At 47.1% G+C, this 57,671-nt stretch carries 47 protein-coding genes and 1 riboswitch (2 of these 48 only partly in view); of the genes, 21 read left to right on the top strand and 26 right to left on the bottom strand.

What is annotated here, in order from left to right:
- The 3 genes in view from FC652_RS01025 to FC652_RS01015 are tightly spaced (at most 10 nt apart) and all read right to left on the bottom strand, a layout consistent with a single transcriptional unit that may run on beyond the window.
- Positions 1-1,509, bottom strand: the 5' portion of a protein-coding gene (locus tag FC652_RS01025; RefSeq protein WP_176297136.1) for a response regulator. Its footprint begins 153 nt before the window's first position; only the first 1,509 of its 1,662 coding nucleotides appear in the window; it begins with the start codon at positions 1,507-1,509; the stop codon falls past the left edge of the window.
- A 10-nt stretch (positions 1,510-1,519) separates the two neighbouring features.
- The gene (locus FC652_RS01020; RefSeq protein ID WP_176297135.1) at positions 1,520-3,286 is read right to left on the bottom strand and encodes an EAL domain-containing protein; all 1,767 of its coding nucleotides are present in this window, start codon (positions 3,284-3,286) and stop codon (positions 1,520-1,522) included.
- A complete protein-coding gene (locus FC652_RS01015) occupies positions 3,283-6,831 on the bottom strand; it encodes a transporter substrate-binding domain-containing protein (protein WP_176297134.1) in 3,549 nt (1,182 codons plus the stop codon). The genes FC652_RS01020 and FC652_RS01015 overlap by 4 nt, the downstream gene beginning before the upstream one ends.
- Positions 6,832-7,160: 329 nt before the next feature.
- Between FC652_RS01015 and dbpA the strand changes: the two genes are divergently transcribed.
- Positions 7,161-8,540, top strand: a complete 1,380-nt coding sequence (gene dbpA / locus FC652_RS01010; protein ID WP_176297133.1) for an ATP-dependent RNA helicase DbpA — start codon at positions 7,161-7,163, stop codon at positions 8,538-8,540.
- A gap of 348 nt (positions 8,541-8,888) precedes the next feature.
- Here the strand turns inward: dbpA and FC652_RS01005 are convergent, their stop codons facing one another.
- Positions 8,889-10,328: a ubiquitin-like protein gene (locus tag FC652_RS01005; protein WP_176297132.1), complete on the bottom strand. Its 1,440-nt coding sequence runs from the start codon at positions 10,326-10,328 to the stop codon at positions 8,889-8,891.
- Between the two features lie 444 nt (positions 10,329-10,772).
- Here FC652_RS01005 and FC652_RS01000 point away from each other — a divergent pair, with 444 nt between their 5' ends.
- A complete protein-coding gene (locus FC652_RS01000; RefSeq protein WP_176297131.1) occupies positions 10,773-11,972 on the top strand; it encodes a DUF4268 domain-containing protein in 1,200 nt (399 codons plus the stop codon).
- Positions 11,973-12,320: 348 nt separating this feature from the next.
- Here the strand turns inward: FC652_RS01000 and FC652_RS00995 are convergent, their stop codons facing one another.
- Together FC652_RS00995 and FC652_RS00990 are read right to left on the bottom strand one after the other, a co-directional pair.
- Positions 12,321-12,902 carry a tyrosine-type recombinase/integrase gene (locus FC652_RS00995; protein WP_176297130.1) on the bottom strand — a complete coding sequence of 194 codons (582 nt, stop codon included), beginning with the start codon at positions 12,900-12,902 and terminating at the stop codon, positions 12,321-12,323.
- A 240-nt stretch (positions 12,903-13,142) separates the two neighbouring features.
- Entirely contained in the window at positions 13,143-13,733 is a 591-nt protein-coding gene (locus FC652_RS00990) for an NAD(P)H-dependent oxidoreductase (RefSeq protein WP_176297129.1), read from the bottom strand.
- 147 nt (positions 13,734-13,880) lie between these two features.
- Between FC652_RS00990 and FC652_RS00985 the strand changes: the two genes are divergently transcribed.
- Entirely contained in the window at positions 13,881-14,444 is a 564-nt protein-coding gene (locus FC652_RS00985; RefSeq protein ID WP_176297128.1) for a TetR/AcrR family transcriptional regulator, read from the top strand.
- Between the two features lie 650 nt (positions 14,445-15,094).
- On the opposite strand, the gene FC652_RS00980 is transcribed toward FC652_RS00985, so the two are convergent.
- The 5 genes from FC652_RS00980 to FC652_RS00960 all read right to left on the bottom strand — a co-directional run bounded on the left by FC652_RS00980 (position 15,095) and on the right by FC652_RS00960 (position 20,468).
- Positions 15,095-15,460 (bottom strand): helix-turn-helix domain-containing protein, encoded by a 366-nt coding sequence (locus FC652_RS00980; protein ID WP_130247212.1) that lies wholly within the window; start codon positions 15,458-15,460, stop codon positions 15,095-15,097.
- Between the two features lie 697 nt (positions 15,461-16,157).
- Positions 16,158-17,099 carry a zinc-binding dehydrogenase gene (locus FC652_RS00975; protein ID WP_130247213.1) on the bottom strand — a complete coding sequence of 314 codons (942 nt, stop codon included), beginning with the start codon at positions 17,097-17,099 and terminating at the stop codon, positions 16,158-16,160.
- A 66-nt stretch (positions 17,100-17,165) separates the two neighbouring features.
- Entirely contained in the window at positions 17,166-18,254 is a 1,089-nt protein-coding gene (locus tag FC652_RS00970; RefSeq protein WP_025789557.1) for an alkene reductase, read from the bottom strand.
- A 9-nt stretch (positions 18,255-18,263) separates the two neighbouring features.
- Positions 18,264-19,361 carry an alkene reductase gene (locus FC652_RS00965; RefSeq protein WP_114718052.1) on the bottom strand — a complete coding sequence of 366 codons (1,098 nt, stop codon included), beginning with the start codon at positions 19,359-19,361 and terminating at the stop codon, positions 18,264-18,266.
- 225 nt (positions 19,362-19,586) lie between these two features.
- The gene (locus tag FC652_RS00960; RefSeq protein ID WP_001259369.1) at positions 19,587-20,468 is read right to left on the bottom strand and encodes a LysR family transcriptional regulator; all 882 of its coding nucleotides are present in this window, start codon (positions 20,466-20,468) and stop codon (positions 19,587-19,589) included.
- Positions 20,469-20,656: 188 nt separating this feature from the next.
- Between FC652_RS00960 and FC652_RS00955 the strand changes: the two genes are divergently transcribed.
- The 3 genes from FC652_RS00955 (at position 20,657) to FC652_RS20510 (ending at position 22,792) form a co-directional block, all read left to right on the top strand.
- Positions 20,657-21,853 carry an MFS transporter gene (locus FC652_RS00955; RefSeq protein ID WP_130247216.1) on the top strand — a complete coding sequence of 399 codons (1,197 nt, stop codon included), beginning with the start codon at positions 20,657-20,659 and terminating at the stop codon, positions 21,851-21,853.
- 83 nt (positions 21,854-21,936) lie between these two features.
- Positions 21,937-22,629 (top strand): SDR family oxidoreductase, encoded by a 693-nt coding sequence (locus FC652_RS00950; RefSeq protein WP_114717632.1) that lies wholly within the window; start codon positions 21,937-21,939, stop codon positions 22,627-22,629.
- Between the two features lie 40 nt (positions 22,630-22,669).
- Positions 22,670-22,792, top strand: coding sequence for a hypothetical protein (locus FC652_RS20510; protein ID WP_255199111.1), 123 nt, complete (start codon positions 22,670-22,672; stop codon positions 22,790-22,792).
- Between the two features lie 272 nt (positions 22,793-23,064).
- Here FC652_RS20510 and FC652_RS00945 read toward each other — a convergent pair whose 3' ends face one another.
- Positions 23,065-24,258: an acetate/propionate family kinase gene (locus FC652_RS00945; RefSeq protein WP_176297127.1), complete on the bottom strand. Its 1,194-nt coding sequence runs from the start codon at positions 24,256-24,258 to the stop codon at positions 23,065-23,067.
- Between the two features lie 354 nt (positions 24,259-24,612).
- Positions 24,613-25,206 (bottom strand): class I SAM-dependent methyltransferase, encoded by a 594-nt coding sequence (locus tag FC652_RS00940; protein WP_176297126.1) that lies wholly within the window; start codon positions 25,204-25,206, stop codon positions 24,613-24,615.
- 145 nt (positions 25,207-25,351) lie between these two features.
- On the opposite strand from FC652_RS00940, the gene FC652_RS00935 reads away from it, so the two are divergent.
- Together FC652_RS00935 and FC652_RS00930 are read left to right on the top strand one after the other, a co-directional pair.
- Positions 25,352-26,230 carry a LysR family transcriptional regulator gene (locus tag FC652_RS00935; protein ID WP_176297125.1) on the top strand — a complete coding sequence of 293 codons (879 nt, stop codon included), beginning with the start codon at positions 25,352-25,354 and terminating at the stop codon, positions 26,228-26,230.
- Between the two features lie 174 nt (positions 26,231-26,404).
- A complete protein-coding gene (locus tag FC652_RS00930; protein WP_176297124.1) occupies positions 26,405-27,298 on the top strand; it encodes a cation diffusion facilitator family transporter in 894 nt (297 codons plus the stop codon).
- A gap of 31 nt (positions 27,299-27,329) precedes the next feature.
- Here the strand turns inward: FC652_RS00930 and yddG are convergent, their stop codons facing one another.
- On the bottom strand, positions 27,330-28,220 hold the full coding sequence (yddG, locus tag FC652_RS00925; protein WP_176297123.1) for an aromatic amino acid DMT transporter YddG: 891 nt from the start codon (positions 28,218-28,220) through the stop codon (positions 27,330-27,332).
- Between the two features lie 126 nt (positions 28,221-28,346).
- Between yddG and FC652_RS00920 the strand changes: the two genes are divergently transcribed.
- Positions 28,347-28,514 (top strand): hypothetical protein, encoded by a 168-nt coding sequence (locus FC652_RS00920; protein ID WP_176296986.1) that lies wholly within the window; start codon positions 28,347-28,349, stop codon positions 28,512-28,514.
- Between the two features lie 95 nt (positions 28,515-28,609).
- Positions 28,610-29,260 (top strand): isoprenoid biosynthesis glyoxalase ElbB, encoded by a 651-nt coding sequence (gene elbB, locus FC652_RS00915; protein ID WP_176297122.1) that lies wholly within the window; start codon positions 28,610-28,612, stop codon positions 29,258-29,260.
- 7 nt (positions 29,261-29,267) lie between these two features.
- On the opposite strand, the gene FC652_RS00910 is transcribed toward elbB, so the two are convergent.
- Positions 29,268-30,260, bottom strand: coding sequence for an ABC transporter substrate-binding protein (locus tag FC652_RS00910; RefSeq protein WP_176297121.1), 993 nt, complete (start codon positions 30,258-30,260; stop codon positions 29,268-29,270).
- A 139-nt stretch (positions 30,261-30,399) separates the two neighbouring features.
- Between FC652_RS00910 and FC652_RS00905 the strand changes: the two genes are divergently transcribed.
- Positions 30,400-32,349, top strand: a complete 1,950-nt coding sequence (locus FC652_RS00905; RefSeq protein WP_176297120.1) for an ATP-binding protein — start codon at positions 30,400-30,402, stop codon at positions 32,347-32,349.
- Between the two features lie 90 nt (positions 32,350-32,439).
- Here the strand turns inward: FC652_RS00905 and FC652_RS00900 are convergent, their stop codons facing one another.
- Positions 32,440-33,981, bottom strand: coding sequence for a DUF3369 domain-containing protein (locus tag FC652_RS00900; RefSeq protein WP_176297119.1), 1,542 nt, complete (start codon positions 33,979-33,981; stop codon positions 32,440-32,442).
- A 96-nt stretch (positions 33,982-34,077) separates the two neighbouring features.
- The gene (locus FC652_RS00895) at positions 34,078-34,398 is read right to left on the bottom strand and encodes a DOPA 4,5-dioxygenase family protein (RefSeq protein WP_176297118.1); all 321 of its coding nucleotides are present in this window, start codon (positions 34,396-34,398) and stop codon (positions 34,078-34,080) included.
- A 150-nt stretch (positions 34,399-34,548) separates the two neighbouring features.
- Positions 34,549-34,648: riboswitch (purine riboswitch) on the top strand.
- 23 nt (positions 34,649-34,671) lie between these two features.
- Between FC652_RS00895 and add the strand changes: the two genes are divergently transcribed.
- From add to FC652_RS00875, 4 genes are all read left to right on the top strand, one after another.
- A complete protein-coding gene (add, locus tag FC652_RS00890; RefSeq protein WP_176297117.1) occupies positions 34,672-35,667 on the top strand; it encodes an adenosine deaminase in 996 nt (331 codons plus the stop codon).
- Between the two features lie 736 nt (positions 35,668-36,403).
- On the top strand, positions 36,404-37,498 hold the full coding sequence (gene pdhA / locus FC652_RS00885) for a pyruvate dehydrogenase (acetyl-transferring) E1 component subunit alpha (RefSeq protein WP_101957651.1): 1,095 nt from the start codon (positions 36,404-36,406) through the stop codon (positions 37,496-37,498).
- Positions 37,491-38,474 (top strand): alpha-ketoacid dehydrogenase subunit beta, encoded by a 984-nt coding sequence (locus FC652_RS00880; protein ID WP_011152306.1) that lies wholly within the window; start codon positions 37,491-37,493, stop codon positions 38,472-38,474. The genes pdhA and FC652_RS00880 overlap by 8 nt, the downstream gene beginning before the upstream one ends.
- The gene (locus tag FC652_RS00875; RefSeq protein WP_045598081.1) at positions 38,471-39,616 is read left to right on the top strand and encodes a dihydrolipoamide acetyltransferase family protein; all 1,146 of its coding nucleotides are present in this window, start codon (positions 38,471-38,473) and stop codon (positions 39,614-39,616) included. Before FC652_RS00880 ends, FC652_RS00875 begins: the two co-directional genes overlap by 4 nt.
- A gap of 223 nt (positions 39,617-39,839) precedes the next feature.
- Here the strand turns inward: FC652_RS00875 and FC652_RS00870 are convergent, their stop codons facing one another.
- Positions 39,840-40,805 (bottom strand): electron transfer flavoprotein subunit alpha/FixB family protein, encoded by a 966-nt coding sequence (locus tag FC652_RS00870; protein WP_176297116.1) that lies wholly within the window; start codon positions 40,803-40,805, stop codon positions 39,840-39,842.
- Positions 40,806-40,836: 31 nt separating this feature from the next.
- Entirely contained in the window at positions 40,837-41,613 is a 777-nt protein-coding gene (locus FC652_RS00865; RefSeq protein WP_176297115.1) for an electron transfer flavoprotein subunit beta/FixA family protein, read from the bottom strand.
- Between the two features lie 206 nt (positions 41,614-41,819).
- On the opposite strand from FC652_RS00865, the gene FC652_RS00860 reads away from it, so the two are divergent.
- The 3 genes from FC652_RS00860 to alr all read left to right on the top strand — a co-directional run bounded on the left by FC652_RS00860 (position 41,820) and on the right by alr (position 46,778).
- Positions 41,820-43,487, top strand: a complete 1,668-nt coding sequence (locus FC652_RS00860) for an electron transfer flavoprotein-ubiquinone oxidoreductase (RefSeq protein ID WP_176297114.1) — start codon at positions 41,820-41,822, stop codon at positions 43,485-43,487.
- Between the two features lie 385 nt (positions 43,488-43,872).
- Entirely contained in the window at positions 43,873-45,504 is a 1,632-nt protein-coding gene (locus tag FC652_RS00855) for a methyl-accepting chemotaxis protein (protein ID WP_176297113.1), read from the top strand.
- 47 nt (positions 45,505-45,551) lie between these two features.
- Positions 45,552-46,778, top strand: coding sequence for an alanine racemase (gene alr / locus FC652_RS00850; RefSeq protein ID WP_176297112.1), 1,227 nt, complete (start codon positions 45,552-45,554; stop codon positions 46,776-46,778).
- Between the two features lie 217 nt (positions 46,779-46,995).
- On the opposite strand, the gene FC652_RS00845 is transcribed toward alr, so the two are convergent.
- The 7 genes from FC652_RS00845 to FC652_RS00815 form a co-directional block, all read right to left on the bottom strand.
- Positions 46,996-47,754, bottom strand: a complete 759-nt coding sequence (locus FC652_RS00845; protein ID WP_176297111.1) for an SDR family oxidoreductase — start codon at positions 47,752-47,754, stop codon at positions 46,996-46,998.
- 47 nt (positions 47,755-47,801) lie between these two features.
- Positions 47,802-48,710 carry a 3-hydroxyisobutyrate dehydrogenase gene (gene mmsB, locus FC652_RS00840; RefSeq protein ID WP_176297110.1) on the bottom strand — a complete coding sequence of 303 codons (909 nt, stop codon included), beginning with the start codon at positions 48,708-48,710 and terminating at the stop codon, positions 47,802-47,804.
- A gap of 116 nt (positions 48,711-48,826) precedes the next feature.
- Positions 48,827-49,954, bottom strand: a complete 1,128-nt coding sequence (locus FC652_RS00835; protein ID WP_045622632.1) for an enoyl-CoA hydratase/isomerase family protein — start codon at positions 49,952-49,954, stop codon at positions 48,827-48,829.
- Between the two features lie 21 nt (positions 49,955-49,975).
- Complete coding sequence (locus FC652_RS00830; RefSeq protein WP_103194292.1) at positions 49,976-50,773, bottom strand: enoyl-CoA hydratase; 798 nt, start codon at positions 50,771-50,773, stop codon at positions 49,976-49,978.
- A gap of 26 nt (positions 50,774-50,799) precedes the next feature.
- Entirely contained in the window at positions 50,800-51,954 is a 1,155-nt protein-coding gene (locus FC652_RS00825; RefSeq protein WP_176297109.1) for an acyl-CoA dehydrogenase family protein, read from the bottom strand.
- Positions 51,955-51,991: 37 nt separating this feature from the next.
- The gene (locus tag FC652_RS00820) at positions 51,992-53,485 is read right to left on the bottom strand and encodes a CoA-acylating methylmalonate-semialdehyde dehydrogenase (protein ID WP_176297108.1); all 1,494 of its coding nucleotides are present in this window, start codon (positions 53,483-53,485) and stop codon (positions 51,992-51,994) included.
- Between the two features lie 106 nt (positions 53,486-53,591).
- Positions 53,592-54,809 carry a thiolase family protein gene (locus FC652_RS00815; protein WP_176297107.1) on the bottom strand — a complete coding sequence of 406 codons (1,218 nt, stop codon included), beginning with the start codon at positions 54,807-54,809 and terminating at the stop codon, positions 53,592-53,594.
- A gap of 195 nt (positions 54,810-55,004) precedes the next feature.
- Here FC652_RS00815 and FC652_RS00810 point away from each other — a divergent pair, with 195 nt between their 5' ends.
- The 3 genes from FC652_RS00810 to FC652_RS00800 all read left to right on the top strand — a co-directional run.
- On the top strand, positions 55,005-55,394 hold the full coding sequence (locus FC652_RS00810) for a MerR family DNA-binding transcriptional regulator (protein ID WP_011081446.1): 390 nt from the start codon (positions 55,005-55,007) through the stop codon (positions 55,392-55,394).
- A 65-nt stretch (positions 55,395-55,459) separates the two neighbouring features.
- Positions 55,460-56,629 carry an isovaleryl-CoA dehydrogenase gene (locus FC652_RS00805; RefSeq protein WP_176297106.1) on the top strand — a complete coding sequence of 390 codons (1,170 nt, stop codon included), beginning with the start codon at positions 55,460-55,462 and terminating at the stop codon, positions 56,627-56,629.
- Between the two features lie 33 nt (positions 56,630-56,662).
- Positions 56,663-57,671 carry the 5' portion of a carboxyl transferase domain-containing protein gene (locus FC652_RS00800; protein WP_040110884.1) on the top strand. Its footprint extends 596 nt past the window's final position, so 1,009 of the gene's 1,605 nt are visible here — the first part of the coding sequence; the start codon lies at positions 56,663-56,665; its stop codon lies beyond the right edge, outside the window.

The following is a 57,671-nucleotide window of genomic DNA, read 5'->3' as shown; positions in this document are numbered from 1 at the left end:
CGCAGTGGTCTCGGATCTTTTGGGCCAGTAACGCGATAAGATGGTTATGATCTTGGTACAAACTGTCCTTAATGTTGGGCTACGAGCTAAGATCTGTGCATAAATTTCGTAGAGTTTTTCAATATCTTGCTTGTGTTCAATCAGCGCCTTGTATTGATCTTCCAGCCATTCAACTTTCTCCTGACCTTGACGCTCAAGTGCTCTTGCCATCGCTGTTTTGCTGGCCAAAATGGTTTCCATCTCGCCACCGAGTAAACTCTCTTTACACCAAATAATGCAGTGAGAAAACTCGCTATCAAAGCCCATTGCATTGAGTAGCCAAGTGAAATGGTAGCGATCGTAAAAGTGCTCAAAAGGTTTAGTTCGGTAGAGCTGATTCAGGATCTCAACGGCAACACGGTACTGCTTTTCTTCAATCGCGATATGCGCAGCAATCAGCTGAAACTGGCTATCTAGCTCTTCATCCAAACTGCAATCATATGCTTGCTTAAACAGTGATTTTGCCTCTTTCAACCAACGTATTCTCTCGAGAGGCTCTGCGTCATTGAGTGCGTAAAGCAGTGATCGGATATGATTCATCCGCATAAAATGATTATTGCGAAATGTTTCTTTATTGACCTCGCTATAGAGGCGGAAGCGTTGTAACGCTGAGCGTGTATCCCCTTCACTGAGGCACAAGTTGGCAATCACCAGCTCACGTTCAGAGTTGCCCGGCACGATAGAACTGGCCACTTTGAGATGAGATATCGCATCAGGCACATCACTGTTCATCAAGCTGAGGTTCGCGGCCTCAACACGCACGGTGGTGTTGCTCGGCATTGAGGAGACGAGTTCATGTACCAACTTGGTGGCCTCGGTCATTTTACCGGTATGGCGCAGTGCATTAGCTAGGCCCACTTTCGCCCAATCGAGTTCCTTTTTCTCTAGCGTTTGTTCATACACTTTCTTCGCTTCTTCAAACAGTTTCAATCGTGTCAGGAAGCTACCTCGAAACTTTTGTATCAGGAAATAGTATTCTGGATGAAAGGGTTCCAACTCTTCACACAAAACCAATCCTGCTTGCGAATCTCCCGCTCTTTCTGCAGCGTAAAGATTTTTGAGGATTTGTTTACGCAGTACCGCGTTTTCTAAGCGGGTTTGCAAAATACCGATGTTGAACGGTTTTAATATGTACTCATCCGGTTTGAGCTCAAGAATGGAATGCACAATAAAGGCGGAACTTTCGCCTGTGACGAGAATAAAAACCGCATCGCTTTTTAGCGCTTTGTAATGCTTGAGCTCTTCAAAAATCTGTTTGCCGTTCATCCCTTTGCCAAAGTTATAATCACAAATGAAGATGTCGAATTTCTCTCGGTTTGCTTTAAATACGGCCGATTTTGGGCTTTTACTGAATTGAATGTTCGCTTCTGAAAATCCAAGCTTAAGAAGCATACCTCTTAAGCTTGTGATAACCACAGGGGCGTCGTCGATGATCAGAACTTTAAGCTGTGAAAAATTGTGTTTCGCCATGATACCTTTATTAATCAAGTGTAAAGAATCGTACCAATTCCATGGCGGATCTTATTCCTAGTTTTGTTTGTACGCGGGTTTTGTAGGTACTTACCGTTTTTTGGTTGATATCCAGTTGGTTTGCTATCTGTTTATTGCTCAATCCTTTGAATAACATCTGAGCAACGGCCAACTCACGTTCCGACAGTTGTTCCAATTGGCTTTGCTGGGCTGAATAGTCGGTTTTATCCAATTTGGTGTCAGCAACAATATGGCTCACCGTATCGACCAACGTGCTTCCTTTTGACAGTATCGTACTACCTGATTGCAGTTGGGGTAATTGCACTGACTCAGCATCAGAATGTTCTGACAATAGGATCATCCGCCCCTTATATTGTTCATCAATACCTAAAATCAGTTCGTTTTCACTCACGTCTGAGGCAAATCTGATGTCCATCAATACCAAGTTGATAGGATAATCGCGCAGCTTTTTGATCGCTTGATCGAGACTCGACGCCAATCGAACTTGACTCACGCTTTCTTCTCGCTGCAACTGCTTTTGCAGTGCAATGGCACTGACCTGACAGTCAGCGATGATGAGCGCGCAAATACCGCCTTCAATACTCTCTTGCGTCAGGATACGACTTTGATTTTTAGCATATTGTTCACTCAGTTCAGCAATGGGTAATGGCGGAGAAGAGTAGTAACCTTGGCAAGTATCCACACCCAAATTTCGTAAATATTGCCATGTCTCTTCATCTTCAACACCTTCCACCACACAGTGCAGACCCAACGATTGAGCCAGCATAAGGCACATTTTGGTCAGTTGTTGGTGTTTGTAGTTGGTCACCAAATCGAACACAAAACCTTTGTCGATTTTAAGTTCATTAAATGGCAGTTTTCCGAGCTGGCTCAATGATGCGTACCCGGTGCCAAAATCGTCGATAGAAAGCCCAACACCATGCATTCTCAAGCGCGCCAAGTTCGCCAGTGAGATGGTCGTCCCGTTGTAAACTTGATCTTCAGTGAGTTCTAGGCTCAAACGGTTCGGTTCAAAACCATAGTGGTGACAGAGTTCGATGACTCGGTCACACATCGGCTGTTGTAGGTTATTTTGACTTATGTTGACTGACAATTTGAGGTTATCGCTCATACTGGCAATAGCGCTGATCGCTTTCTCAAGTACTCGCCAGAACAGTCTGTCCATCCAGTTGCATTGTTCGATAACCGGTAAGAATGCCGCTGGTGCCAGCAATCCATATTGGGGGTGCTTCAGGCGAACTAGCGCTTCTACGCCCACCATCGCCCCTGTAGCAAAGTCATATTGTGGCTGATAGAAATTAAATATCTGGTCGTTTTCAAAGGCGAATTCCAGATCTTCGCAACTCACTTGAAAGTCGGTCTTTGGCACCACTAGACGCTGTTTTGACAAGGTATAGCTGTTGATGACGTTAAAAAGCGCTTCCATACTGAACGGCTTCTTGAGCACGTCAACAAACGGAAACCGAGCCAAACTACACATATTCCTCGTGAGTTCCAACACGGCGTCTTCCACCGCACTCAGTATGACAATCCCTGGTTGGTAGCCTCTTTCGCTCAAAATCGTGAGTAGGCTAATCCCATCCATCTCTGGCATGTGAATGTCACAAAAAATGAGTGCGAAGGTGTTCTCTTCACAAAGCGTTAGTGCATCTTCACCGTTTTCTGCTATTTGAATGTCGCTGTAATTGAGCGAACCGAGCTTCAGTTTGAGGCTGGTTGATTGAATCCTTTCATCTTCTACGATCAGTATCTTCATCTTTCCCCCCTCACCAGCCCATCAAGCCACGTGGTTGCTTGCGCTACGACACTACGCATCGCCATAATCAGTTTCTGTTTTTCTGCCTCTATCTGAGACAGGTCATTTTGCTGTTCTACACTTTTTGCTAATGCTGCAAGTTCATTTAACATCAGCGCACCGGCCGCGCCTTTGACACGATGAGCAATGGACGTAACATCTGCATCTGCATGGAGTAACTGTTCGATATCGAAGCTAAACGACTCTATCACCACATTGGCCATTTCTTCGCGTTCTTCCTCTCGATACTCATCAAGCCACGTTGCGGTAGGTTCTTCCTGCCCTTGTTGCTCTGGTAAATACTTCGACAACACTCGGAACAAAATAGCCAGTGAATAGGGCTTGTAAATGACCTTATCCATGCCCGCTGAGTGCGCTTTTTCGGCCCCTAAACGCGAATCTTCCGCCGTGCAGCCGATCACCGCTTTGCCACTAAAACTGCTGACCTGTGCTTTCACCTTTTTGGTGAGCTCGAAACCATCCATTTTTGGCATGTGACAATCCGTGATCAAAAGGTCAAACCTGTCTCCACTCTCGATCAAGCGCTCATACGCCTGCTCTCCGTCGGCAACTGCCACACTCGTCACACCGATTTCGTTTAGCTGTTTTTGCATCAACAAACGGTTAATCGGTTCATCATCGACCACCAGTACGTGGCCGACAAGCTGACCGACCGATTGAATCACCTGAGCTTGAGAGGCATTCTGCTCGTTTTTCAGTAACTCTTGGAGCAGGAGATCAGGGTACAAATTGCCTTGTTCCGACGCCAACATATCAAACAAAACACTGTTCAGCGCATCGTCTCGTACCTTTACGTTCCAGCAATACAACCAAGAGCATATACGCTCGTCACCATAGTAGCTTTGCTCAACTTCAAATCCAGCGTTAAAAATCTCACCTTTTATTGGCAACGTTACATCGATTTGGGTCCCTTTGCCGAGCTCACTTTGGCACTCAATATCACCGTTCATCAAATCAAGCAAACTCTTGACGATCGACATTCCCAAGCCAGTTCCACCAAATCGACGAGTGATGGTACTGTCAGCCTGCACGAATGGCTGGAATATGGATGTCAATTGCGACTGCGTCATGCCACACCCCGTATCGGTAATACGAAGACGCAAGCTCTCTGCATTGGTGATAATGTCGACCGAGATTTTCCCATGCTGAGTAAACTTAATCGCATTGGACAACAAATTGCTGATGATTTGATTCACTCGCAACGCATCAAAATGCGCATCCACTATTGCTGTAGGCTGCCAGTTTAATTCAAACGCTAAACCTTTCACCTGTGCGCTTGCCTCGAAACTTCGTAGCACCGGACCAAACTCATCCATCATTCGATACTTTTCGATTTCCAATTGCAGCTGTTTGGCTTCAATTTTTGAAAAATCCAGAATCTCATTCACTTGCAAACTCAGTCGACCCGCTGACTGAATTGCGTTGTTAATGAGCAGCTGGTTTTCCTGGCTTTGTGTCCGGCTAGAAAGGAGTTCCAATAAGCCAACTAACGCAGCGATAGGGGTGCGCAACTCGTGGCTCACCACTGCCAAAAATTGACTTCTCGCTTCAACCGCTTGTAATGCAATTCGATTTGACTCACGCAATGCTAGTTCCGAATGCTTCAGTTCAGAGATGTCATTAAACAGCGTTAAATAATGGGTCATTTCACCATTTTCATGCGTAATGGCTTTTCGGGTAACAAGATAAAAACGCTCTCCCATCCCACAATCACTGGCGGGGACTTGGATGATCTCTTCAAACTCACGTGCCCCATATTGCGCGACGTTTAAAAATGAACAGGTGTATTTGACCGTTGTGCAGCCTCTTTCTACGCATTGTTCTGAGCTTTGTTTATAAGCGTGGTTTGATAACACAATCCGACCTGACGAATCGGAGATGTAAATCATGCTTGGAATGGTATCAAGGAGTTGAGTCAGCCAAGTAATTTGGTTCTGCGACAACTCCACCACTTTTTCAGTTTTTCGGAGCGAACTGCGCATACGACTCCACCACAACAAGAACAGCAACGTCATTAGCAGCACAAAACATAACCCCATCAAGGCATAAATAATCACTTGCTGCTTGTCATAACCGAAACTGAGGGTGACTTTTCGGTAGGCCGCTTGGATGGTTTCAATTTCATGGGGAGAAAAAGTATTTAGCGCGGAATCAAGCATATCCTTAAGCACTGGATCGTCTTTCCTCACCACCATCGCAATGCTAACGTCAAACTTCTCATCGAGATGATTTTCGAGTGGTTTAAAATAGTCTCGATGGTCATCAATCAACAGTTGGTTGATCAAGTCACGGTTCATCAGAACATGGGTTACTTCACCACTTTCCAGCAAAGGCAATACCGTTTCCAATGAACGGAAAACTCGAATGTTTTTATACTGCGAGTTGATATCAAGATAGGAGTAATAGTTACCCGTACGATCGAGCACTGCCATGTGTGGCTTCTGATACTTTGCGGTGGTCTCCACCATTTCAAACCTAATTTTGGTGTAAGGCGCTGTGACCCAATAATCACGCTGGTCTACTTCTTCGATGTTGCGCGCAGGCAACAAGTCCACCAAACCATCCTCAAGCATTTGCTGGACATCTCGCCCATTTGCGGGCACATACTCGAAGTCAAGGACACTTCTCATACTGATGCGATTCAGTAGGTCGTGCACGTAGCCTTTCACTTCACCGTCGCCGTCACGATAAGAGAGCGGGAATGTCTCTTCTTCAATCGTATAACGGATAACTTGTTCGCGCCCTTCTTCAAATAACAATCTCAGACTGGCTTGATCGTTAAGAAAGTAGATATCTTTTGAATGAATGCGGCCTCGCGTTAAACCACGCTCTTCCGCCAAAATCAGTTTATCGATGATCGATTTTAGTTGCGTCTTGTCTTTGGTAAACAGGACACGGTTAATCTGAGTACCAAGAGACTTATCAAAGATCACTTTGCCTTGAGTCACCTTTTTTTCACTCAAATAGTGACTCAATGAAACGTAATTGCTGATCGTTGCGTCTGCCAAGCCTTGCAAGATCATTTGAGCCGCGGCTCGATAGTTTTGTGCGGTCATGATGTTTTGATAGCCTCGTTGGCTCAACACTTCACAATAAGACGTTTTTTCAACGCAAACCCACTTTAGTGAGTTCAGTGGCTCATTTTTCAGCTGTTGATCGCGAAGCCAAATCACACGAACGTTTTTATAAAGGGGTGACGAAAACAGGTAGTCATTCGCCCTTTCAGGCGTCTTGCCAAATCCAATGACCATCTCGACCTCACCCTCTTTTACTCCCTGCAGCAACTGGCGGATACTGTCGTAACCTTGATACTCAATTTGGACGCCTAACTCACGAGCAAAACTCATCGCATAGTCGTGATGAATTCCTTGTGGCGCAAGACCCATGCCTCCCCAATACGGCAGCCAACCACCACTTAGAACACCCACTTTGAGAACTGGATGGCTCGCCAAGTAATCTCTGTCTGCTTTGGAAAGATAATCCATAGCAGAAACAAATGAACTTAGCAGGCAACACAAAGCGAACGTGATGATTCTTAAAGACAAAGCCGACTCTCTCAATATTCAAATTTTGGGGGGATGAAGTGTAACGATAGCGCACGCCCTGCACAACAATTAAGCGGTTTTCACTTATTTAATTTTTATTTATAAATCATCATGTTATTTAAATGTAGGAATAATCTGACAACCAAAGCGTACACTTTTTGTTGCCTTGTGATATTCGTTGTTTTTTTCAGCGCCGAGTTTTCTATGTTCATTTTCGTCAAAGTCGGTATAGTACCGCCCCTAGCTTTTTCCCATTTAAGGATTGCACCGTGACTGCACCATTCAACACACTTCCCCTAAAACCAGAATTGCTTTCGACTCTAGAGACGTTGGGCTACACAGAGATGACTCCTATTCAAGAGCAAAGCTTGCCAAAGCTACTTGAAGGGAAGGATGTGATCGGTCAGGGTAAAACCGGCTCAGGCAAAACAGCGACGTTTGCACTTGGGCTGTTAAGTAATCTCAATGTGGATCGCTTTCGCGTTCAATCACTGGTGCTTTGCCCTACACGAGAACTGGCGGACCAAGTGGCCACTGAAATTCGCACCCTCGCCCGTGGTATACACAACATCAAAGTGCTCACCTTGTGCGGTGGTATGCCAATGGGGCCGCAAATCCTTTCGCTAGAACACGGTGCACACATTCTTGTTGGCACACCGGGTCGCATTTTGGATCACCTAAGCAAAGATCGCATCAATCTTGATGAGCTCAATACCTTGGTGCTGGATGAAGCAGACCGAATGTTGGACATGGGCTTTCAAGACGCCATTGATGCCATCATTGATGCCGCCCCGACCGAGCGCCAAACCTTGCTTTTTAGTGCAACGTTCCCAGAACAGATCGAAACCATCGCCAGCAAAGTGATGAAGAATCCTGAGATGGTGAAAGTGGAATCAACGCACCAAACCAGCACCATTGAACAACGTTTCTACCAAGTAGAGAGCACTGAAGAGAAAGACAACGCGCTCGAAGCATTACTGCTAACGCACCGCCCAGAATCAACCGTTGTTTTCTGTAATACCAAAAAAGAAGTACAGAACGTCACTGATGAGCTCAATCACCGTGGTTTCAGCGTGATAGAACTGCACGGCGATATGGAACAACGTGAGCGCGAGCGCGCCTTGACCATGTTTGCCAACAAAAGCATTTCAATTTTAGTTGCCACCGATGTCGCGGCCCGTGGATTAGACGTCGACAACCTCGACGCCGTTGTTAACTTCGAGTTGTCGCGCGACCCTGAAGTCCATGTGCACCGTATTGGCCGAACTGGTCGAGCCGGAGCAAAAGGCCTGGCCATCAGTTTTTACAGTGGCAAAGAGATCTATCGCATTGAGCGTATCGAAGAGTACATGGGCATTGACGTTCACCCGGCGAAGCTGCCTCAGCCAGAGAATCACAAACCTTACTACCCTTCTATGCGAACCATTCAGATCTTGGGTGGCAAAAAACAAAAAGTTCGTGCGGGTGATATTTTGGGCAGCTTAACCAAAGAAGCCGGTATCGACGGCAAGCTGATTGGCAAGATCAATATTTTGCCTATGGTTTCTTATGTTGCTATCGATAGTTCAGTGGCAAAGATTGCAGAACAACAGCTACAAAATGGCAAGATGAAAGGGCGTAACTTCAAAGCGCGTATCATGAAAGCATAACAAGGCCGCTTTAGTCCCATAGGCTTGCGTCTGAATGCCAGCCGACACTTTGTACACAAGTGGGGAATGTTTTAGTAATTGGACGGCAACAAAAATGGCGAGTGAATTCACTCGCCATTTTTATTTTTAAGCATTCTGAAATGAGTGCTGTTGATTACAACAACTCAACAGATGACCGGACTATCACGAAGTCCTCGCTGGCTAGGTATCAATGCGTTTCGCATTTATGGATAAAAGTGTCAGTGGCGTTGGCCAAATTACATCTCATGGATAGGCGCATTCATGGAAAAGTACTTACCTCCCTGCCGTTTATGTATGATGCGGAGCAGTTTGGTGACAGAACACAGATCACAGCGGGATATCAAGAAACAATCTGATTTCCCCAGAAGTGATCACTGGCACAGTCAAACCTGCACTTATCCCTGAGTCTATGTGAACAAAGCTCGTGCCAATCGTTGCAAGTTCGAGATCGAGTTCATCAGCTGCGGACATTTTACTCCAGGTATTAACATTAAAATCTTCACTCACAGCAGACTTATACTCTAGTGCGATTTGAAGCCGTTTTGTACGTGTCGTATCGCTTTCTGAATACTCATACTCTAAATGAGTGACAAGATGCTGCCAATTGAGATTGAGTTCAAGCAATGTAACCAGAGCATCAAGTTCTTCAGTACCATCACTGAGTAAACCTTTTCGGTACTTTAGCCCCCAAGTACTCTCGAGAAACATATCTTGAAAGTCGTAGCGATACACTGCCTCACTACCAAGACTAACAACACTGGTTCTGTACGTACTTTCATCATAAAAAACATCCGTTGAGTCCCTATAGGCATCTATTGTTTTGTGGGTATACAACCAATCTGAGTTTAAAAATAATGTTAGCGGAACTGAGTTGTTGCGGAGCACCTCTTGCTGCAATTCCCCAGATACTAACCAAGTGTTTGCGTCAGTCTTACCTTTTTTTCCTTCTGGAAGCGATTCAATATCAATAGTGCTCTGTTGATTGCCAGCAGCCAACTCGAAAAACAGCTTATTGTTAATCCAACTTTGGAAATATGGGAGTGCACTAAAACCCGTCTCACTTGATTTGGCTAAGTGTTCTGCGGATAGTTTCGTTTCAAATACACCGAATGCGACCCCTGTGACAGAGGTTGAACTAACAGAAGTGTCCATCCCAAATACGAAGTATTTAGTTGTCGCTTTGTAACCCGCTAGGGAATCAACTCGCTTTTTTGTCGAGTCCTGCCAAGTAAAGTTTGACCAGAAGCGAGTTCCTTGTGCAGCATCTTGGTTTAAGATATTGAAACTATTGAACGAAGCCTTAGATTGGTTCGAAATTGGCTCAGCGGTGGGAAGCGCAGACAAAAGTAGCCCGCCCTGTTGTCTGGCTGTACTCATATTATGAATTCGTACAACCTCTTGTGCATCTAGCGCATCAGAACGGCCGCTCGTTGTTGGAGCTGTTGGTTCTGAAGTAGGTGGTTCGACAGGACCAGTATTTTTAATCAGAAGATAGAGAAGTGACTCTTTCTGAATATTATAGTCGGACAGCGTCCTTCCGTCTTCGAGTGTAATACCTGAAAAAACTAGGTTTTGTTCATCTGGCGCGATACCCTCTTTATCTTGAACCTTCGCTTTCACATTCTCAATACTATCCGACTCCTCGACGTCCAGTGTGATGTTTGCTCCACTTGGAAGCCTTATATAGATTTGCATTGCTAACGCATGCGTTGGAATTAACAGAAAAAGGGCAAATAGGGTTATAAAAAACTTGCTTAGTTTTGGCATTTTCAGACTGCATCCATGAAAAAGAGCCAAGTCGTAGCTTGGCTTTGCTTGAGGGTGGCGAGTATACAAAAAACAAATATTTATTAACAGTTTGTTCAATAACAACCAACATAGTTAAATGGTGTGCCCTACCAATCCGCTTTTTTTTGGCTAGCCTTTAGGTTTTGCCACCCTTAATCCAATAAGAATTACTTTAGTTCAATAAGAACCACAGACTCTGCCATAAGCTACACTCTTCGATTAGGCGATATCTTTCAAAGTGATGATTTGAGCTACCCACTCAATAGCGTTGACCACCATGGAACCATGAAAATATGCATCGAGTTAAATTAATGGCTCGGAGAGGTATTTGAACCGGTTCGATATCTTTACAATCCGTGTTCAAATGATGAGTAAGAGAGTGTCGAGTCTCACTAGTGAAGCGTGAACTTAAGGAGTGAAAATATGTTTTCAGCCCAAAGCCCTGTTGTTGTGTCCTCCGATAATTCTACTTCAGCTCTCCAACGCGTCAATTTTATGGATGGTAGCTTTTACAACGAGAGTTGGTTACAGAAAATAATCTTTGATAATGAAAATCTTATTCCTTTTTATGAAATCGAACCTGATTATGTTGGGGCAATTTCCGTCTGTATGGAGTTTCCAACACGCTCGGGCCGAGTTGACTGTCTTTATGTTACTGAGACGGGTCGCCTTGTAATAGCGGAGGTAAAGCTCTATAGAAATCCAGAGTCTAGAAGAGAAGTCGTTGGACAGATCTTAGACTATGCAAAAGACCTAGTGTCAATGGATTATACGACGCTTGATCAAGCTATAAAAAAACGAACAAAAGGAAAAAGCTTGTATCAAATCATCAAAGAAGCTGGCTCTACTGTGCCTGAGGCTAGCTTTATCGATGCGACCCAAAGGAATCTCAACAAAGGGCGTTTTTTGCTGCTCATTGTAGGGGATGGAATTAGAGAAGGTGCCGAAGACATTCAGTCATTCCTCAACCAAAAGGCATCCATGGAGTTTACATTTGCGATGCTAGAGATGCGCGTCTTTCATATGACTGATGACCAGTTGCTCGTTCTACCGCAAGTGCTCCACAAAACGGATATCCTCGAGCGACATGTCATTACTATCGAAAGTCACTTTAGAGACTATACCGTCACTTCAGAAGAGGATACTCGTCCACAAGAAGCACTCTTCAAAACTCAACTGGATAGCAAAGAGCTATTTAACAAGAAATTTTGGCAGGGCTTTCTTGATACCCTTCACTTAGAGGATAAAAGCCAACCCCTTCCGTTACCGTCTGCGCAGAGTCACCTCTATTTTCAACTCCCTCCCTCGGCTTCAGTTGCATGGATTACGGTCTATAAACTGGGTAACAAAGAGATAGGTTGCTTTGTACGTTGCGCGAAAAATTCTAAAGGACAGGAGGTTTACGAACAGTTAAAGGCTGCACGCGCCTCATACGAAGACCCGCTTGTTGTACAAGCAATCTGGAATGACGATGAAAGGCGGATTACCCTGCCCAAACTAAATCTCAATCTAGAAGAAACGCAAAATTGGACTCAGTCGTATCTATTTTACGAAAAGCAGCTCAATAGCCTAATCAATGAGTTCCGCCCCCTACTTAAACGCATATCAAAAACAAGTAACTAGTAAAAAAACGCTCAATGTTAACGAACAGGTACATTAATTGGGGTTATTTGCTTATAGAGTTTGATAACACATCTCAAGATGAACTCTAGTTAAAAAGGGGCGTAAACAAGCCAGCACTAACCTCGCTAACCTGGAACATAAAAAATGAACTTCGGAAGCCAATTTAGTGAGCAATGTATGTGTAGCCAACAGATCCTTAGCGATGGTCTATCCAACATAAAGAACTAAAAAAGCGAGCACAAGACTCGCTTTTAACTATCTGTTTTTGAAGCAAATTACAGCAACTCAACCGACTACTGGGCGATCACAAATTCTTCGTTGGTTGGGTATCTATTAGTATCGCATCTACTAGCTGGGATATGGACATAAACGTGACAGAGAAAAAGCTCTAACTTCGCAAAATTTGATGGTGTTTTCGATTTTTGTATGGCCAAGTAAAAGCTGAATCGCTCGAATATTTTTAGTTTTTTGATAGATCAACGTGGCTTTAGTTCGACGCAGTGAATGAGTACCATAAAGATCAGGGTTATGACCTAAGGCTAATGCCCAACTACGTATGATGCGACGATAATAAGAGTAGCTCAAAGGCTGATTAACTTTTCGAGGACTTGAGAATAGGTAGTCTGTAGGTTTAAGGTCTTGATCTTTAATCCAATGGCTCAAAGTTTGCTGAGTTCTCTGAGTAACCTCAAATTGAACATCGTTACCAGTTTTTTTCTGAACGTACTGGACACGGGAGAAGACAAGAAAGTTGGATGAAATGTCCGATACTCGTAACGATAGCAAGTCACTTGAGCGCAATTTACTATCAATCGCGAGGTTAAGCAGTGATAGCTCCATTAGATTGTTGTTAAGCTCTAGGCGTGTTCGTATACGCCAAATCTCTTCTAATCTAAATGGCTTTTTAACCCCTGTTTTCTGACTATCCATACTCTTGCCTCAATTCCAAAATATTGGGCTGTGTATTAAAGAACCATACTTAATAGCAAATGAAAAAAGGCGTTTTGTGTTAAGAACAGCCGAACAGTTCTAGGCAGGGATTAACTCTGTTCGGCTAATAGTTTGAAACTTAGAGGAAGTATGGGCTACTGATAAAAAACACCAGCATTCCAGTTAGTTAAAATCGATGAGTTCCAACCTTCGCCCCTCGTATTGCCTGCACACTTCCACTTATGCCAAACCTACTTCTTCAACTTCTGCGCTCATAATGTCATATAAATATTGACGAGGGTCTGAGCGCTTAGGGTCATCAATTTTAGCAACCAACTGCTTACCAAATGCTTCGATCATTTCTTCAGATTCAGCATCTGCATTGAACATGTATTCAGGCTGTAGGTAATTCATCTGGGTTAGATTTGCTGTTAATTGGAACGGACGCAGTAGATCTGGCACAGTGGCGAATATATCAAAGCCCGAATAGAACTTTTCACGGCCACCAACAGATACCACTAACTGCATATCCTTCCCTTTCAACTTATCGCCCTCTGGCCCATAAGCGAAGTTGTAAGCCAGCACGTCATCTAACCATTTTTTAAGCAGCGGCGGCATTGAATACCAGTAGAACGGGAATTGCAGAATGATGCGGTCATGCGCTTCAAGTAGTGCTTGCTCTCTCTCTACATCAATTTGGAAGTCTGTGTATTCACTATAGAGATCACGACTTGTCGTCACTTTACCAGACTCATCAAGCTGTGATTTCCAAGTTTTGTTGTTACGTGAACCTTCAAGGTTTGGGTGAAATACAAGGTTTAAAATTTTCATTGTCAGTACCTATTTACAAATTAACCTTCTCTTTTTAGGTCGCATGACCTAGTTATTGCAAATCTAGGTCATCATACCTAAAATGTCAACATTATTTTTAGGAGAGCTACAAAGCGTAGTTATTCCGTATAAAACAGGCAGTACTAGATGAGAAAAAAGAACGCCAAGATTGAGAAGATTTTAGATATTTCAATCGCGCTATTACGACAGGAGGGAGACTTTGGGGTGAGTATGCGTAAGGTTGCGACACTGGCAGAGATGTCATTAAGCAATGTGCAGTATTACTTCAAAACTAAAGATGAGTTGCTCAAAGCGATGGCAGACCGCTACTTTCAGCAATGCTTAGATGAATTGGCAGAGCAGCCGCAGTTGAGCGATGCAAGTGAGTTAAAACATTTCATCTCCGCTCAGCTATCGCACGTTTATCAGGTTTCAGATATGTGCCGTATCTTCCGTGAATATTGGGCTATTTCGACACGAAATGCAGCAATTGACGCGTACCTTATAGCTTATTATCGAACAATGGCATCGTCTTTAAACAAGATTTTTAAGCCACTTGCGAAAGACGATGCCAGTATCGAGAGAGCAGTCTCGGTGTTTATTCCCTTTGTTGAGGGTTACTCCATCACCGCAAGAGCATTGCCAGTCGAGTTAGACAGTGTCACAGAGTCTTTAAGTTCGATAGTGCTGAAACAACTGACAGGTGAATGATTGCGAAGTAGTAAAGCAAGGTAGATGGCATACCTTGCTTTGATTGGAGAAATCACGTTCAGCTTTCTCTATTTGATAGAATCATTATTTTATTTCGTATGTCTAGCATGCTTTGGGGCATAAATAAACCAACACGAACCTCGCTAGCTTGGAACACAAAAAATGAACTGCGGAAGTCAATGTAGTGAGCAATGGCTGTATCGCTATTCCCGTACTTAGCGATGGTCTATACCCTTCCCACTTGAAGTTGCAGCGGTGTTGTCTGCGCTCATTCGCCCCAGTCACATAGTTTATCTATGCTCCTGGGGTCTCATTCACTTGCCGCCTACCTGCAACTCCAAGTTGTTCGGGTCTATCCAACATATGAGTACAAAAAAGCGAGCACCAAGCTCGCTTTTAACTATCTGTTTTTGTTATTAATTACAGCAACTCAACCGACTGCTGGGCGATCACGAATTCTTCGTTGGTTGGATTACCATTAGTATTGCATCTGCTAGCAGAGGACTTGGGCATCAGTGAGTTAGCAAATTGAATAGTGTGTATTTAATCAATGATCACAAAGATGACTAGCATCCTCTATCTGAGTGGCCAAATTTCTCATCCACTACAGTTGCCCTGTCACACAGTTCGAGTAGAGATTGTTACTCCAACTATTTAAGCTGTACATTATTGCTTTCAGACCATTTTCTCAATTCTTCAAGAATCGTTAGAGCACTTTTGCCAAACTCAGTCAGTTCGTAACTTACGGCTAATGGCTTCTCATTGAGTACGCAGCGTATCACCATATTTTCACTCTCTAGCTCTTTTAAGCGCTGGTCTACCATTTTCTTACTTGCACCGCCCAACATTCTTGAAAGATCATTAAATCTCACAGGGCCATCTTTCAGATGGTAGATTATTGAGCCTTTCCATTTTGACCCCAAGATCCCCATACCTTTTTCTATCGCACAAGGCTCCTTACAGGCATCAACAACACTTTTACGCCCTTTGGCGTCAACTTCAACTTTTGCTTTCATACAGCCTCGCCAATCCAGAAACTAGATAGCTGCAGTTTCACTCGATGACATGAAACCACAGTGCTTTGACCTATGTATCACGTCATAGTAATACTAGAGATCAATCAAATTAAATTCACCTTAGTCATCCATCTTGCATGTTCACTACGAGAACTAAGTAACCTTTGGGTTATAAAAGTATCATCGCTTTATCTACCAAAGACGTACTTAGCTTTCCTTCTGAGAATAACGGTAACCCATAAGCATTGATGATAGGAGCGTTACTCATTATTAGTGACTCCGTAAATAGAGTGAATATATAAGTGAACACTACGTCACTGGTTCTTCGTAGTATATGTTAGTTACCTAAAGGTTGAATGCAATTAGTATACTTTTAGTAACCTAGTTCAGGCATGGGCTGACGTAATTGACAATAATGCCTCCATAAATAGGGTCTATTGTTAGTTTTTCTGAAGCCACTTCTGGGGCGATAATAAAATTGCATAAATCAATAGAGCTATCAGTGGGTGAGCTGCCATGTGCTGTTCAGCGATGGTCTATCCAACATATGAGTACAAAAAAAGCGAGCACGTAGCTCGCTAACTTGGAGTTAGAAAAATGAATTGCAGAAGTCGATATTGTGGGTAATGACTGTGTCGCTATTCGCGTGCTTAGCGATTGTGTATGCGCTTCCCAGCAAAAGTATAGATAGCGGAATCTAACTCAATGTAATAACTGTTTTTAGTTTTGTGAACTCACTGTGTTTCAATGCCTCTGACATCTGATCGAATTTAAAAGATACAGGTAAACTAACGTCAAAACTGCCTTTTGAAATACGCTCAAGCAGCGTTTCACCATTTTGCATTAATGTATGCCAATCATCTTTATCACCAAAATTATGTAACGCTCCAAGGGCTATTTCGTGGTAAGAAATAGTGCGCGTAAATGGAGGGTCAATGGGTTTAGCAATACGATCTTGAATGCAGACAATATGTCCATTCGCTCTTAACAGTGGCACTAAATGGGCGGCATTTTCCCCACTCACCGCATCAAAAATGGCGAAGTATTTCATGTCGATTTGAGATTGCTCTCGATAAACTTGGCGAATACCTAAGCTTTTGGCTCGCTCTTCGCTCAGACTCGCGGAGACAACATCAACGATATAACCCGCTCTGGCAAGGATCTGGGATAACAAATTATTCACCGCGCCAAAACCAACGACAAGCACTTCTCTTTGTCGGGTTAATGGAATTTTTTCAAATGCTTGCCACGCAGTCAGCATCGGACAAGGCAGTGCCGAGGCAAGTTCAAAAGATAGGCTCTCAGGCAGTGTCATCACTCGCTCAACGTTCAAAACGGTATATTCAGCGAAGCTACCATGGCGATTTAGTGAGCCATGATAGGCCACTCGACGGCCAATTAGACTGGGATCAACTTTAGACCCGACTTGTACGACGACGCCTGCACCATCAACACCTGGAACATGGCCATTCGGCCAATTTAAAGGATTGGCTTTAATAAATTTCCAATCGACAGGGTTAATACCAATCGCTTTGTTTTGTACTAAGATTTCGTTGTCATCTAAAGCTGGTCTTTCAGCCTTACCTAAAACAAGACTGTGCGTCTCAGTTTGATATTGCCAAATTCGATAGGGTTCCATATCACTTCCACTCGCTTAATGAAAAGGTCAGGCACCAAAGAGTTATCGTCCTTGGTACCTGGTGTATTAGGCTTGATAAGTTGGATAATCGGTGTAGCCTTCGGCTCCGCCCCCATACAAGGTCAACCTAGCATCGGCATCAAACTCGGCCAATGGTAAATCATGAGCAAATCGGGCGACTAAATCAGGGTTCGTTACAAAAGGCGTACCAAAGGCAACGAAATCAGCATACTGCTTATCTAGTAACTGTTGTGCAGATTGCTTGGTCAACTTTCCTGCAACCATGATTGGATTAGAGTATATTCGGCGTACTTGCTGGCGAAACTCTTCAGGCACCTCTACATAGCGTGATATGTTTTCTGAAAAATGCACATACGCAAGGTTCATCGGTTGTAGTTTTTCCAGCAATGCTAACGTTAGTGGAACAATTTCAACATCATCCCCAGCAAAACCCTCTCCGATATGAGGAGACAGACGAACCGCAACTCTTTCCCCACCAATTTCGTCGGTAAGTGCTTGCAACGTATCAACCAGAAAGCGCATACGATTCTCTTTGCTGCCACCATATTGATCACTTCTTTGGTTGCTTTCTAAGCGTAAAAAGGTATCAAACAAGTAACCATGCGCTGCATGAACTTCAACACCATCAAACCCTGCTTCAACAGCATTTCTTGCCGCTTGAACAAAGTCGGTAATGGTTGCTTGGATTTCATCTGCACTCATTGCTTTTGGCTGCTGGGTTTCTACCATGCCAAACCCGCCTTCAGGTAATGGGCCAAAGACCTGATCTGGAATTTTTATCGCTGATGGTGCCAGGGGTTGTGAACCTGAAATATCGGAATGACTACGACGGCCAACATGCCAGAGTTGGATAAATATCTTACCCCCTTCCTCATGAACAGCCTGAGTCACTTTCTTCCAGCCTTCAATGTGTTCTTCTGTGTAAATGCCTGGTGTCATAGAGTAGCCCCGACCAACGGCTGAGACAGGCGCGCCTTCTGTGACAATCAAACCTGCGCTAGCACGCTGACGGTAGTAGGTTGCCATCATCTCGTTTGGTACATCACCAGGTTGAGACGTTCGTGAACGAGTCATCGGCGCCATAGCGATACGGTTTCTAGTCTCAAGTCCGTGACCTTTAAATACCTTAAACATACTTCCCCCTTAAGCTTTATACGTTGGATAATCAATCAACCCTTTTTCACCGCCACCAAACAAGGTGTCAGGATCGTGCTTTTCGAACGGGTAGCCGTGAAGTAGTCTTTCAGGCAGATCGGGATTCGCTACAAAAGGCCGACCAAAGCCGATCATATCAGCCAGTCCGTCATCAATAGCTTGTTTCGCTTTTTCCGCATTATAACGACCTGCGTAAATCAAAATGCCTTGATAGGCCTCACGTAAGGCACGTTTGAAAGAGACTGGCGTATCAGGGGCGTCATCCCAATCTACTTCCGCGATATGCAGATAAACGATACCGTGCTTATTCAACAACGCAGCCGCAGCGGTATAGGTCTCGATAGGGTTCGCATCTACGGTGCCGTTTAAGGTAGTCAAAGGAGCAAGACGCACACCAACACGGTCAGCACCAATCGCTTTAACTAATGCTGCAACGACTTCATCAAGAAAACGAAGACGATTTTCTAGGCTACCACCGTATTCATCACTGCGGCTGTTAGCTTCGGAGTCTATGAACTGGTTGATCAAATAACCATTCGCTGCATGAAGTTCAATCCCATCAAAGCCCGCCTCAACAGCATTCAATGCCGCTTGACGATAATCTGCGATGACTTGTTGAATATCCGCTTTTGTCATTGCTCTAGGCTGGACGACATCAACAAAGCCAGGTTCATCACTGCCATTATCAATGAATACTTTTACGTTTTCCGCTTTTAACGCTGATGAAGAAATCGGTTGCTCACCACCAATGTTATCTGGGTGAGTGACTCTGCCCACATGCCACAGCTGCGCGAAAATGGCGCCATGTTCTGCATGCACTGCTTGAGTTACTTTACGCCAGCCTGCAATCTGCTCAGGTGTGTAAATACCTGGCGTCCACGCATAACCTTTTGCATTCGGTGAAATTTGTGTGCCTTCGGAGACTATTAAACCTGCACTGGCTCTTTGAGCGTAATACGTCGCCATCATTTCATTAGCGACATCCCCTGGTTGACTTGCCCTGGAGCGTGTCATCGGTGGCATGACAATGCGGTTTTTGAGAGTCAATCTCCCCAATTGGATAGGTTGAAAAAGTGATTTAGACATAATAAGCCCTCTTATTTCCTGAGAGGGATACTAACAAACTCATCGCAGCACATTGATAGCAACAAAGACAAATAATATTTGTTAAAAATGCAATAGTCTGAGCATGCTCCAGGAATAGTCTTGCTGGATGTCGATGTATCATCAACTTTAATACGTATCTGTCTTGTTCAAGGAGTCAGAAGAAATAGCCTAAGCGAGGTAAGAAGTTACCTCGCTTGGACCGATTTACAGATCCAACTTCGGTTGAATAAAATCGATAAAAGCAGAAATCCTCTTGGCAACAGAAGAGGACTTATAGTAAACCGCATTAATTTGCTCCCTACCTGAGTTACCAATTTTTTCACCTTCTAACAACGCAATTAATCTTCCTTCCGCAATATCTTTTTTCACCATAAAGCCTGATAGGCAGGCGATTCCATTTCCCATCAATGCTAGCTGTCTCACCGTTTCACCGTTACTTGAGGTCAGCGTGGGTGTCAGCCCTGAAAATCCTTTCAGAGGCCATTCGTTGAGTGTTTTTGGTGTTGAAAATCCAATGGTATCGTGATGTTCCAAATCACTACTCTTGCTCGGAAAGCCGCGCTTTGATAAATAATCAGGTGAAGCAACAATGTAAAGTAAACTTCGGCCAAGAGGCCTTGCGTGTAAAGTTGAATCATTTAATGCACCGATACGAATAGCGATATCGGTTTTCTTTTCTAGCAAATCAACAAAACCTTCATTAGAAGTTAACTCCAACTCAATATCAGGATAGGCTTGATTAAATGGCTGAACGAGTGGAACTAACTGGTGAAACACAAACGGACTGGCGGCATCAACACGCAGTCGTCCTTTGGGTAATTCCCCACGGGATATGATCTCGTCTTCCGCTTGCTGCAACTGCATCAGCCCTATTCGTACCGACTCAACGAATTGCCGCCCCTCATCCGTTAACTCAATCCGTCTTGTGGTTCGGTTTAATATCGTCACGCCAAGCTGGCTTTCTACCTTACTCACCGCTCGTGATACGCGTGCCACCTGTATATCGAGACTTTCTGCTGCCGCAGTAAATCCGCCAGTATCAACGACAGTAAGTAGAATTTCTAAATCGTCCGATTTTGTGCGCATGCTTGCCTACCATTTACTCAACAGTTTTGTTTAATTATTGCATTTATAGCAAATATCATTTGTTAAATAACCTATTTTTTGCAACTACATTTCCACGCAAAATCCCTCCATCAAATCACGGCAGCACGACACGTTGATAAGCACATTCGCTGCTGTTTACTAGAACCTAACAAAAGAGAGTAAATGATATGCCATTAGCACTTCTTGCATTGACGCTCAGCGCCTTTGCTATCGGAACGACGGAGTTTGTGATCGTGGGATTGATCCCGACCATGGCTTCTGACCTAAACGTCTCACTACCATCCGCAGGACTACTGGTGAGCCTTTATGCACTCGGTGTTGCGATTGGCGCACCTGTTTTAACAGCACTAACGGGAAAGTGGAACCGTAAGCACGTACTCATTACGGTTATGTCACTGTTTGTGATTGGCAACTTATTGGCATGGCAAGCACCTGGTTACAACACCCTTATCGTTGCTCGAATTTTGACTGGTCTAGCCCATGGTGTGTTTTTCTCCATCGGCTCCACAATTGCGACTGGCCTAGTATCTAAAGAAAAAGCGGCAAGTGCGATTGCGATTATGTTCACGGGATTAACCGTAGCATTAGTAACGGGCGTCCCGCTTGGTACTTACATCGGCCAGACCTTTGGTTGGCAATCGACGTTTTTGATTGTCGCGCTATTGGGACTTATTGCGTTGATTGGTAGTGCTTTCTTAGTGCCAAGCAACCTAAAGCAGCCTGCTGCCGCGAAACTGTCATCACAACTAAAAGTGTTAACGCAACCAAGACTACTATTGGTTTATGCCATCACAGCACTCGGTTACGGTGGTACCTTTACCGCTTTCACTTTCCTTGCGCCGATTTTGCAACAGGAAACAGGATTCAGCGCAAATGCAATCAGCCTAATTATGTTGGTATACGGCGTATCAGTAGCGATTGGTAATATTTGGGGCGGCAAAATGGCCGATAAGATGGGGCCAATAAAAGCACTGACTATTATTTTTGCGGGACTCGCCACCGTATTAGTTGTATTTAACTTTACGGCCATTAACCCTATAGCAGCGGTAGCGACCATTTTAGTTTGGGGGGCATTTGCATTCGGTAATGTTCCTGGTTTACAAGTATATGTGGTTAAGCTGGCTGAAAAATACACTCCTGATGCGGTAGACGTCGCTTCTGGTCTAAACATTGCGGCGTTTAACGTGGGTATTGCTCTTGGCTCTTGGGGAGGCGGTATGATTGTGTCAGAAATGGGCTTAATGCATACACCTTGGATTGGAGCCGTGATAGTGATCGTTGCGCTCGCTCTTACTCGAATGAGTGGGCGTCTTGATAAACGTACAGCAGTTCATTTGTCGGAAGCAAACGTAGTTCTGAAGTAAGTATCACGACAATGGTTACAAGCTGGTCAAGGTTCGGCATTGACCAGCTAATTCTTACTTATAATCAACTTAGGTAGCTCACAATGAAAACGGTTTTTATCACTGGCGCCAATCGAGGCTTAGGCCTAGAGCTTGTTAAACAATACGCTCAGCGTGGATGGCGTGTGATTGCATGCTGCCGTGACATCAATACAGCTCAGGCTTTGTGTCTCTTGGTTCAAACTTATCCCACCATTTGCATTCATCCGCTCGACGTGAGTAATGAGTCCCATATTCTCGCTTTGACAGAAAAATTTGCGGGCATCGCCATTGATGTACTTATTCATAACGCGGGGGTAAGCGGAGATGAATGTGAAAGCCTAGGCAATATGGGGCAAAAGGAATGGATAAATGTATTAAAGGTCAACACCATTGCACCCATGTTAATCACGCAGGCTTTGCTTCATAACATTCTTGCTGGCGAAGATAAAACCATCATTGGGATGACTTCAATACTCGCTAGCATCGATGACAACCGCTCTGGTGGTCGATACAGCTATCGCGCATCAAAAGCCGCCCTCAACCAAATAATTAAATCTTTAGCTTGCGAACTATCCGAAGTGGGTGTGAAGACTATGGCAATTCACCCAGGTTGGGTACAAACCGATATGGGCGGAAAGGATGGCAAGGTCACAGTAGAAGAGAGTGTTAAAGGCATGCTTAATGTTATCGATAATTTAAAACCTAAGCATTCAGGTTCATTTTTTGTCTACGATGGAACTCAATTGCCGTGGTAAGTCTTGTAGTTAAGTCACACGCAAGCTCTAAGGGTATGATATGCTTCTAACTTTTATCATTTTAATCCTTTCTATTGTCGCTTTGCTCGGGTGGTATTTACAAAAAGTCTCCCGTGATATTTCCCAAATTGACTGGGATTGGGATGACGATGAGATCCTATAAATTGATATCGCCTGCATCTACGGCTGGCAACATTACATTATCTAATAAACAACTGCGAGCTTGCTCTGGTACTGGGTAAATACTTTAGCGCGAAATGGGGCTGAAACAATTCAACACTAAGCTCGCTAACTTGGGGCAAAAATGAATTGCAGAAGGCAATTTAGTAAGCAATGGTTGTGTCACCAACACATGCTTAGCGATGGTCTATCCAACATATGAGTAAAAAAAAGCGAGCACATGGCTCGCTTTTAACTATCTGTTTTTGAAGTAAATTACAGCAATTCAACCGATTGCTGGGCTATCACGAATTCTTCGTTGGTTGGGATAACCATCGCCACTGCGTTTAGCAATGTCGATGTTGCGATCACACCTGCGTTACCGAAACGAGCATCTTCGTTGCCTTTTTCATCTTCAACAAAACCAAGAAGTTTCAGATTCTTAAGGATCTCACGACGAATTGGTAGTGAGTTTTCGCCAATGCCGCCAGTGAAGATGATGCCGTCAAAAGAATCTAGCGCAGCTAGGTATGACGCAATGTATTTCGCGACACGGTAGGTGAACACTTGGAATGCCAGCGTCGCGCCTTCGTGGCCCTGTTCCATCGCTTCTAGAATGCCACGAGCGTCGCTAGTTAGGCCGGATACACCTAAGAAGCCAGAGGCTTTATTTAGCGAGTTGAACACTTTCTCTTGAGACCAACCTTTCTTAAGTAGGTATTCAATGATGCCAGGGTCTAGGTCGCCACAACGGGTACCCATCATGAGGCCAGAAAGTGGCGTGAAGCCCATAGAGGTATCGACAGATTCACCATTGTTAATCGCACACACTGAAGCACCATTGCCAAGGTGTACAGAGATGAAGCTAGATTCTTCAATTGGCTTGTTCAGCATTTTCGCTGCTTCACGACTTACGAAGTAGTGGCTGGTGCCATGGAAACCGTAGCGACGAATGCCGAAATCCGTGTACAACTCGTTCGCGATAGCGCCGGTAAACGCGCGCTTTGGCATAGTTTGGTGGAAAGCGGTATCAAACACAGCAAACTGAGGAAGTGCAGGAAAGGCTTCCATCGCCGCACGAATACCGATAGCACCCGCAGGGTTATGCAATGGAGCAAGATCGGCAAGCTTCTCGATCTCTGCCGTCACTTCTTCATTAATACGTACTGTCGATGTGAACTTCTCACCACCGTGTACAATTCGGTGCCCTACAGCAACGATATCTTTCGTCAAACCTAATTCTTCAGTCAAACCAACCAGTTTGCCGATAGCGATTTTGTGGTGGTTATCTTCACCTTGAATGACAATCTCTGTTTTTTCGCCTGAGTATTTCCAGCTCATGCGAGCATCTGCAAGACCAAAGCACTCACCCAAGCCACTCAGCACCGCTTCACCAGTGACAGAGTTAATGACTGCGAACTTGAGAGAAGAGCTACCCGAGTTGATGACCAATACGAACGAATTAGACATTAAGTTTATTTCCTGTTGTGGAGCGGAATATAAGGGACCGACGCCAAGGCGCGATGTTCATTCATTGTTGAAACCATTATTCAATAATTTTTGAATCTTTCAACTATCTTTTAACTCAATTATTTTTGCCACCACTATTTATTGATCTGTCGCAATTTATCATTTATTTCTAAGCAAAAATAATTTACCCAACTCCCCAAAATCGTACCGTCAAACAAGGGACAAAGGAGATACGCTTGAACGCCAAAAACAACAAAGGCCACCGCATCAAATGCAGTAGCCTTTACCAATCGGTATCGTTTTACTCAATCGCGACCGTGAATATTGTTCTATCGTATCGTCGAAAACGAACAACTACTCAGTACGCTTGCCGATCCCAACAAAAACTTTTTGTTCAGAGCCCCCAAGAGCAAGACTGAAGGATGGTTTCACGCTCACCTCGTTAAATCCCGCTTGAAGCAACAAGTGCTCGGCTCGTTTCATTGTCAATCCTTCATCATCCGATTCTGCTATCCAATCCCAGTGGATAAAGCATCCTCCAATGTTCAGCAAGCTATGAGACACTTCTAACGTCGTAGGTAGGTCATCAATAAATGCACAAACCGACGAGGCAACCACCACGTCAAACTGCCCACGAAATGCAGGGTGCTGAGCCGCCAAGCCGCGAGTGAGACTATCCACTACAGGTTCGACATTGGGCAACTGCTTTTTGTCTAACTCTTCGATCATTTCTTCGGATGAATCAAGTGCAATGATCTCTTTCGCTAAGGGCGACATTTTTCGGCTTAACAAGCCTGTACCACATCCTAAATCTAGGATTCTAGCTCCGTTGAGGTTAGCTAAACTCGTCAACTGGTTAAACACAGATTGTGCAAACTGTTCCGTTGCTGGATTGCTCTCCCACTCCTTCGCGGCTTCGTCCCAATTGTGTGCCATCACGGCCTCCATAATTACTTCTTGCAACGCTGATAGATTAACTCAAAATATTCCTTACGTCATAGAGTTATTGTCAATTTCCCAGCACATAAAGCAACTTAACAACCTATGCTAAAGTTCGCTATGCTAGAACCAAGTTCCATTTTACGAGTGAATTATGAACCTTTCACAAATTGAAGCCTTTTGTAGTATTGCAGAGTTAGGCTCAGTCTCTGAAGCTGCAAGACATCTAGACTGCAATCGAACTAAACTCAGCATGTCGATCAAATCGCTGGAAAAGGAGTTGGATATCGAGCTATTTATCCGCTCTGGTAATCAACTGACGTTATCAGAAGCAGGTAAAGCGATTTTTAAAGACTGTGAAAATTTGCTTGTCACTTCTCAGCGCATCAAACAAACCTGTGCAGAAGTATCGGGCGTTTTTAACGCTGAGTTATGGATCGCTCGAGACGATTCATTACCCGATGAAACTTGGCAGGAATTTTCTCACGAACTCAGTCGCCAGTACCCTTCAACCGCATTCAACATCGTGCTGGCATCCAGTGGCGATCTTGCCAACTTGGTGGAGACCAGACAGGTGGATTTTGCCTTCGGTGTCGACTACGAACGTGTTGACAGCCCTAAGATTACCTACACGCCACTGGGTAAAATTCGCATGATGTCTGTATGTCAACATGATCATCCCCTCACCAAGATGCGCCGTGTTTCTGATGAAGACTTACGAGCACAAATGCAAGCGTTGATGGTCTATTTGAATGAAAAAGACAATCCTGAGCTAAGGCCCTTTTCCCTACGCCACATCGGTTTTTCCTGCTTTGACTACATGCTGAACATGATCCTCCAAGAAAACGCATGGGGAGTATTACCCGAACCCTTGATTCGACTCTACTTGCGCGAACAAAAACTCGCCGTAATCAAACACACCTACGGTTTGACCCAAGAGGATTATTGCATGCTGACCCATAGTGGCATGAGAGAACACCCAGCCATGACGTGGCTGGCGGACAGAATCAACGATTATTTGTTCGATTTCTAACTCGAGCACAGTGAGCGTCAATATTAATGACGCTCGATTTACCAATTAAAGTATTGATTTAAAAAGACAATATCAACAATCATTAAATTGACACATTTCATTCACTGACTTTTCATTTGTAAAATTTCGCCGTTACGCAAACAATAACAGAGTGTTTAGCAACCGGAAAATTTTATGTGTGACAGGACAACTAAGAACGAAAACCGTATTTTAATCTTCTCAGCCCTTGCAGCATCTGGGTTCGCAGTTAGTGGTTTGGTACTTGGTATGTTCGCAGGGTCACTGGTAATTATGTTCGACGGAGTATACTCCCTCGTCAGCCTGCTGTTAACATTATTGTCGCTCGCAGCTTCTTACTACATTAGTAAACCTTCTCAACGACTTTTTCCTTTTGGTAAAGCTGTCTTAGAGCCGATTGTTATCGCAATCAAGGCAATAGTGATTTTAATGGTGGTTGCTTACTCACTTTATTCTGCCGTGTTCGATTTGTTCAACGGTGGTCGTGAGGTCAATGCCTCTGTAGCGATTTTCTTTGAGACTTCGTGTGTGATTGGTTGTGCTTATGTCTGGTGGTATATCTCCAGAAAAAGTCGTCAATACTCGTCGGGACTTATTGCCGCTGAAGTCAAACAGTGGCAGATGGATGCGCTGCTCAGTGCCGTTGTTACCATTGGATTTATCATGTCCATCGCCGTGACGTATACCCCATACGCTGAGTTTGCAGCCTATGCGGATCCAGTCATGATGCTGGCAATGTCGTTTTACTTCATCAAAGTGCCACTGGGCATGTTGAAAGACGCTCTGCGTGAGTTGTTGGTTATGTCTCCAAATGAGGAGCTTTGTCGAAGTGTCGGCCATGATATTGAGTTCATTGAGAAACAAACTTCCCAGCATCTGAAACTCGCAGGTGTTGCTAAAGTGGGGCAAGAATTACGCGTTAACGTTGATTTGCATGTTAAAAACAAAACGTTGGCCCTAGCCGAACTGGAAAATACTCGAGATAAACTGAAGCAACAGCTTTCTAAGCATCCGTTTAAACTACAGCTTAACGTAAACGTCGCTTTCTAACTGGCTTGCAGATCTAACCCCAAACGCCGTCTCATCCGACGGCGTTTTTGTTTCTCGTTAACCACCAGCAAGCCAGAGAGCCAACGGTGACCATGGCAACGCCCTGCCAAAAGGTACTGGGCAGCGTAACGCCTAAAATAATGGATGAGAACAGAGCCGACAACACAGGCGTAAAGTAAGACAAAGTGGCCAGAAACATCATGTTACCGCCAACAATTGCTACATTCCACAATGCGTAACCGCCCGCCATCAGCGTGGATGCACCCAGCAAAACAAGGCCACTTCGCCATTCAAAGTGAAGAGGCATTGGCGGAGATAACGCAAACTTCAGCCAAAGAGTCACTGCGGTGGCGATAAAAAACAGCGTGATGGCGTTATGTTTTGACTGCTGTTTTTGCGTCACATTGCAATAAATCGCCCAGATAATTGCCCCAGCAAAAGCCATAATAAAGACTACCGGGTTGGCCATCACGTTTGCCTGGATCGTTGTCAGTGACACGCCATCATCACCACTGATCGTCCACGCTACACCAATAAAGGCCAGCAGCACCGCTGGGTAAAGCCACCAACTGGTTTTCTTCGCGCTTCCCCACACCGCAAACAATACTGTCAAAGCTGGCCAAAGATAATTGACGATTGAAACTTGAATCGACTGTATTCGGCTATCGGCATAACCTAACGACAGAGCAAGTAAGATTTCATAGCTGACGAACAAGGCCCCTCCTAGCAATAAGTAGCGAGGAGAAAAGTGACGTAACTTCGGAATACCAAGCACCATCATTAACATAATCGCGCTACAGGTGTACAAGAGCGCAGCACCACCAAGTGCACCAAAAGATTCAGCTACCATACGTGTCATTGCCAACAAGCAACTCCAAAATAAGATGGCAAGCAAGCCAAACAAGGTATAGCGATTTGTCATTCTCTGTGATCCCAAGCGCAGCACAAGCAAATAAGAGCAAGAGCTTACTGCAAAACTGACCTAGTTCAAAAACAAACGCTTCCATTCTCTATATAAACAAAACCATCGTCCGATGCAGGAGCCTTTATGAAACGATTTCTCCCTTCCAGTGTCATGCTCACCCCTTTTGTTGTTCGTTATTATGACGAAAATGAGTCCGACCAAAACGACTCCAACGATTCAACACTCGATGATGGGACTTCTATCGCCGAGAATGGAAGCGGCTGCAAAACAGCCAACACTGAACTTGAATAAAGCCACAGAAAATGAGGCAGCATGTTTCTCAAGCACCAAATTGCGCTAGAGTAGGATCACTCGTTGGCAAGTTCCCTAATCATAGGAAGGTAAACATGAAAAAAGTGGCGGTTATTCTGAGCGGCTGTGGTGTTTATGATGGTGCAGAAATTCACGAAGCCGTGCTCGCACTGCTCGCGATTGAAAAAGCGGGAGCCAATTGGCACTGTTTTGCCCCTAACGTAGATCAGCTGCACGTGATCAATCATAAAACCGGGGAAGAGATGAGCGAAACTCGTAATGTATTAGTGGAATCTGCACGCATTGCGAGAGGCAATATCGACGACGTGGTGAAACTCAATGTTGAAGAGTTCGACGCGCTACTCCTTCCAGGAGGATTTGGCGCAGCGAAAAACCTCAGTAATTTCGCCATTTCTGGCGCAGAATGCCGCCTGAATCAGGATGTCGAGAAAGCGTGCAAGGCATTTGCTCTAGCCGGTAAACCTGCTGGCTATCTTTGTATTGCCCCTGTCATGCTGCCACTGATTTACGGTGCTGGAATTGGAGGTACCGTAGGCAATGATGCCGCAACAGCCGCCGCCTTCAATCAGATGGGCGGCGACCACAAAGCGTGTGATGTTGACGAGATTTGCCATGATGCCAAACACAACGTGTTTTCAACACCCGCATACATGCTTGCTGGTTCCATTCGTGAAGCGGCGAGCGGCATTGACAAGCTGATTAGCGCGTTGGTCGAAGCCGCTTAACAGTTTTCTAGTCTACCCGCTCCCATTCTTGTGGAGCGGGTAGTTTCCAACGGCGAAATTCAGATTCACTGTAGAGTGGTCGACCTTGATTGCCAATTTGGATAGGAATTGTATCTGCAGGTTTACCATCCAAAATTTGGTTGATGATTTGTCCTACCTGACGTCCTTGAGCCTCCCCAAACAGCACCACACCCCCAGCTGTTTTTCCCTTTCCGACCGAGAAATCCCAAAAACCAAACAGTGGAACTTCCGAGTGAGTGTTGCTCCAAGATAAGATCTTTTCCGCTGGTACATTGTCACCCTGCTTATCGACCAAGGTCTGATATAAACCCACCAGAACAGCATCAACATTTTGCTCTTTAGCTTGCATGATCACGGTTTGCCATTTCTCCTCTGTATCAATCAAATGCACCGCCATTTCAATGCCGAGACTTTGCTTGATCATTTGATACTGTCTCTCAATATAAGCCCCCGCAATGCTGGAAGTGACACCAGAGTCAAACATCACCCAAATCTTCAAAGGGTCTTTGGCCAGCAATCTCTTAATTTCAGCGACATTTTTTACAAACAACGGCAATTCTAAAATTCCGGTGACCCTAGCCTGACCATGGTACTGTGATAAAAGCTTACGTGGATTTGAGTTCACACCGAGGAAGACCATTGATATCGGCTCATCATACAACTTCGGATAGATATAGTGGAAAGCGTTATCATCTCCGAGCACCACTATATCTGGCTTCATCGTCTGGTACTTCGCAAACGCGTTATCGGCCATTGCAGCGTATTGCTCTTTGGGGACTCGTTTGGTGTTCATTTCAAAGGTTTCTAACTGCGCGCGATCCCCTAATTCTTGTGAAATACCGTGAAGATAACTTTTGTCCCACTCAAATTCAGCGTGGTAACTCTGAATGACTAAGATTTCTATACTATTGGCAAAAGGCGCGACTAAAACAGCGAGCAACACTATCGCCTTAAGCACACTCAATGTAATAACTTTCATTACCTTATCTCATTGCAAACAGCTCTCTACCGAGTGTAGACCTCTAGTATCAAAAAGAAAAACGCTGGCCTAGTTTCTCCATCCTGTTTTCTATCCTGACTATACTTTCAAGGTACTCGATGGCCAAACAGGGAATATCATGAGTCGTAAAACTCGGTACCAAGAAAGCCTTAACAACCCTCTTTTTAGCCGCATTGGTCGACGCATTATCTTGATCATGATACTACTCAGTGGCGCTTTCACTTTGCTCACGACCTTGCTGCAACTTTATTGGGACTATGACAAGGAATTTAATGACGTAGAACAACGGCATCATGAGATTCATACTGTTCATGCCGGCTTACTTTCTGCTTCGTTATGGTCATTTGATTTGGTGTTATTGCAAGAACGGTTGGATGGTTTGGTCAATCTGCCAAAAATCGATTATCTGGAAGTTCAGTCGGGAAACTACACCTTCAACTCGGGTGAAAAAGTCGCTGAAGGTGCCATCATCGATACTTATCCGCTGAGCTATTACAACGACATTTCTGGGACAAGAGAAGAGCTAGGCACCATTTACGTCGAGTCTGATGCGCACGAAATCTACCATTATCTGCTTAAACAGTTTCTGGTGACCCTCACTTTAAATGCCATGAAAACCGCATTGGTTTGCTACATCATTTTGATGATTTTCCATGCCAGTGTGAATCGACGTATCTTTGAAATCGCACAGTATTTAAGAAACTACAATCCAAGACATCCTTCCGATCCGTTACAACTTGCGCATTACCAATGGATCATGGAGAACGATGACGAACTCGACTGGCTCGGCGATGAAACCAACCGGATTACAGGCAATGTCACCACCTTATATCGCAATATCAAACAGGAACAAGAGCGGCTGGCTGATTTCACCCACGTATCTTCAGATTGGTTATGGGAAACCGACGAACTTGGCCGGCTAACGTACTGTTCTGATGCGATGATTAACGCGCTCAATGTCAACCCGATGGAAAAGCCACTGTTTACCGAGATTGACGCGCTTTCAGAGGCACACAATCTCACCAGTTATATTTTGAGGCGAAATGATTTTTCCATGTGTGAAGAGAGCATCATCTTAAACTGCATTACTTACCATTTTCTTTTTCAAGCCATCGCAAAATATGAAGAGAACAAATTTCTCGGTTTTCGTGGTACCACGATTAACATTACAGATCTCAAACTCACACAGATCGAACTGCAACAACTCAACCAAAACCTTGAGCATGAAGTGGCGGTAAGAACCCTCGACTTAAAGCAAAGCATGGAACAGCTCAAAGCCACACAAGAACAGCTCGTGGAATCAGAAAAACTGGCGGCATTGGGCGGGCTTGTTGCTGGTGTTGCCCACGAAGTCAACACCCCACTTGGTATCGCAGTGACCGCCTCTTCGATTATTCGAGATGCTTCCAATGAGCTTAATCAAGCCTTTTCCAATCAAACTTTAACCAGCGCACAATTTGCCGACGTGATGCAGAGAATTTCTGACAGCAGCCAAATGCTGGAAAACAACCTTAACCGTGCGGCGAAACTGATCCGAGATTTCAAACAAACGGCGGTCGATCAAATCTCCGAAAGCCGCAGCGAGTTCAATGTCAAACAAGTGCTTGATGCGTTAATTGCCAGCCTGCATCCTGAAACACGCAAGGTGCCTGTGGCTCCTATCGTGGAATCACCAGAGGATGTGATCATGAACAGTTTGCCCGGTGTTCTCACTCAAATCGTCTCAAATCTTGTCCTCAACAGTGTCAATCACGCCTTCAGTACTCAACCAAACCCCGAGATTCTTGTCCGCATTTCTGAACAAGAACAAAACGTCATATTGGAGTATCAAGACAACGGCGCTGGCGTTGACCAATCGTTACATCAAAAGATTTTCGAGCCGTTTTATACCAGTAAACGAGGAAAAGGTGGTTCTGGATTAGGCTTAAATCTGGTGTTTAATTTAGTCAAACAAAAGCTCAAAGGTGATCTCTCTTTTCATTCAGAGCCAAACCAAGGCGTGCATTTTGTAATTACACTGCCCAAAGAACTGCCAATGCAGATAGAGTTTGCTCAGAAAAGTGCCTGATTTCAATAACAAGAACCCCGTGCTAAATAGCACGGGGTTCGCAGAAAAAAGCAAGAGCTGAGAAATAAAAAAGGATAACCAAAGGACTCGCTAGTCAGGATGCTGAATACGAATATCGATAAACGCTTGCCAATTTTCCAACAACAAATCCACTAATCGGGGATCGAAATGTTTGCCTTTTTGCGCTTCGATTTCTTGGCGAATTTGTTCATCAGACCACGGTTCTTTGTAGCTGCGTTTTGCCCCTAACGCATCAAACACATCCGCCAAGCCCGTAATTCGGCCACTGATCGGGATCGCCTCGCCTTTCAGCCCCATCGGATACCCTGAACCGTCCCACTTTTCGTGATGCGTCCCAGCGATTTCTTTCGCAATGGCAAAGAGGCGTCGTTTGGATTTACTCAAGATGTTGACGCCATATTCGACGTGCTTTTTCATGATTTCCCACTCTTGCGCATCCAGCTTACCGGGCTTGTGAAGAATGTTGTCAGGAATCGCAACTTTGCCCACATCGTGTAAAGGTGCGGCATGTTTGATCAAACTTACATCTCGTTCATCCAAGCCATACAACTGGGCCAACTTTTCAGAGATTAATGAGACCCGCTGAACGTGTGCTCCAGTTTCTTTGCTGCGCGCCTCAACTGCATTTGCAAGATTACAAACTAGCTCTTTTGAGGTTTCTCTGACATCCAACATTAAGTTAAGATTTTCAAAGGTTAACCCAATGTTCTGCATGTAAATCTCCAGCAACTGAAGATCTAGCTCTGCGAGACTCTTACTAATGTTAACGTATAAAAGACTGTTTAACCCTTGGCCATCATCATTGTAAAGTACAAATGCATCGCCAAAATTGGTAGTTCTTTGACTTGAAAGCACTTGCTGACAACGTTCTGCTACCAGCATTGGCAATTTTTCGAAGTCACATTCAGCGTATAGGTTCACATAGCTTCCCGTTGCGGCCAATGTCATTGCTCTACTCGCCTCACCAATTGGTTTAGGCTTTACCAAGCAATAAAAAGCCGACTTCTCTAACTTGAGCAAGGAAGTGAGTTGTTCTAACACAGCTGAAGCGTAGTTCTGCAGAGAGGTGGTATTTTGTACATAAGCAGAGGCTTGAATTACCTTACTCAAACCTTCTTTTTGTTCTTCTATCAAACAAAGGTCGCGATAAGCACGCAACATGGAATAGAGAACGGTCTTCAACTTTTGCGTGGTGAGCTCCGTTTTCTCTTTATAGTCATCAATCTCATATTCCTTGATGACGATATCTTCCGGTGCTTGCCCTGCTTGCCCCGTTCTGAGCACGAGACGAATCAAGCGGTTCTTCATTTGCTCGCGAATGAACTTAACCAACTCAAGGCCCGCATGCTCGGTCTCCATCACCACATCGACAAACGCAACGGCAATATCCGTTTGCTGCTGCAAAATCTGCCTAGCCTCTTGCCCTGATAGCGCGGAGATGAGTTCCAACTTCCTCTCTTGGAACTGAAAACCACTCAGCGCTAATCGAGTGACTTGATGCATTTGTTCATCATCATCCACCAGCAAAACTTTCCATGGCTTACATAGACGAAGGCTCTGTGTAGGCTCCTGAGATTGATTTTCTGCACGATGGTCTGCAAACAAGTCCATTTGTCACCCTCTCCATTTTTGTTACTCATACTCTAGGTTTAGCACAAATCGAAGGTGACAACGGCGGAAAGCCATAAAAGTGATTATCTGTATTTTTTAAGCTCTTAGCGTTTCTTCAAAAATGCCAAGTTCTTTGCCTAACCAGTGAGCGCGTTCAGTGTGGTCGAGCAAATGCTCATCACTGACCGGATGAATCAATACGGATAGATCGCCGCGATGTGCATCCAACCATTCAATCAAACCGTGTTGATTATCACGAAAGTGCAGCTCAAACATCGGCATCTTATGGGGGCCAACAAGACGATCGACCAGCGGAAATATCGCTGTGACATCTTGGCGTTCATTGCGGATCTGCTGATGAATCTTCAACGCATCTTGGCGACGAATCAGAGGATAATAAACATGGGCGTGAAACATACAGAGTAACCTTTTGAAATAATTTGTTTCATTCTAGCGGTTTGTTGAGCGTTTCCAATCAACAGATATCGATAGAGTCTATCAAAAAAATCGAAGATCCCGATGAAAAAGCCCCTTTTGTCACATTGATGAGGCGAAAAACAGGTGCTAGACTTTCGGCGATCAACGCTTCATATAATCCTAATGATATGGTTTGGGAGTTTCTACCAAGAGCCTTAAACTCTTGATTATGAAGTCTGTCGCTTTATCCGAAATTTTATAAAGAGAAGACTCATGAATTACTTTGACCTGCCGAAGATCGATTTGCACTGCCACCTAGATGGTAGCGTACGCCCGCAGACCATTATTGACCTTGCTGACGAACAGAACCTCACTCTGCCATCACGTGACATTAACGTGATCAAAGAGATGATGGTTGCACCAGAAACTTGCCCAAATTTGGATGAGTATCTGAAACGCTTTGAGTTGCCAGGTATGGTCATGCAAACGGCAGAAGCGCTAGAGAGAATTTCATTTGAGCTATTCGAAGACGCTGCAAACGAGAACGTCAAATATTTAGAAGTTCGCTTTGGCCCACTTTTACACCAAGTAAAAGGCTTGAGCCTTGAAGACATCATGGACAGCGTGGTTCGTGGAATGAAACGTGCGGAAGCACAGTACGACATCCACGGTAACTACATTTTGTCTATTCTACGCACCATGCCAAAAGACCAAATTAAAGCGGTTTTAGAAGCAGGCGCAAAACACCTTAACGATGGCATTGTGGCTTTTGACCTCGCTGGCTCTGAAGTTCCTGGATTCTGTCACGAGTTTGTTCCTTACGCACAATACGCAAAAGAGTTGGGTTACCGCATCACTATTCACGCAGGTGAGCAAGGTGCAGGACAAAACGTCTATGACGCGATTTCTTTGCTTGGCGCAGAGCGTGTTGGCCACGGTATTTTCATCCACAACCACCCAGAAGCTTACCAGCTCGTTAAAGGGGAAGAAGTGGCTCTGGAAACCTGCCCTAGCAGTAACGTTCAGACCAAAGCCGTCAACAGCTTGAGTGAACATCCAATTAAAGCGTTCTACAAAGACGGTATTGCCGTAACGATCAACACTGACAACCGTACCGTGTCGAACACCACGATGACCGACGAAGTGCGTAAAGTCGTTGAAGCATTTGAACTGACAGAAGCGGAATACTTCGATATCTACACTATCAGTGTCAACAATGCCTTCACCTCTGATGCGGTTAAACAGCATCTATTGAGCTTCGCTCAGTAAGCGTTAGGCAAACCGATATCGATAATGCGCCTTCCCAACGGAAGGCGTTTTTCATTCCACCACCGCAAACACTCATCTTTTTTTCACGAATATTCTGAGATGTTTTCTGTCAACCATAGGGTCTGTTGACCTTTTGAGCTGATTTTTGCAGCAGTTTGTGGGTTCTTTGTGCAAGGCAGAGGCTTTGAAATGTAGCTGCCCTACCTGATAAGCCGATAGCGCAGCAAAAAGGAGTCACAAACGCTGCCCGAAGGGTTCGAGCTGGGCGCCCCCGATAAAAGCGTTTTACTCTTTGTTGAGAGGTGTTTTGCTTAGAATGACTAGGCGACAAACCTCTCGCCGCGATTAAAACGCTTTTTTCTCGAACAAAATTTAACCGCAAAAGGTCAACAGACCCTAGTTATTTCCTTCAAATTTTAACAAGCCCAAATGCCAAAGCTGAAACATTGTCCTAATTCCCAACGGTGTAAGGCAGAGTTTACTGCTTGAAAACAATCTAATCTTAGCGAAATTTAACATTTTGATTACACTTACAGTAAATCGGATGTCCCAAGATGGATCACTGTGGAAGTGGATAAATGCAGAAGCATCAAATAGCCACTTTCGCTTTCACAGGAGACAATTTTAAGAAATGGCGCATATCTAGCGCATCTCATGTGATGTGAATTGGACATTCTCTTTCAGTCTTGTGTCAGCTTATCTCCTGTGGCGATAGGCTTATCAAAAGGAGCTTGAGATGAATATTCAGGCACTGCCAATGCACCGATTCCTCGACTATGAAGGGAATGTGCAAAGCCCACTCCCTTCTTGGGCTAGTGAGGAGCGTCTTGTCCAATTTTACCGTGACATGCTCATCACCAGAGCGTACGACAACAAAGCGGTGGCGCTACAAAGAACGGGGAAACTTGGCACCTACCCATCCCACCTTGGCTCTGAAGCGTTTGGGGTTGGCATTGGTCACGCGCTCAAACCTTCTGACGTGTTCATTCCTTACTATCGAGACATGCCCGCTATGTGGGTTCGTGGTATTGGTATGGAGAAAAACCTGCAATATTGGGGCGGAGATGAACGCGGTAGTGATTTTTGTCCCGAGGAAAGTCACTTACGCTGTTCCGATCTACCCTTCTGTGTCCCCATTGCCACCCAATGCACGCACGCGGTTGGCGTTGCCTCCGCACTCAAAATTCAAGGTAATCATGACGCCGCTTTAGTGACCTGTGGCGATGGCGCTACCTCCAAAGGCGATTTTTTGGAATCCATCAACTGCGCTGGTGTATGGCATTTGCCTTTGGTGTTTGTCGTTAACAACAACCAGTGGGCGATCTCCGTTCCTCGTCAGTTGCAATGTGCGGCGGATTTGTTGTCAGAGAAAGCCAAAGGAGCTGGCATTCCAGGTATCACCGTGGATGGCAATGATGTGGTCGCTGTTTATGATGCCGTTAACAACGCTCTGGACAGAGCGCGAAAAGGCAAAGGCGCGACATTGATAGAAGCGATCAGCTATCGCCTGAGTGATCACACCACTGCCGACGATGCTAGCCGATATCGCAGTGCCGATGAGTTAAAGCAAGCATGGCTGTATGAACCGATCAAGCGCCTTCAAGCCTATTTAACCGCTCAAGGGCTTTGGAATGAAGAGCTCGAGCAACAATGGTTAGCCCATTGCAAACAACAAGTGGAGCAAGCCGTCGCACACTATCTTTCGCTTCCGCCACAAGCCCCCGAAAGTGCCTTTGATTACCTCTATGCCTCGCTACCAGTCGAGCTTCATGCTCAACGAGACATGTTAATTAATAAAGCAATGCGTATGCAGGGAGGCAAGCATGGCTGAACTAACCCTAGTTGAAGCGGTCAACCTCGCCCTTCATCACGAGATGGAGCGCGATGCAAACGTCGTGGTGCTTGGTGAAGATGTGGGAGACAACGGCGGCGTGTTTCGCGCAACCGTTGGTCTCAAACAGAAATTTGGCCTAAAGCGCGTGATGGACTCACCACTGGCCGAAGCGTTAATTGGTGGCGTAGCGGTGGGTATGGCAACACAAGGATTGAGGCCAGTGGCTGAATTTCAGTTTCAAGGCTTTGTGTTTCCAGCGATGGAGCATCTGATTTGTCACGCGGCAAGAATGCGAAACCGCACTCGAGGACGCCTCACCTGCCCTGCGGTGTTTCGTGCCCCTTTTGGTGGCGGTATTCACGCCCCAGAGCACCACTCTGAAAGTATCGAAGCGCTCTTTGCCCATATTCCCGGCTTTAAGGTGGTGATTCCTTCTTCACCTCAGCGCGCTTACGGCCTTTTGCTCGCTGCCATCCGCAGTGATGATCCTGTGATGTTCTTTGAACCCAAACGCATTTACCGCACCGTCAAATCAGAGGTAGTGGATAACGGCGAAGCGCTACCACTTGATAGCTGTTTCACCTTACGTAAAGGCCGTGATGTAACCCTAGTGACTTGGGGCGCGTGCGTGGTGGAATCTCTACAAGCTGCTCAAACGCTCTCTTCACAAGGCATTGAGGCGGAAGTGATTGATTTAGCCAGTATCAAGCCGCTTGATATGGCGACCATTTTCCAATCTTTAGAAAAAACCGGACGTTTATTGGTGGTGCACGAGGCCAGTCGCAGTGGTGGTGTGGGTGGCGAGATCATTGCCCGCGTCGCTGAGCAGGCAATGTGCTTGCTGAAAGCACCACCTAAACGCGTGACGGGTATGGATACCGTCATGCCTTATTACCGCAATGAGGATTACTTCATGATTCAAGAGCAAGATATTGTGCTCGCCGCTCGTGAGCTTATGGAGGGCTGGAAATGAAAACCTTTATCCTACCGGATCTTGGCGAAGGGCTCGCTGAGTCAGAAATTATTAAGTGGCACGTCAGCGTCGGTGACAAAGTGGAAGTCGACCAAGTGATCCTCACCGTGGAAACCGCCAAGGCAACGGTTGATGTACCAGCCCCATGGGCCGGAACCATTATTACTCGGCATGGCAATGAAGGCGATGTGGTTAACATAGGGGCGCTGTTACTGGAAATCGAAGACGGTGATGTGACCGCAAACAGCGACAAAAAAGTGCAACAACGCGAAGACGCCGCCACGGTGGTGGGTCATGTGTCCAATCAGATGCATCAAGTGAAAGTGGACGATTTTTGGATCGGGGGCAACCAAAACCACACCACAGAGAAACGGGTGACCGCCTTGCCATCGGCTCGTTTGCTGGCGCAAAAACTCGGGGTGAACTTGGAGATGGTGTCTGGTACTGGCCCATCCGGTTTGATTATGGATCACGATGTCTACGACGAAGCGGGCAAACAACGCCCCGGTACGGAAGTGCTCAAAGGAGCACGGCGCACCATGATGACCACTATGACTGAATCTCATCTGCAAGTGGCTGCGGTCACCATTACTGAGGAAGCGCTGTTAGAGCATTGGAGCAGCCAGGAAGACATTACCGTTCGTTTGGTTCAAGCGGTCGTTTATGCCTGCCAGCAAGAACCCGCATTAAACGCATGGTTTGATGCCGATACCGTCACACGTTGCGTGCACCATACCGTGAATATTGGTGTGGCTGTAGACAGTGCCCACGGTTTGTATGTCCCTGTGATGCGACATGCCGATGAGTTTTCACCTGACGACATTCGTAGCTGGATAAATCAAACCGTTTCAGGAATTCGCGAGCGCAAAATTGGCCGTGAGCAGTTGCAACACGCTACGATCACCCTGTCGAATTTTGGTGCCATCGCCGGTATTTATGCCACGCCTGTGGTGTCACCGCCGCAAGTGGCGATTGTGGGGGCGGGTCGAATCATTGAGAAAGTGGTGCTTCGGGAAGGAAAAGCCGTGGCCGTCAAAGCAATGCCTTTGTCGATCACCTTTGACCATCGTGCTTGTACGGGTGGCGAAGCCGCGCGCTTTACTAAAGCGTTGGCAGAGCATTTAAGAAAACCCAGTGTGTAACTTGTGGCTCAGGCAGTGCGTAAGGGCTAATGAATAAAGGCTAATAAGTAAGGGCTTCCACTGGGAAGCCCTTTTGCTTGGTGACCGCCGATAATGAAAGAAAGAACAAAGATGAAAGCTTTACGATGAAAACGCACAGTTAAGCGCGCAATAATCAGCGACAAAGCCAGTAAAATACCCTACGTTTCGACAAACTGGGCACCTCAAAAACCTCGGCGTCTTTCTACACCTTTTCTAACAGTTCCGGCAGGATGTCAAACAGATCGCCCACCAAACCGTAGTCCGCCACCTGGAATATTGGTGCGTCTGGGTCTTTGTTTATCGCGACAATGACTTTCGACTCTTTCATACCAGCAAGATGCTGTATCGCGCCTGAAATGCCAATCGCAATATACAGTTCTGGTGCAACGATTTTACCAGTTTGCCCCACTTGCAGATCATTCGACACATAACCCGCATCGACCGCTGCGCGCGAAGCCCCCACCGCCGCGCCTAACTTATCGGCCAACTGCTCCACCATGGCAAACTGCGCTTTGCTCCCTAAACCACGCCCTCCAGACACCACAACTCTCGCATTGGGCAAATCTGGCCGCTCACTTTCTACCTTCTCCAAACCGACAAATTCGCTGTTTTTGGCGGCGACGACCTTGTCGAGTCGCACAACAGGCACCTGATTGCTGCTATTTTCACCTAAGCCATTGTCAGATAAGGCTTCAAACGCAGAGCTTCTAATAGAAACCATTTTGACTGCATCGAGTGATTTCACCGTGGCCAGCACATTGCCAGCATAAATTGGCCGAACAAAGGTATCGTCCGATTCAATCGCCACGACATCCGACAACTGACCAACATCGCGCAGTGCCGCGACACCGGGTAGTATATTTTTACCAAAGGTGGTTGCCGCTGCGAGCACGTGCGTATAAGGCTCACTCAACTGCGCCATCACGGGCACAATGTTCTCTGCCAAACGATGTTGATAGGCCGGCGAATCCAGCACCATGATCTCTGCGATTCCGTCGATACGCTGTGCATGTTCGACCACGGCATCACATTGATGGCCAATAATCAGCGCCGTAATGCCCTTAGGTTGCAATTGCAACGCTGCGCTCATGGCTCGTAAGCTTTCAGGACAAATATTCCGGTCATTATGCTCGGTCAGGAACAGCACTTTTACGTCATTCTTTTCCATCACTTTACTCTCTCCATTATCACGGCGGGCATTACAGCACCTTGGCGTCGTTTTTTAATTTTTCGATGAGCTGATCCACATTCGCCACCCGCTCTCCGGCTTTGCGCTCTGTTGGTGTGTTCACCATCAGCAATTGCTGATGAGATTTAACCTCAATGGAAAGCTGTTGTAGTGTGATCACATCCAGCGGTTTCTTCTTGGCTTTCATGATGTTGGGTAAAGAGGCATATCGCGGCTCATTAAGGCGCAGATCCGTACTGATGATGGCAGGAAGTACTAATCGCAACTCCTCCAACCCGCCATCGACTTCTCGCGTCACGTTGACCTGCTCACCCGAGACAACGACTTTGGAAGCAAACGTCGCGCAAGGTCTTTGGCTCAATGCCGCCAGCATTTGCGGCACTTGGTTGTTATCACTGTCGACGGACTGTTTTCCCAGCAGCACTAATCCAACCGATTCTTGCTCCATCAGACGATGCAGAATTTTCGCCACCGAGAGCGGTTCTACCGCCAACACATTTTGCGAATTCTCCACCACAGAAGAGAGATCGACATGAATCGCTCTATCCGCCCCCAGCGCCAACGCAGCTCTCAATTGCTCTTGGCAGCTTTCGTCACCGATGGAGACAACGATCACTTCCTCAGCATGGCCCGCTTCTTTGAGGCGCACGGCCTCTTCTACCGCGATTTCACAAAACGGATTGAGCGTCATTTTCACGTTGGTCATTTCAACGCCAGAACCGTCCGCTTTCACACGCGCTTTGAGATAAGGGTCGATCACGCGTTTGATACCCACCAATACTTTCACGTAGCCTCCTTAATGGACATCACCAACCATTTGAAATAAAAGCCATTTACTCAATCTCTTTACTTCAATGTCGTCAAATCACTGTCCGAAGATTTATTGCATTAACATTTGTGCAACATGGTAATTTCAGCTTAGTAAAGTTTACGTTTACGTCAACTGGACTATATTTAAGCCAATGAACGACTCTGTAGCGGCAGGTTTACATTATGGAAAGAGAATGCATGGAATTCGACGTGGTTATCGTTGGTGCGGGGCCAGCGGGTCTGTCAGCCGCTTGTCGTTTGGCGCAACTCGCCCAAGCCTCCAATCAAAGCCTCTCCATTTGTGTGTTAGAAAAAGGCTCGGAAGTGGGTGCGCATATCCTCTCTGGCGCATTGTTTGAAACTCGAGCATTGGCAGAACTTTTTCCCGATTGGCAGGACCAAGGGGCGCCAGTCGACACGCCCATCACGCAAGATCGCTTGCTTTACCTCACTACCGAACATAACCACATTGAAGTGCCTGCCTTTCTGGTGCCTAAATCACTTCATAATAGCAGTGACAACTATGTGATCAGCTTGGGTAATCTCTGCCGCTGGTTGGCCAAACAAGCAGAAGCCCTCGGTGTAGAGGTGTTTGCTGGCTTTCCCGCTAAAGAGGTGGTAATTAACGAAAGTGACATTGTCACCGGGGTCATTACCACCGACATGGGCCTAGACAAGCAATCTCAGCCCAAAGCAGGATTTGAAGCAGGTATCGAGCTAAAAGCACGCTTTACCGTGTTTGCCGAAGGCGCGCGTGGTCATTTGGGTAAACAACTGATTGAGCACTTTGCTCTCGACCAAGGAAAGCCGTCACAACACTACGCTCTGGGGATCAAAGAAATTTGGCAACTGCCTCAAGAGAGCCCAGCCTATCAAGCAGGCCACGTCACCCACTTCGCTGGCTGGCCTTTAAGTGACACTGACAGCCAAGGGGGTGGCTTTCTATATCATATGGATAATCATCAAGTTTGCGTTGGTTTGATCACCGACCTGAACTACAGCAACCCCTACCTCAGTCCATTTGAAGAATTTCAACGCATGAAGCATCACCCCGCTATCGCTTCGCTATTGCAAGGCGCGGAGCGCGTCGCTTACGGTGCCAGAGCCATCACCAAGGGCGGGCTGCATTCACTGCCCAAGCAGCAGTTTGCTGGAGGATTACTGATTGGTTGCGATGCTGGCACCCTAAATAGTGGCAAGATCAAGGGCTGCCATACGGCGATGAAATCGGGCATGCTCGCCGCTGAAGCCATTTTCAAAGCCTGGCAATCACCCGAGCAAAACGTTGAAGCGGACTACCAAAGTGAATTTGAACAATCTTGGCTTTTTGATGAGCTCGCGCAGACGAAAAACTTCTCTGCCGCCCTACATCGCTATGGGCCTGTCGTTGGCGGGGCTCTGAATACCTTTGAACAAAATCTCTGGTATCCTCTCACCGGGCAAGCTCCCAGTTGGCGTATTGTGGATGATAGAGCGGATCACCTTTGCTTGGATGAGTGTGCCGTTGTCGCTCCCATTGTGTACCCAAAAGCGGACGGTGTATTGAGCTTTGACAAGCCTTCATCACTCTATCTTTCCGCCACTCAGCATGAGGAAAATCAACCCTGCCACCTGATGGTGAACGATCTCGACACCTCCCTCAAACGCCATCTGAATTTGTACGATGAGCCGGCACAACGCTATTGCCCCGCTGGTGTGTATGAGGTTATCGAAGGCGAAAGTGGTCCCTATTTGCAAATTAATGCCGCCAACTGTTTACACTGTAAAACCTGCGACATCAAAGATCCGTCAGGGAACATTACGTGGACACCGCCAGAAGGCGGTGGTGGACCGAACTACCAAAATATGTAAATCGATTTGCCACACAACACTCAGCTTCAAAAAACACTTCGATTGGAAAACACCTTATTTAGAAAGTACCAAGCTCGAAGCGGAGGCCGTCTCGAATCAAAAATTAAACACGCTTCGATTGGATGAAGCGCACTTTGCTTTCTATGCTTATGTCAATAAGCCGAGTTGAGGCGAGCACAGTGTGAGAAATCAATTCGCTTTTCTAGCAATCATTCAGGTATTAAGTGACAAACACCAACTTTCATTTATAGCTCAAAATAAATATCGCCAACTAATGATAAAAATGATAAATTACGCGAAATTTTGGTAGGAAATCACAGTTTTTAATATATGGATGTAGGTTGCATTAGCAGCAAAAATACCAGCAACAGAAGGTAAACCATTCATGTTTTTAAAAAATCTATCCATCAGCAAGAAAATTGCCTCCTCATTCCTCATTATTGCTGCAATCAATATCACTTTCGGCATATTTTTAATTAAAGAGCTCAATACGGTAAAGAGTGAGTTGCTCAATTACACCGAAGATACGCTACCCGCGATGGAAAAAGTCGATGCCATTCGTGACAAAATCTCCTACTGGCGTCGTACGCAATTTGCCGTATTTGCCATGAGCGATACTAATGAGATCAGACAGACCATCACCCGTAACGAAAGCATCCGTCGAGAGATCGAAGCAAGCTTGGCTTCGTACGGAAAAAGCGTCTGGCCAGGTGAAGAAGAGCAAACCTACAACCGTTTGATGTCACTTTGGAGCGGTTACCTCAGTACCATGGATAAGTTTAATGATGCTTTGCTTGCAGGCGACAAAGACGCCGCTTATCCAATCCTCACCAACTCACTGTCGACCTTTGAATCGATTGAGAAGGAAGTGAATACGCTGGTCGTGATCCTCAAAGACGCGATGGACAGCAACAAGAATCAAATTCTGTCGTCTGTTAACGGCCTAAATACGACATCTGTTATTAGCAACATCTCCATCTTTGCTGTGATGGTGATTATGACGCTGCTATTAACTCGTATCATTTGTGGGCCGCTGAACATTGTCGTTCGTCAGGCCAATGCCATCGCGAGGGGTGATCTGTCGCAAGATCTCGACCGAAATGCGATCGGTAACGATGAGTTGGGTGACCTTGCTGATGCAACCATTAAGATGCAAGACGATCTGCGCCAAGTGATCGACAACGTGATTGCCGCGGTAACCCAATTAAGCAGCGCAGTAGAAGAGATGACACAGATCTCTGAAATGTCCGCTTCTGGCATGAAAGATCAACAAATGCAGGTGACCTTGGTGGCCACCGCCATGACGGAAATGAAAGCAACCGTGGCAGACGTTGCACGCAATACCGAAGACTCTGCATCACAAGCGTACGACGCGAATCGCCGTACTCAAGATGGTGCGAAAGAGACGCATCAAATGGTGGTATCGATCGAAGAAGTGGCCGACATCATTGGCAAAGCGGGCGACACGGTGGCCGAGCTCGAAGCACAATCGAACCAGATCAACGTTGTGGTGGATGTGATTCGTGGTATTGCCGACCAAACCAACCTCTTGGCACTGAATGCAGCGATTGAAGCGGCGCGCGCTGGCGAATCTGGCCGTGGCTTTGCGGTTGTTGCCGATGAAGTAAGAACCTTGGCAGGCCGTACGCAAGATTCTACCGGTGAAATCACCGCAATCATTGAGAAGTTGCAAGAACTAGCAAAACAAGCCAAACATGCGACCGAAGATTCACGAACCAGCATTAGCGCCTGTGTAGAGCAAGGTAACAATGCTCAAGAGTTAATGGGATCGATTGAAAAGTCTATCGCGCACATTGCCGATGTGGGCGCGCAAATCGCCACCGCATGCGGACAACAAGATTCCGTTGCAGAAGAACTCAGCCGCAATATCGAGAACATCCACTTGGCCTCGCAAGAAGTTGCCCAAGGTTCACAGCAAACCGCGCAAGCGTGCCGTGAATTGACGCAGCTTTCCGTCTCGTTGCAAAACGTGATGAGCCGTTTCAAACTGAATTAATATCACCACCCCGGCCTGAGTGCTGGGGTTTTTCTTAGGGAAATAACATGAACTTTAACAAGACCCTTCTATCCATTGCCATCGCTAGCGCCAGTCTCACTCCGGCTTTCTCTTACAGCGCACCTCTCTTACTCGACAACACGGTTCACCAAGCCAGCCAAATCGCTGGGGCCAATGCTTGGCTTGAAATCAGCCTCGGCCAATTCAGAAGCAACATTGAGCAATTTAAATCGCACATGGCCCCACAAACCAAAATTTGTGCGGTGATGAAAGCTGACGCTTATGGCAACGGAATTCGTGGTTTGATGCCAACCATTCTTGAACAACAAATCCCCTGCGTGGCTATCGCCAGTAATGCGGAGGCTAAACTCGTCCGAGAAAGTGGCTTCACCGGACAACTGCTCCGTGTTCGCTCAGCAAGTTACAGCGAAATTGAACAAGGTCTCGATCTTCAAATCGAGGAGTTGATCGGCAGCGAGCAACAAGCGCGTGACTTATCGGCGTTGGCAGAAAAGCACAGCAAAACCATTAAAGTTCACCTTGCTCTTAACGACGGTGGCATGGGCCGTAATGGTATTGATATGAGCACTGAGCGTGGACAAAAAGAAGCGGTCGCCATTGCAACGCACCCTTCGGTTGCCGTGGTCGGTATCATGACCCATTTCCCGAATTACAATGCAGAGGATGTACGAACAAAGCTAAAAAGCTTTAACCAACATGCACAGTGGTTAATGGAAAGTGCAGGGCTAAAACGTGAAGAGATCACCCTACATGTGGCCAATTCCTACACCGCGTTGAATGTCCCTGAAGCGCAGTTGGATATGGTTCGCCCAGGTGGTGTGCTCTATGGTGATCTCCCGACCAACCCTGAGTACCCTTCTATTGTGGCGTTCAAAACCCGCGTTGCTTCACTTCATTCGCTTCCGGCAGGCAGCACCGTGGGTTACGACAGCACGTTTACCACAGAAAATGACGCGGTGATGGCAAACCTCACGGTCGGCTATTCCGATGGCTACCCACGAAAAATGGGCAATAAAGCGCAAGTGTTGATCAACGGTCAACGCGCCAATGTGGTGGGCGTTGCTTCAATGAATACTACGATGGTGGATGTGTCCAATATCAAAGGCGTGTTACCGGGCGATGAAGTGATCTTATTCGGCAGTGAGAAGAAGCAACAGATCTCGGTCAGTGAGATGGAAGAGTATGCAGAAGTGATCTTCCCTGAACTTTATACGCTATGGGGAACCAGTAACCCACGCATTTACGTCAAGTAGCTCATATACCCAAACAACTTGAAGTTGCAGGTAGGCGGCAAATGAGTGAGTCCCCATGAGCATAGATATGCTATGTGATTGGGCCGGGCTGGCGTGCCAGTGAACGAATGCAGCCAACACCGCTGCAGCTTCAAGTAGGAAGGGTATAAGCGACCCCAAGCCGTTGCTTGGGGTCGCTTTTCAAGACGTCAAAACAGTAGCCAAAACAAAAACACCGCTACATGCGAATTCCGCCATCCACTTCCAGCACTCGTCCTGTAATGTACTCGTTTTCGAAAATAAACTTCACCGTGTGCGCAATTTCGCTGGCTTCACCCATTCGCCCCACGGGGATCATTTTCTCTAGTCTGGCGATGGCCTCGGGTTTCATCTGATCCGCCATGGCGGTGTGAATCACACCGGGCGCGATCGCCGCAGCGCGTATGCCGTAACGTGCAAGCTCTTTGGCCCAAGTGGTGGCCAACGTCGCCACCGCCGCTTTTGATGCCGAATAGTTGGTTTGACCGATGTTGCCCGCGCGGGACACGCTGGAAATGTTGATGATGACCCCTTTGCGTCCGGTTTCAATCATTTTGACCGCCGCTTCACGCCCGCACAAAAACGTGCCAGTGAGGTTGACTTTGATCACCGAGTTAAACTGCTCCAGTGACATTTTGCTGATGTTGCTGTCTTGCACTTTGACCAGCATGCCATCGCGCAAAATCCCGGCGTTGTTGACCAGCCCATCAAGTTGTCCAAAATCTTCGACGATCTGCTCGAAGGTGCGCTCCACTTCCCCTTCATCCGTCACGTTCATTGGATAAATCAGCGCTTTGGTGCCCAACATGTGGCATTGTTCTTGGGTGTGGCGTAGCCCTTCTTCGTTTAAATCCAGCAGGGCTAACTCAGCGCCAGCATGCGCCAGCGTCACCGCCATCATTTGTCCTAACCCTTGCCCTGCTCCTGTAATTGCAATCACACTCTCTTTTAGATGCATTTTGATTCCCTCAATCGCTAAAACAAATCGCGGTACTTTTGACCCACTTACTCTTTGTTATTCTTGGCATAAAATTCAAATAGGCTTGAGAAATCCAACTCCTCATTGCCCGCGGCGTTGTGAAACGCGTAGAGATTGCGTGCCAGCGCCCCCATCGGCACCGAAGATTGGCTCTTTGCTGCGGCATCTAACCCCAAACCGAGATCTTTGAGCATCAATTTACTCATAAAACCGGGCTGATAACCGCGGCTGGCGGGGGCGTTTTCCATCACGCCCGGACACGGATTATAAAGCTCCAAAGCCCAGTTTCGCCCAGAGCTTTGCAGCATGATGTTGGAAAGAACAGTCGGGTCGAGACCGTTATCAATGCCGAGGTTTAACGCCTCACACGTTCCAGACATGAGGATGCCCAGCATCAGGTTATTGCAGATTTTGCCCATCTGGCCATCACCCGCTTGGCCTGCGTGGAAGATATTTTTACCCATATTTTTGAGAATGGTTTCGGCGCGAGCAAACGCGTTGTCAGAGCCGCCAACGATAAAGGTCAACGTGGCCGCATGAGCCCCCGCGACGCCACCGGAAACCGGCGCATCCACAAAATCCAAACCTCGTTTAGCCGCCTCTTCTCCCACCAATCGAGCCGATTGCGGATCAATGGTCGAAGAGTCGATGAGTAAGCTGTTTTCGGCGACCAGTGCCAACAGTCCTTTGTCGCCTTGGTGGGTGCCAAGATAGACACTGCGAACATGCTCACCTGCGGTCAACATGGTAATAACGCAACTTACGTCTTGAGCCAGCTCTTCAAGGTTTGCGCACACGCTCGCCCCTTGCTGTGCCAACTTCTCGCACGCGGCTTGGTTGAGATCAAACACCTTGACCTGATGGCCTGCTTTAAGCAGATTTTCCGCCATTGGCGCACCCATATTACCCAGTCCGATAAAGCCGATGTTTTGCATAACGTTCTCCATGTTCTTTACGCTTGGCTGTGACTCTGCGCGTGCTGCATTCCACGCCTGTTTACAATGCCTGATTGGCAAGACTTTGAGTGACCTGCTTTGCGCACTGTGAGCGACTAATATTTCCCCAGTCGTGCCAGTGGGTGATCGTCCTCCGACCACAATGAGGTAAACAGCGCATCAATGACGCTGCTGTCCACATCTGCCACGGTTGGGTAAAGCCAATTCGGTTGGCCATCTTTGTCGACCAAGCGCGCTCGAACGCCTTCTTGGAACTCTCCCAACAAGCCACACTGCACCGAGATACCGAGCTCAAGGCGGAAGCAATCCGCCAGTGACAGTTCGTGATAGTCTCGCGCTTGGCGATAGCAAATGTGCGCAGTGATTGGGCTACCTTGTGCCAAGTTGTGCTGCGCCCCTTTCAACCAGTCACTGCCTTCCAAAGCCAAAATGGACTGCACCACTTGCGTGACATTTTCCCCTTCGCACGCCTGCTGTATTTGCTCAAAATAGGGCATAAGCTGGTGAGAAGGTTGATGCGACAACGCGTGCTCCGCCAAGTTTTCCAGAAGCTCGGTCACCACTTCGTAGTGATCCTCTGCGCTCGACCAATGCGCGTGTTGCAGTTGATCCAGCAGCACATCCAGCTCTTCTGGCAGCAGTAAATGATCGGCAAAGTGAATCTTCAGCGCATCGCTGGCGTTAACCATGACGCCCGTCAACGCGAGAAACAGGCCAATACCCGGATCGAGACGATTGAGGAACCAAGTGCCACCCACATCTGGGTATAGACCGATGCTGATTTCCGGCATAGCCAAACGCGAATGTGGTGTCACGACCTTGTGGCTGGTGCCCATATACAGCCCCATACCACCGCCCATCACGATGCCTGCTCCCCAGCCAATAATCGGCTTGGTGTAAGTATGAATGAGGTAATCACACTGATATTCCAAGGTGAAATAGTCGGTCAGAAAGGCGCGCGCCGACGCTTTGCTCTCGCTACTCATCACATGATGCATGGCTCTTACATCGCCACCCGCACAGAATGCTTTTTCACCTGCACCTTTGAGGATCACACAAATGATCTGCTCATCTTCGTGCCATTTCTCCAGGGAGTTTTTTAATGCCGCCAGCATCTCTTCGCTCAGTGCATTGAGGGCTGATGGGTTTTCGAGTGTGGCAACGGCAATGCGATAATCGCCTTCGCTACAAGGGTATTCTTCAAAGCTGACTCGGCCTGTCATAGTGCCTCCTATTCAGCGTGACTACTGATTCTTCCATTGTGGTGCGCGTTTCTCGAGGAACGCTTGCACCCCTTCTTGCTGATCTTGCGTGTCGAACAACTGAATAAACAACTCGCGCTCACGTATCAGCCCCATCGACAGCGGTGCTTGGCGCGTATTCTGAATCAGCTTTTTACAGGCAGACACTGAACTGGGGGACTGGTTGGCCACTTGCTGCGCCAACGCTTGTGCTGCGTTCAGCGCTTCCCCTTTGGCCACCACTTCTTCGATCAATCCGATGCTCAGCGCTTTTTCCGCGCTCACTTGCTCACCACATAAGATGATGCGTTTGGCCCATCCTTCGCCGACCAAGGCCGTTAAGTTTTGCGTGCCCCCCGCACAAGGCAGCAGCCCCACTTTCGCCTCGGGTAAGGCGAGCACCGCCTGCTCTTCGGCAATGCGAATGTCACAAGCCAGCGCAACTTCGAGCCCACCGCCCATGGCATAACCATTGATCGCCGCAATAGAAACACCGCGAAAAGCTGAGAGTGTCTCGAACGCTTCACCGAAAATACGCGCCATGTCCACCGCGACGCCCTTGTCTCCCGAAGCGAATAATTTAAGATCGGCCCCAGCAGAGAAAAACTTTTCGCCGTCCCCGGTCAGCACTAAGGCGTAAATCGCCTTGTTGTCATTCAGTGCTAACACCGTCTTTTTTAGCTCGGTCAGAGAGTTTGCCGTCCATGTATTGGCCGGAGGATTGACCATGGTGATCGTCGCCACATGACCATTGAGGGAGAGTGAAATACCGTTTTCACTCGGTGGAATTATGTCAGACATTCCTTTTCTCCTTGGATTGCTCGCCGCTAGAGCAAACTGGATTGCTGTGACAGCAAACGACGAGCCACAATCAAACGCATAATTTCATTGGTGCCTTCCAATATTTGATGCACGCGTACATCGCGGAAAAAACGCTCCAACGGGTACTCTTTGATGTAGCCATAGCCGCCATACAGTTGCAGCGCTTCATCACACACTTTAAAGCCAACGTCCGTGGCAAAGCGTTTGGCCATCGCGCAATACGCTGTCGCATCCGGGTCGCCCTTATCCAGTTTGCTGGCTGCAAAACGCACCAGTTGTCTTGCGGCAACCAACTCTGTCGCCATATCCGCCAAACGAAATTGCACCGTCTGGAACTCAGCGAGCGTGTGGCCAAATTGTTTTCGCTCTTGAACGTATTGCGTGGCCAAATTCAGCGCCTTCTGCGCGGTGCCCACCGAGCAGGTCGCAATATTAATACGACCGCCATCAAGCCCTTTCATGGCGAAGCGAAAACCTTCCCCTTCTTCGCCTAAACGGTGATTGAGCGGAATTCGCACGTTATCAAAAGTAATAGAACGGGTTGGCTGACTATTCCAGCCCATTTTCGGTTCTTTTCGTCCATAGCTGACCCCTTGCGCATCCGCTGGGACCACAAACGCCGAGACCCCTTTTGCCCCTTCGCCCCCTGTACGCGCCATCACAACCAACACTTGCGTTTCCCCCGCCCCTGAAATAAACGCCTTCGCGCCATTAATCAGGTATTCGTCCCCTTGGCGCGTAGCGGTGGTTTTCAATGATGCGGCGTCAGAGCCCGAGTTGGGTTCGGTCAAACAATAGGAGCCAAGCAAATCACCTGAGTTAAGCCCTTGGCAATAAAGCGATTTCACTTCCTGCGTGGCAAAACTGCCCACCATCCAATTGACCATGTTATGAATGGTCATAAAGGCGGTGGTGGAGGTGCAACCCATCGACAGTTGTTCAAAAATGATCGCTGCATCCAACCGGCTCATTCCCAAACCGCCCTGCTCTTCCGGTGCATACAGGCTGAGAAAGCCGAGCTCTCCAGCCTCTTTGAGCACCTCAACAGGAAAAAACTGCGTCTCATCCCACACTGCCGCGTTGGGCATTAATTTCTCTTGGGCGAACTGCGCTGCGGTGTCAGCAAAGGCGCGTTGATCTTCATTGAGTTCAAAATCCATCTTTCTTTCCCTCATTCCTCAATGCGTGCAGTTGGTGCTAACGCAGTTGAATGGTCATGTTTGGCCCGCTAGGCAAGTCTTCTTCAAACCAACGTGCCGTGACGGTTTTGGTCTCGGTATAAAAACGCACCGCCTGTTTACCGTAAGCATGCAAATCCCCATAAAAACTGCCGCGCCAGCCGGTAAATGAGAAAAATGGCAGCGGTACTGGGATCGGCACATTGATGCCCACTTGCCCCACTTGGATCTGATGTTGGAATTTTCTCGCCGCGGCGCCATTGGCGGTGAAAATCGAGGTGCCATTGCCATACGGATTGCGGTTAATCAGCGCAATCGCCTCTTCCAAGCTATCCACTTCCAAACACACCAGCACCGGGCCAAAGATCTCTTGCTGATAGATGCTCATCTCTGTGGTGACACCACTAAATAGCGTTGGGCCAACCCAGTTGCCGTTAGGGTATCCTGCCACTTGGCATTGACTGCCATCGAGCTCACACACCGCGCCTTGCGCTTTGCCTTCAGCAATTAAGCTCAACACGCGCTGCTTGGCGGCGGCGCTGATAAGTGGGCCATAGGCTGCCTTGGCATCGTCCCATGCACCGGGTTTGACTTTGGCCAGCTCGGCTTTGAGATCCGCCACCCAATGCTTGGCATCGCCAACCAATACCGCCACGGAGATCGCCATACAACGTTGCCCAGCGGCTCCGACCGAGGCACCAACTAAGTTACTAAGTACCTGCGCTTTATTGGCATCGGGCATCACCACCATATGGTTTTTCGCTCCAGCAAACGCCTGCACACGCTTGAAGTTTTGCGTGGCGGTTTGGTAGATGTATTGCGCGGTCGGCACCGAGCCAACAAACGAAACGGCGCGAACATCAGGATGCGTGAGAAGAAAGTCGACCTGCGCTTTACCCCCATGCACGATCTGCAACACCCCATCCGGCGCACCAGCTTCGGCAAACAGTTGCGCTAAACGCACAGACGTCAGCGGCACCTGCTCAGAAGGTTTCAGTACAAACGTATTGCCACTGGCAATGGCAATCGGGAACATCCACAACGGGATCATGGCAGGAAAATTAAACGGTGTAATACCACAGCAGACACCCAATGGCTGGATTAGGGAGTAGCTGTCGATATCAGTGGCCACATTTTCCACCGTCTCTCCCATCATATTGCTGGCGATATTGGCCGCTTGTTCCACCACTTCTATCCCTCGCCACACATCGCCTTTGGCATCGGCAAGGGTTTTGCCCGTTTCTTGAGAGAGCAATTGCGCCAGCGCATCGTGGTTTCCTTTGAGCAAATGCTGATAACGCAACATCAATCTGGCTCGTTCAGAGACCGCAACCTCTTTCCATGATTGGAACACTTCACTTGCAGAGGTAATCGCATTGGTCATTTCGGCTGGCGTGGCGCAAGGCAGACGAGCAATCACCTCACCGGTGGCTGGGTTGGTCACATCAATCCATTCGTTGCTCTGAGATTCGACAAACGAACCTTGGATAAAAAGAGGTACTGATTGGGTCATGTTGGCTTTCCTTATGGTTTCATTCGCCCTGATTCTGTTTGCGTCTGCGTTCATTGCGTCGTTTTCATTCGTTGCATCGTGCTAATGACACAGCTGTATTGGCCACTCAAAACACCGGGATTTCGATACCAATCGCGGTGGCCTCTCCGCCACCAATACACAGTGCAGCCACGCCTTTGACACTGCGACGGCACTTAGCGTCACCATTGGTGCCCAACGCTTGTAGTTGACGCAAGCTGTGAATCAAAGTGACTAAAATTCGGGCACCACTGGCACCAATAGGGTGCCCTAACGCACAGGCGCCCCCTTTGATGTTGACTTTGTCTACGGCCAAGCCGAGCTGCTGAATAGCAATTTGTGTCACGACGGCAAACGCTTCGTTGATCTCCCACAAATCCACCTCGTCGATTCCCCAATCGAGCTGGCTGAGCAGTTGCTCAATCGCGTAAACGGGCGCAACGGTAAACTCGGCGGGCAAGCGAGCATGGCTTGCATGGCCACGAATGATCGCCAGCGGTGTTAAGCCTTGTTTTTCGGCCCAATCACCATCGGCCAATATCAGTGCTGCTGCGCCATCCGCAATCGAGCTGGAATTGGCGGCGGTCACCGTACCGTCATCGGCAAACGCGGGTTTCAGTTTGGGAATTTTGTCGAGCTGAATGGTGGTTGGATGCTCATCATGATCCAGCGTCATGCTGCTGCGTCCTTCGAGAAAAATCGGGGTGATTTCCTCTTTGAACTGCGCTTCGTGCTGTGCCTGAGTCGCACGCTGCGCCGATTGAATGGCCCAAGTGTCCATTTGCTCTCGGGTGTAATTGAGTTTGTCAGCGATTTGCTGCGCATAAACGCCCATCAAATGGCCCTCATAGGCATCTTGCAATCCATCAAGAAACATATGATCGAAGGTGGTTTTGTGGCCCATTCGCATGCCGCTGCGCGACTCTTTCAATAGATATGGGGCATTGGTCATGCTCTCCATTCCCCCCGCAATCATGCAGCACTTATCACCCGCTTTGAGCTGATCATAGGCCAACATCACCGCTTTCATCCCAGAGCCACACACTTTATTGACTGTGGTACAAGGCGTGGAATAACCCAATTCGGCTTTCAGTGCCGCTTGCCGTGCGGGGGCTTGACCACACCCTGCGGGCAACACGCACCCCATATACACTTCATCCACTTGTTGCGCGGACAACGAAACGGCATCCATCGCCGCGTGAATCGCGGCAGCGCCTAATTGCGGTGCACTCAGCGCGGCGAGCGCCCCTTGGAATCGCCCTATCGGGGTACGTTTTGCTGCCACTATCCAAATTGATTTCGCCATATTCGCTCCCTGCCGCGAGAAACGCGTTTTACTCAAATTCGCTCTGGCGGCTTTCTTGACGTTTACGTAAGCATAGCACTAACATTTACGTAAACGTAAAGAAGCATTTTTTTAACAATGGCAATTTTCATGAACACCTCGCGTGCCATGCTGTGGCTTATCAACATCGCATAAATACCTCTAAGGGGGTCTGAAATGGAAACGTTTAAAATCAGCGAACTGGCAAAAGAGTTCGACATCACGACGCGCAGTATCCGTTTCTATGAAGACGTTGGCTTGTTGCAACCAGAGCGCAAAGGCAACACCCGAATCTATCAGCGCCGTGATAAAACGCGGCTGAAATTGATTTTGCGAGGGAAAAGGCTCGGCTTTTCATTAGCGGAAATACGTGAACTGTTCGAGCTGTATGATCTGCGCCAAAGCGAGACTCAATTGGTCAAAATGCTCAATATCATTGATGAGAAACAAGCGATTTTGCAGCGTCAGCTCGACGATATTAGCGTGGTCATGAGCGAGCTCGATGCAGCCAAACAGCGCTGCCAACACGCACTGCATGAACTTGCCAGCCGATCAAAACGGGCTTAACCAGTGCGATAAATCCACCCTCGGGATAGGTAGTGAAACACCCGCATGGCTGCTCAGGAGGCGCTATGAAAGATAGGTTTCAACCCCTCAATTTCGGACTTGGCGACACCATCGATCTGCTTAGAGAACAGGTCAATGCTTTTGCTAACGAACATATCGCGCCACTGGCGGCAGACATCGATCGTGCCAACCATTTCCCCGATCATTTGTGGACTAAGCTGGGGGAAATGGGATTGCACGGCGTCACCATCAGTGAAGAATATGGCGGCGCAGATATGGGGTATCTCGCTCACGTCGTTGCAATGGAAGAGATCAGTCGCGCCTCCGCCTCCGTGGCACTGAGCTATGGTGCCCACTCCAACCTGTGCATTAACCAAATCTACCGTAACGGCAACGCGCAGCAAAAAGCCCATTACTTGCCTGCATTGATTTCTGGCGAGCACATTGGCGCACTCGCCATGAGCGAGGCCAACTCCGGCTCTGACGTGGTGAGCATGCAGTTGAAAGCAAAAGAGAAAGGCGATCAATTTGTGCTCAACGGCAGCAAAATGTGGATCACCAACGGCCCCGATGCACATACATTGGTGGTGTACGCCAAAACCAATCCCAAAGCCGAGACGCATGGTATTACCGCGTTTATTGTTGAACGTGCATTCCCCGGTTTTCACTCGGCTCAGAAGCTCGACAAATTGGGCATGCGCGGCTCAAACACCAGCGAATTGGTGTTTGAAGATTGCCTTGTGCCTAAGGAGAACGTGTTGGGTGAAGTCAACCACGGAGTGCGGGTGTTAATGAGTGGTTTGGACTACGAACGCGTGGTGTTGGCCGGAGGACCTCTCGGTATTATGCGCAGCTGTTTGGATGCGGTGATTCCATATATTCACGATCGTAAGCAGTTTGGCCAGCCGATTGGCGAGTTCCAATTAGTGCAAGGCAAATTGGCGGACATGTATACCCAAATGAACGCGGCACGCAGTTACGTCTATACCGTCGCGGCAGCGTGCGATCGCGGAGAAGTGACGCGCAAAGACGCTGCCGGCGTGATCCTGTATAGCGCTGAATTGGCTACTCGAATGGCGCTTGACGCCATTCAACTGCTTGGCGGCAATGGCTACGTCAACGAGTTTCCCACTGGCCGCCTGCTTCGTGACGCCAAGCTGTACGAAATTGGCGCTGGAACTTCGGAAATCCGCCGCATGCTCATCGGCAGAGAGCTGTTTAACGAATCTCGCTAATTTCAGCGAAGCGATGCCCGCTAAGGAAGGAACATGGCTGTTTTACCGACAAAAGCACGCAAAGAAGATGCCCTCTATCAATCAAACTACCAAACCTTGGCAGAATTGGTACGCAAGCTGAGTGCTAACTTAAACTTGGTGCATCAAGGCGGAGGGGTAAAAGCGCAGCAGCGCCAACGAGAGAAAGGCAAGTTACCCGTTCGTGAGCGGATCGCCAAGCTGCTTGACGAGAACACCTCACTACTTGAAATCGGCCAATTTGCTGCGTGGAATGTCTACGACGAACCCATCGCCTGTGCGGGGGTCGTGGCGGGCATTGGTCAGATTCAGGGCATCGAATGCATGGTGATCGCCAACGATCCATCGGTCAAAGGCGGCACCTATTTCCCACTCACGGTAAAAAAACACCTCCGAGCGCAAGAGATCGCGATGAAATGTCAGCTGCCTTGCGTCTATCTGGTGGATTCCGGCGGGGCGAACCTGCCTCACCAAGCGGAAGTCTTTCCCGATAAAGATCACTTTGGTCGAATTTTCTACAATCAAGCTCGCATGTCGGCCGCTGGCATTCCTCAAATTGCCGTTGTCCTTGGCCCATGTACCGCGGGGGGCGCATACATCCCCGCGATGGCGGATGTGTCCATCATTGTTCGCCAGCAAGGCACGATATTTTTAGGTGGCCCACCGCTGGTCAAAGCCGCAACGGGTGAAATTGTCAGCGAAGAAGAGTTGGGCGGCGCGGACGTGCATTGCAAAAAATCAGGCGTGGCGGATTATTACGCACTGGATGAACAACACGCTCTGCAACTGGCTCGTCAAGCCATCGAGAGTTGCAACGCCCCCGCTCTACCATGCGCGCCGAAACCCGTTCTTGAACCACGTTACCCTGCCGATGAGATCTACGGCATCGTCAATGCTAACTTGCGGCTCTCTTTTGATGTTCGTGAAGTGATTGCCAGAATGGTCGATGACTCCGACTTTGACGAATTTAAAGCGATGTACGGCCCTTCTTTAGTGTGTGGCTTCGCGCATTTGCTGGGTTTCC

This window comes from Vibrio sp. 05-20-BW147 (genome assembly GCF_013369385.1).
GTDB classification, from domain to species: domain Bacteria; phylum Pseudomonadota; class Gammaproteobacteria; order Enterobacterales; family Vibrionaceae; genus Vibrio; species Vibrio floridensis.
The sequence above is the reverse complement of the archived record's forward strand: the minus strand, read 5'-3'. Positions and strand labels throughout refer to the sequence as shown.

Excerpts from the sequence above, each read along its gene's own strand:
- FC652_RS00860 (WP_176297114.1), top strand. The coding sequence starts at position 41,820 with ATGGAAAGAGAATGCATGGAATTCGACGTGGTTATCGTTGGTGCGGGG.
- FC652_RS00905 (WP_176297120.1), top strand. The coding sequence starts at position 30,400 with ATGAGTCGTAAAACTCGGTACCAAGAAAGCCTTAACAACCCTCTTTTT.
- mmsB (WP_176297110.1), bottom strand. The coding sequence starts at position 48,710 with ATGCAAAACATCGGCTTTATCGGACTGGGTAATATGGGTGCGCCAATG.
- FC652_RS00990 (WP_176297129.1), bottom strand. The coding sequence starts at position 13,733 with ATGAAAATTTTAAACCTTGTATTTCACCCAAACCTTGAAGGTTCACGT.
- FC652_RS01005 (WP_176297132.1), bottom strand. The coding sequence starts at position 10,328 with ATGCCAAAACTAAGCAAGTTTTTTATAACCCTATTTGCCCTTTTTCTG.
- FC652_RS01015 (WP_176297134.1), bottom strand. The coding sequence starts at position 6,831 with ATGGATTATCTTTCCAAAGCAGACAGAGATTACTTGGCGAGCCATCCA.
- FC652_RS00845 (WP_176297111.1), bottom strand. The coding sequence starts at position 47,754 with ATGCATCTAAAAGAGAGTGTGATTGCAATTACAGGAGCAGGGCAAGGG.
- FC652_RS00980 (WP_130247212.1), bottom strand. The coding sequence starts at position 15,460 with ATGAAAGCAAAAGTTGAAGTTGACGCCAAAGGGCGTAAAAGTGTTGTT.
- FC652_RS00910 (WP_176297121.1), bottom strand. The coding sequence starts at position 30,260 with ATGAAAGTTATTACATTGAGTGTGCTTAAGGCGATAGTGTTGCTCGCT.
- FC652_RS00900 (WP_176297119.1), bottom strand. The coding sequence starts at position 33,981 with ATGGACTTGTTTGCAGACCATCGTGCAGAAAATCAATCTCAGGAGCCT.
- pdhA (WP_101957651.1), top strand. The coding sequence starts at position 36,404 with ATGAATATTCAGGCACTGCCAATGCACCGATTCCTCGACTATGAAGGG.
- FC652_RS00895 (WP_176297118.1), bottom strand. The coding sequence starts at position 34,398 with ATGTTTCACGCCCATGTTTATTATCCTCTGATTCGTCGCCAAGATGCG.
- FC652_RS00880 (WP_011152306.1), top strand. The coding sequence starts at position 37,491 with ATGGCTGAACTAACCCTAGTTGAAGCGGTCAACCTCGCCCTTCATCAC.
- add (WP_176297117.1), top strand. The coding sequence starts at position 34,672 with ATGAATTACTTTGACCTGCCGAAGATCGATTTGCACTGCCACCTAGAT.
- FC652_RS20510 (WP_255199111.1), top strand. The coding sequence starts at position 22,670 with ATGCTTCTAACTTTTATCATTTTAATCCTTTCTATTGTCGCTTTGCTC.
- FC652_RS00945 (WP_176297127.1), bottom strand. The coding sequence starts at position 24,258 with ATGTCTAATTCGTTCGTATTGGTCATCAACTCGGGTAGCTCTTCTCTC.
- FC652_RS00965 (WP_114718052.1), bottom strand. The coding sequence starts at position 19,361 with ATGTCTAAATCACTTTTTCAACCTATCCAATTGGGGAGATTGACTCTC.
- FC652_RS00820 (WP_176297108.1), bottom strand. The coding sequence starts at position 53,485 with ATGACCCAATCAGTACCTCTTTTTATCCAAGGTTCGTTTGTCGAATCT.
- alr (WP_176297112.1), top strand. The coding sequence starts at position 45,552 with ATGAACTTTAACAAGACCCTTCTATCCATTGCCATCGCTAGCGCCAGT.
- FC652_RS00950 (WP_114717632.1), top strand. The coding sequence starts at position 21,937 with ATGAAAACGGTTTTTATCACTGGCGCCAATCGAGGCTTAGGCCTAGAG.
- FC652_RS00935 (WP_176297125.1), top strand. The coding sequence starts at position 25,352 with ATGAACCTTTCACAAATTGAAGCCTTTTGTAGTATTGCAGAGTTAGGC.
- FC652_RS00930 (WP_176297124.1), top strand. The coding sequence starts at position 26,405 with ATGTGTGACAGGACAACTAAGAACGAAAACCGTATTTTAATCTTCTCA.
- FC652_RS00875 (WP_045598081.1), top strand. The coding sequence starts at position 38,471 with ATGAAAACCTTTATCCTACCGGATCTTGGCGAAGGGCTCGCTGAGTCA.
- FC652_RS00835 (WP_045622632.1), bottom strand. The coding sequence starts at position 49,954 with ATGACAGGCCGAGTCAGCTTTGAAGAATACCCTTGTAGCGAAGGCGAT.
- FC652_RS00995 (WP_176297130.1), bottom strand. The coding sequence starts at position 12,902 with ATGGATAGTCAGAAAACAGGGGTTAAAAAGCCATTTAGATTAGAAGAG.
- FC652_RS00985 (WP_176297128.1), top strand. The coding sequence starts at position 13,881 with ATGAGAAAAAAGAACGCCAAGATTGAGAAGATTTTAGATATTTCAATC.
- FC652_RS00805 (WP_176297106.1), top strand. The coding sequence starts at position 55,460 with ATGAAAGATAGGTTTCAACCCCTCAATTTCGGACTTGGCGACACCATC.
- FC652_RS00960 (WP_001259369.1), bottom strand. The coding sequence starts at position 20,468 with ATGCGCACAAAATCGGACGATTTAGAAATTCTACTTACTGTCGTTGAT.
- FC652_RS01020 (WP_176297135.1), bottom strand. The coding sequence starts at position 3,286 with ATGAAGATACTGATCGTAGAAGATGAAAGGATTCAATCAACCAGCCTC.
- FC652_RS00975 (WP_130247213.1), bottom strand. The coding sequence starts at position 17,099 with ATGGAACCCTATCGAATTTGGCAATATCAAACTGAGACGCACAGTCTT.
- FC652_RS00830 (WP_103194292.1), bottom strand. The coding sequence starts at position 50,773 with ATGTCTGACATAATTCCACCGAGTGAAAACGGTATTTCACTCTCCCTC.
- yddG (WP_176297123.1), bottom strand. The coding sequence starts at position 28,220 with ATGACAAATCGCTATACCTTGTTTGGCTTGCTTGCCATCTTATTTTGG.
- FC652_RS00855 (WP_176297113.1), top strand. The coding sequence starts at position 43,873 with ATGTTTTTAAAAAATCTATCCATCAGCAAGAAAATTGCCTCCTCATTC.
- FC652_RS01000 (WP_176297131.1), top strand. The coding sequence starts at position 10,773 with ATGTTTTCAGCCCAAAGCCCTGTTGTTGTGTCCTCCGATAATTCTACT.
- FC652_RS00955 (WP_130247216.1), top strand. The coding sequence starts at position 20,657 with ATGCCATTAGCACTTCTTGCATTGACGCTCAGCGCCTTTGCTATCGGA.
- FC652_RS00920 (WP_176296986.1), top strand. The coding sequence starts at position 28,347 with ATGAAACGATTTCTCCCTTCCAGTGTCATGCTCACCCCTTTTGTTGTT.
- FC652_RS00815 (WP_176297107.1), bottom strand. The coding sequence starts at position 54,809 with ATGGCGAAATCAATTTGGATAGTGGCAGCAAAACGTACCCCGATAGGG.
- FC652_RS00970 (WP_025789557.1), bottom strand. The coding sequence starts at position 18,254 with ATGTTTAAGGTATTTAAAGGTCACGGACTTGAGACTAGAAACCGTATC.
- FC652_RS00825 (WP_176297109.1), bottom strand. The coding sequence starts at position 51,954 with ATGGATTTTGAACTCAATGAAGATCAACGCGCCTTTGCTGACACCGCA.
- FC652_RS00870 (WP_176297116.1), bottom strand. The coding sequence starts at position 40,805 with ATGGAAAAGAATGACGTAAAAGTGCTGTTCCTGACCGAGCATAATGAC.
- elbB (WP_176297122.1), top strand. The coding sequence starts at position 28,610 with ATGAAAAAAGTGGCGGTTATTCTGAGCGGCTGTGGTGTTTATGATGGT.
- FC652_RS00810 (WP_011081446.1), top strand. The coding sequence starts at position 55,005 with ATGGAAACGTTTAAAATCAGCGAACTGGCAAAAGAGTTCGACATCACG.
- FC652_RS00940 (WP_176297126.1), bottom strand. The coding sequence starts at position 25,206 with ATGGAGGCCGTGATGGCACACAATTGGGACGAAGCCGCGAAGGAGTGG.